The sequence below is a fragment of the Streptomyces sp. NPDC028910 genome (assembly GCF_055564955.1).
Map to the genome: position 1 here is coordinate 1 of NZ_JBVHVF010000025.1, position 54,668 is coordinate 54,668.

Sequence of the window (54,668 nt, forward strand, 5' to 3'; positions counted from 1 at the left end):
GCCGGGCACAATCCAGCCCCGCCGGCGTTTGAGGCGCGGGGTCCGGGGCGGAGCCCCGCTCTTTTCAGCCCCGCCGGCGTTTGAGGCGCGGGGTCCGGGGCGGAGCCCCGGGAAACGGAGAAAGGGCGGGGCGGGGACCAGCTCCGCGCAGCGGCGCCCCGCCCCCCTAGGCTGGCCGGCATGACGAACTGGCAGGACGGCACCGGCACCCTGCGAATCGGCGCAGACCGCATCCCCTTGGAGGTCGCCGCCTCCTACACCGCCAGGACCCGCGGCCTCCTCGGCCGCGACGGAATCGACGGGGCGATGCTCCTGACCCCGGCGGCGAGCGTGCACACCTTCCGCATGCGGTTCGCGATCGACGTGGCGTACCTCGACCGGAACCTCGACGTGCTCGCCGTGGTCACCATGCCCCCCGGCCGGCTCGGGCTGCCCCGGCTCCGCTCCCGCCACGTCCTGGAGGCGGCGGCCGGCGCCATGGCCGGCTGGGGGCTGCGCGTCGGAACCACCCTGGAAGTGGATGTACCCGGACGTCTCACACGCGGCTAGGCGCCACCTCTTCCCGGCAGTAGGTTGGGGCGGTTGAGCTGGGGCAACAGGGGAGCGGCATGACGGAGAACGCGCGGATCAAGGCGCTGGAGCAGATCATGCCGGCGACGCACGGCGCCGACGAGGACATCGACTGGCAGGCGGCCGAGGCGGCCTGGGGGACCCGGTTCCCGGCGGATTTCGTCGCGTTCATGGGCCGCTTCGGCGCGGGCTCCATCAACGGCGAGGCCAGCATCCTGCTGCCGCTGCCCAAGCCCGGACTCCAGTGGGACCCGGCCGGGATGGCCGAGGAGACCGACAACGTCCGGCAGGCCTGGGAGGCGGAGGGCGGCCGTTCCGCCTTCGACGTGGACCCGGAGTCGATCATCGCCTGGGGCGTCACCGGCGGGTCGGACATCCTGTGCTGGCTGACCTCCGACCCCGACCCGGACCGGTGGCCGGTCCTGGTCTGCGGGCGGCACACCGCCGACTCCTTCGCGGTGTATCCGTACGGCATGGCCGAATTCCTCTACCGGCTCTGCTCCGACGAGTTCGACGTGAGCCCCGTCAGCATCACCTTCTGGGACGGCGGCCACCTCAGCTTCGTGCACTGGCGCAAGGCCCAGCGCCGGTGGCAGGAGGGCCGCAACCCGGAGACGGGCGAGCCCGACCCGTACGCCGGCGAGTTCGCCGACTAGCCGACCGGAGGCCCGGTCGACCGGCCGTAGCCGCACAACAGCCCGTTCCGTGACCGGAAACGGGCTTTTCGGCATGTCTACGCGCGTCCCCTTCGCCGATCACATATGGGAAAACACCAGCCGGAAAAGCCGTACTTGGAGCATTGAACACAAGGGCGGCCCCACTGGAATCAACCACCCCGCCCTCAGGAGAGAATTCCGGCCAACGGGCCATCGAGGGACACCGCAGCCCGGAGCAACTCATAAGTAATAACGGGATCCAAAGAAAATCAGGGGAATACACCCGTGCGACGAAGAATCTTCAGCTCGGCCGCCACCACGGTCGTGCTCGGCCTGCTGATACCTCTGACCGGATGCGGTGGTTCCGGAGCCGGTGCAGGTGACGGCGGTACGCTGCATCTGGTCGCCGCCGAATACGGCGACACTCCGGCCACCAGTTCCAAGGCCTTCTGGGACAAGCTGACGGCCGATTTCACCGCGGCGCACCCCGGAATCAAGGTGGAGGTCAAGCTCCTGCCGTGGGCCGACATCGACCGCGAGGTCTCCCGCATGGTCAAGGCCGGCAAGGCGCCGGATGTCGCGCTCATGGGCTCTTACTCGGACTTCGCCGCCCAGGGCAAGCTCTATCCCGCGGACGAACTCCTCTCGGTCACCGCCGAGGCGAATTTTCTCCAGCCGCTCGCCGATGCCGGTACCGTCGGCAACACCCTCTACGGTCTGCCCTTCGTGGCGAGCAGCCGTCTCCTCTTCTACAACGAGGCGCTCTTCAGCAAGGCCGGCATCAAGGAAGCGCCCAAGACCTGGTCCGAACTCAAGGCCGCCTCCAAGGCGCTCAAGGACAAGGGCGTGAAGTACCCGTACGCCCTTCCCCTGGGGCCCGAGGAGGCGCACGCCGAGGCGATGATCTGGGAGCTGAGCAACGGCGGCGGCTACGCCGACAGCAGCGGCAACTACAGCCTGGCCTCCGACCAGAACATCCACACCTGGCGCTGGGTCAAGGAGAACATGGTCGCCTCCGGCCTGACCGGCCCCACCCAGCCGTCCCAGCTGAACCGCGCCGACGCCTTCGCCGCCTTCCTGCGCGGCGAGGTCGGCATGCTCAACGGCTACCCCTCGCTCGCCCACGAGGCGCGCGCCAAGGGCATCGGCGTCGGCACCACCAGCATGCCCGTGTCGGACAACCTGGGTACCGGGGAGATCCCGCCGGCGGTCGGCGTGGCCGACTGGATGATGGCGTTCAAGCAGAACGGAAAGCGGGCGGAGATCAGCGTGTTCCTGGACTTCATCTACCAGGACAAGAACCTGTCGGACTTCGCCGGCCGCTACCACTTGCTGCCGTCCACCGTCACCGCCTCGCGCACCCCGGCCGGCGGCGGCCTGGACAAGAACGACCAGCAGTTCCTGAACGCGCTGCGCGGCGCCCAGCTCTACCCGGTCAACGACCCGTCCTGGCTGACGGTCAGCGACACCATCAAGCGCAACATCGGGCGCGCCCTGGAACCGGGCACCGACCCGAAGAACGTCCTCGAGGACATCGCGTCGCAGGCCGCCCAGGCCTCCAAGAAGCACTGAAAAGCCCCTCGACACGGGGCCTTCGCACCCTGCCGCAGACCACCCCGTGCGGCACCATGGCCACTACGGCACTTGATCCAAGGCCGCGGCCCAGTCGCCCGCCGAGCACTCACGAGGTGCGCGGGGCGGCCGGCCCCAGCGAGACCCTCTACAGGCCCTCACCAGACCTCGCCAGAGCTCATCAGACCCTCAGCGTTGCTGTCCGTGGTCCGAGGCGAACGCCGTCCGGTACTGCTCGCAGCTGGAGTTCCAGCGCAGCGTGCCCGTGAGCGTCCCGTAGCCCGAGCGCGTGACCGACCACTCCACCGTGTACTCGCCGGTGTCACACGCGATCCGCTTGCTGCCCGCGACCTTCTCGCGCCCGGTCGCCGGCTTCCCGGTCAGCTCCTTGCGCACCTCCCCCGCCTTGGCCCCCTTGGGGGTCCGCAGCACCGCGTGCACGACGATCGGGTGCTCGCCCTCCTTGACCGTCACCGCCTTCTTCACCACCGTCGAGTCCGACACCGCCCAGGCGAACTCGTACGAGGGCTGCCACGCCAGGGTCTTCGGGTCGGGGACCTGACGCTCGTACTCCGGCGCGCCCGCCGGGCCGGGGCGGGTGACCGTCTTGTACTGGACCCCGGGGTGGAAGCGGAATTGCCCCTCCACCTTGTGCATCTCGTCCTTGGTCCACAGGGACTTCATGGTCTTCTCGCCGCCTGCCGGGTCCTGGAGGTACGCCGTTGCCTCCGCGGCGGTGGCCGGCTGGACGAGGGCGGGTGCGAGGGCCGCCGCGGCGGTGGCGAGGGCGAAAGCGGCGATGCGTGTGTGCTTCATGCCCGGACCAACGGGCCCTCCGGCGGGCCGGAACGACACGGGGCGCCCTTTCACCCGTACGGGAGTGCTCCCGTCCCGGAATACCAGATGATCAACTGCCGTTGGGCGTAGTCAGATACGACGATGCGATCTCCGGGGGGATCCGGCGCGGACACCCTGAGCGGGGTCTACTCGATCAGCCCGGGACGGCGTACGGCTACCACGCCTTCGTGATCGGCGCGCTGACGGGCGAGGTGGTGCGGCGGGCGACGGGGAAGTCGCTCCAGGAGGTGTACGAGGAGCGGGTGCGGTCTGACGGCGGCGGTGCTGAAGGTGGCCCGGGCGCTGTGACCCGGGCCCCGCTCAAGCCTGGCCGGTCTCGAAGCGGCTGATCCGCCCGCCGCCGGGGGCGATGGTGAAGCGCCAGGCGGTGCGCATCACGCCCCAGGTGTCGTTGCGGTAGTCGACGACGAGGGAGCGGCCGCCGTCGGACTCGGACTGGACGTCCATGTGGCCGGTGGATTCGAAGATCTCCCGGTCGATCCACTCGTGGAGGTCGCGGTCGGAGCCGTCGTCGGACATGGTCGCGTCGGCGGTCAGGAGCGCGAGGAAGGCGTCCTTGTCGTGCGCGTTGACCGCGGTGACGAGGGCGCCGACGACGGGGTCGGACAGTTTGCCGGGGGCGATGGTCACAGGAGCCTCCTGGTCGGGCGTGCGTACGTCCGTGCCCGACCAGGGAACAACGCGGGCGGGTCCGCGTGGTCGACCCTCACCCGTTCGCCGGGTGGACGGCGTGTCCGGACGGCGTGTCCGGACGGCGGATCAGGGGGTGTCGGGGGCCGTGCGGACCGGGAAGCCGGTCGGCCGGCCCTGCTCCTTCAGCCAGGCCAGCACCTGGTCGAGGGCCTCGACGGTCTGCGCGCGGTTGCCGCCGCCGTCGTGGAAGAGCACGGTCGGGCCGTTGCCCATCTCGCGCTTGACGGCGTCGACGATGGCGCCCGCGCCCGGCTTGTCGAAGTCTTTGGTGTCGACGTTCCAGCCGAGTGGGCGCATGCCGTTCGCGGCCGCGATGCGCCGGCTGTCGGGGGTGAACGCGCCGCCGGGGGCGCGGTAGTACTCGACCTTCGCGCCGCTGCCCGCGGCTTCCTCGATCAGCTTCTTCGCGTCCAGGATCTGCTGCTCCTGGTAGGCGACGGGCTTCTTGTCCATGGCCGTGTCGTGGTCCATGGTGTGGTCGCAGAGCCGGTGGCCGGACGCGACCACCTTCTTCACCAGGTCGGGGTGGGCCTTGGCCTGCGGCCCCACCATGCAGAAGGTCGCCTTGACGTCGTGCTTCCGGAGTACGTCCAGCACCTTGGGGGTCCAGCGGGGGTCGGGGCCGTCATCGATGGTGATGTTGACCGCGTTCGCGCCGCTCTCCGACGCGTGGGCTATGCCCTCGGGTATTCGCGGCGGCTGCTGCGCCGGCTGACCGCCGTCGCCCCGGCCGGAGTTGTCGGTGCCCTTCGGCCCGGACACGTTCTGCTGGGCCGCGGTGCTGTCCGGTTCCACCAGGGTCGTCACGCCCCACACCGTCGCCGCCACAGCGGCGGCCGAGGCCACGACGGCGGCACCGGCCCGGACGCCCTTCGTGTGCGCACGCGCCAAGAACCCCATGAACTGCCCCTCCCCGTCCGCTGCGTGAGCGTTCTGTGGATCAGGACGTGCGTCGCCGGCGAGAGGTTCCCGTCAATTGCCCAATAAAGTCTGCGTAATGGGACGAGTGGGACTGATGGGACTTTGGCGTCTACGGGAAGAGCCCGGCCCCGGTGGATCCGTTCGTCCACCGGGGCCGGGCTGTCGCGAGGGGGGTCAGCGCGCTACGGACTCCTGCGGAGCCGGGGCGCCCTTGTCGCTGTCCGCAGCGCTGCGGACAGCGCTGTCGGGCGCGCCGCCCGCGCCGTCCGCGCCGTCCGCGCCGCCGTCCGCGCCGCCGGCCGGGGCCGGGCCCGCGCCCCGGAGCGGGACCTCCTTGACGAACCAGGCGGCAGCGAAGCCCAGTACGGCGATGGCCGCGCCGAGCAGGAACGCGGAGTGCGTGCCGGCGGCCACCGCGTGCTGGTAGGCGTCGCGTACGGCCTCGGGCAGCTTCGCCAGGCTCGCGGCGTCCAGCTGGGCTGAGCCCGCCGCGCCCGCGGCCTCCGGGCCCAGGCGGTCGGACATGGTGTCCGTGACCCGGGTGGTGAAGAGGGAGCCCATCAGGGCCACGCCGAAGGAACCGCCGAGCGTACGGAACAGGGTCGCCGAGGAGGAGGCGACTCCCATGTCCTTCATGTCGACGCTGTTCTGCGCGACCAGCATGGTGATCTGCATCAGGAAGCCGAGGCCGGCGCCGAGGACGGCCATGTAGAGACCCGACACGAGGCGGGTGGTGCCGGTGTCCATCGTCGCGAGCAGGAAGAGCCCGACGACCATGAGCGCGCCGCCTACGATCGGGAAGATCTTGTACTTGCCGCTGTTGGTGGTGACGCGGCCCGCGATCAGCGAGACGACCATCATCGAGAGCAGCAGGGGCAGCAGGAGCAGGCCGGAGTTGGTGGCGGAGGCGCCCTGCACCGACTGCTGGAACAGCGGGAGGTAGAGCACGGCGCCGAACATCGCGAAGCCGACGAGGAAACCGATCACGGACATGAGGGTGAAGTTGCGGCTGCGGAAGATGTGCAGCGGCATGACCGGCTCGGCCGCCTTGGTCTCGGCGTAGAGGAAGCCGGCGGTCGACAGCACGCCGACGGCGACGAGGCCGAGTATCTCGCCCGAACCCCAGGCGTACTCGGTGCCGCCCCAAGTCGTGACGAGCACGGTGGAGGTGATGGCGACCGTCAGCAGCGCCGCGCCCAGGTAGTCGATCTTCGGGCGCTCCGCCTGCGCCGGCTTCTTGGGCAGGTGCAGCACGGCGGTCACCATGGCGAGCGCCACGGCGCCGAGCGGCAGGTTGATGTAGAAGGACCAGCGCCAGCCCATGTGGTCGGTGATGGTGCCGCCGACGAGCGGGCCACCGATCATGGCGAGGGCCATCACGCCGGCCATCATGCCCTGGTACTTGCCGCGCTCACGGGGCGGGATCAGGTCGCCGATGATCGCCATCACGCCGACCATCAGACCGCCGGCGCCGAGGCCCTGGATCGCGCGGAAGCCGATCAGCTGCCCCATGTCCTGGGCCATGCCGCTGAGCACGGAGCCGATCAGGAAGATGACGATCGAGGTGAGGAAGGAGCCCTTCCGCCCGTACATGTCGCCGATCTTGCCCCAGATGGGGGTGGAGGCGGCGGTGGCCAGCGTGTAGGCGGTGACCACCCAGGAGAGGTGTTCCAGGCCGCCGAGCTCGCCGACGATCGTGGGCATCGCGGTGCCTATGATCATGTTGTCGAGCATGGCCAGCAGCATCGCGATCATGAGCGCCATGAGGACGACCCGTACGCTGCGCGGTTTCACCTCCTCGGAGCTCTCCGCAGGTTTGACCGTTTCCACCATGTCACTCCCCCTGGCCCTGCCACTTCGGCGCTTCGGCACTTCGGCACTTCTTCTCACACCGGGCACTTACTTGCCGACCGGCTAGTTCACTACACTGGGGACGGTAGACCCGTAACTAGCCGGGCGTCAAGTAAGTAAGTGGGGAGAGTCATGTCCAGCAGCAGTCCGCAGCGCCGCCGTGGCGACACGCGTCAGCGCATCCAGGACGTCGCACTGGAGCTCTTCGTCGAGCAGGGGTACGAGAAGACGTCGCTGCGCGAGATCGCGGAGCGGCTGGAGGTCACGAAGGCGGCGCTGTACTACCACTTCAAGACCAAGGAAGACATCATCATCAGCCTCTTCGAGGACCTGACGCGGCCCATCGACGAGCTGATCGCATGGGCGGAGGAGCAGCCGCGCACCCTGGAGACCAAGCGCGAGGTGCTGCGGCGCTACAGCGAGGCGATGGCGGCGGGCGCCGCGCTGTACCGCTTCATGCAGGAGAACCAGGCGACGACGCGTGAGCTGAGCATCGGCGAGACGGTGAAGAAGCGGCTCTTCACGCTGGTGGAACTGCTCCGCACGCAGGACGGCCCGCTGACGGACCAGGTCCGCTGCGTCAGCGCGCTGTTCACGCTGCACGCCGGGATGATGTTCCTCCAGCACGTGGAGGGCGACCCGGAGGAAACCCGCCTGGCGGCCCTGGAGGTCGCGACGGACCTCATCACCCAGGCCCACCACCAGGGGTGACCCGCCGCGTCAGCTGCCCGTCGGCACCGGGGTGGTGGCGGACCAGAAGTCGTCCTGCACGTCCGGGCGCTGGGGGTACGGGGTGGTGCGCACCTGCCCCGAACCGGCGCGGCGGGCCCGCGAGGTGGCCGAGCGGCTCGTCCAGGCGAGGCCCGCGGCCCCTGATCCCTCCGGTCAGGCGCGGAGGTAGTCTGCCGCCCCGCGCCGGGGCAGACTCGCCCAGGTCCGGGTCCCGCCGCCCGGCTCGCGCGACTCCCCAAAGCCCCAGGCCCCGCCGCACGACCGCACCACCGCGGCCATGAGCCGCAGGGCGACGCGCCGCCGCGCCTCGCAGTGGGCGGCGAGCCGGGGGTGGGCGTGGGGCGCGTGCCCGTCGTAGACGGTCAGCCGGAGGCAGTCGTCGCGGTAGCGGACGGACAGGTACAGGCTCCGCCCGGGATCCAAGTGCCAGGCGGCGGCGATGAGTTCACCGGTGACCTGCACGGCGGCCGGCGCGAGCGGATCGAGCCGGTACGCGTGCAGGACGGACCGTACGGCGGACCGCGCGATCTGCGAGCTGTACGGGGCGCCGGGCACGGTGAGGCTGTAGGTCAGCGTGTCGAGCGCGGGGGGCTCGTCCCCGGCAGGTTCGGGCGGGGACACGGGGCAGGCGGTGAAGGGGTGGGTGGGCATGGACATCGCGGACTCCCTGGTCGAGGTGACTACGGCGAGTTCGGCGCGCACGGGTGGCTGACGCGGGCGGGAAGCGTGGCTCGTCGCCGAGGCCCGAGGCATGCTGCGGCGATGCACTTCAACTCCCCTGCGTGAGCGGTGCGTTACTAACCGTAGCGCGAGCCTTGGTCAATTGGCCAGTTGGATGAGGGATTTGGGCCAACTCGTGGTCCCGCCGCTCTGGGACACGTCAGACTGCACCCATGCCTCCCCGGACATCACCAACAGAGCGACGCAAGCGGCTGGGCGCGGAGTTGCGCAAGATGAGGCTCGCGGCCGACGTGTCCGCCGAATCGGCAGCCGGGCTGCTCGGCGTCGACCGTTCGAAGGTCTCGGCCATCGAGCAGGGCGTACGGACCATCAGCGAGGAGCGGTTGCGGGCGCTGGCGTGCCACTGCAAGTGTGCGGACGAGCCGTACATCAGCGCCCTGATCGAGATGGCTCAGCCCCGGCAGCGGGGGTGGTGGGAGCGCTACAGGGGCGTCCTGCCCGCAGCCCTGCTCGACATCGCGGAGCTGGAGGCGCACTCGACCCGCATCCGGTACGCGCAGTCGGTTCACCTCCCCGGAATGCTCCAGACCAGTGACCACGCGCTGGCGATCTTCCGCCTGGTCATTCCCGAGCTGCCGGAACAGCAGGTGGCCGTGCGGCTGGCCCACCGGCTGGAGCGGCAGCGATTGCTGGACGGCGACTCGCCGCCGGAGTACGCGGGCGTGATTCACGAAGCGGCTCTGCGGATGCGGTTCGGCAGCCGGGAAGTGCGCCGGGCTCAGCTTGAGTACTTGCTGCACATGTCGGAACGGGACACCATCACCTTGCTGGTCCTGCCGTTCGAGGCGGGCGGATTCCCTGGAGCCGGACAAACGGTCAACTACCTGGAGGGGCCCGTTCCTCGGCTCGACACCGTGCAGGTGGACAGCACCCATGGACCCGAATTCGTCCATGCCGAGGCGCAGCTCGCGAAGTACCGTACGCATCTGGACTGGATGGAGCGCATCAGCCTGTCCCCCAGCGAATCTCGGGACTTCATCCACAACTTGGCGCGCGAGATCTGAGGAGATCCAATGGCCGACATCACCTGGGAAGACGCGTTCTGCGGCGAGGGATCGAGCTGCTACCGATTCGGGGTGGACGGAGCGGGCAACAGCTACATCGCCATCGCCGGCCAGGAGGACACGTACCTCACCGACACGGCGGAAGCCCTCCGCCAGCTGATCCGGGACATCAAGGCGGGCAAGGCCGACCACCTCCTGGCCGACTAGGTTCCGTACGGCGGACCACACAGAACCTAGTCGTCCCCCGAGCCCGCAGCCGACGGCGGTACCTCGACGACGAAGAACAGGAAGCTGACTTTGGTCGAAAGGGCAGGGAAGTCGTCGGGGAACAGCTCACGGGCGGCTGGGTCGGGCTGCGGCTCGCTGATGACGGCAAGGCGGAAACCGGCGGTGGTGAAGGCATCGGTCATCGCGTGCAACGGCTTGCGCCAGAACCTCATCGGGACGGACTGCCCGTTGAACGTCCAGTCGAAGGTGTAGCTGGTGGTCGCGAAATAGTCGGGCCGGGGATCCTTGATCGCGTAGGCCACGAAGGGGTGGTCCACCGACGCGATCAGCCGGCCACCGGGCCTGAGCACGCGCCGCAACTCGGCCAGCGTCGGCCCCCAGTCCTCCAGGTAGTGCAGCACCAGTGACGCGACCACGTCGTCGAACGCACCGTCGGCGAACGGCAGGCGGTCGCTCAGGTCGACCACGTGCAGGGCCACGTCGTCACCGAGCCGCCGCCTGGCCAACGCCAGCATCCCGGCGCTGGCGTCGATGCCGGTGACGACGGCACCTCGGTCGCGTAGGGCAGCGGACAGGGGGCCTGAGCCACAGCCGGCGTCCAGGATCCGACGGCCGGCCACGTCTCCGGCGAGGGCCAATATCGCGGGCCGCTCGTAGTACGCGTTCACGAGGTTGTTCTCGTTCTCCGCCGAGTACGCCTCGGCGAAACTGTCGTAGTCGTTCACCCGGGCCTGAGCTGCGGGCTGGGCGAGACTCTCGGGCACGTCGGTTACGCGTTCCATCGCCGGAGCCTACCGGTCACATGATCTGCCGGACAGGAACTCGTGCTGCTGGCCCATGGGGAGGACTGCGGCGGCCGAGTGCCGGCGCACAGTCTCCTAGCCGCCCGCGCTGCGGGGGAAGGTGATCTCGACGCGGCGGTTCTTCTTGCGGCCTTCCTCCGTGCTGTTGTCGGCGATCGGGTAGTCCTCGCTGTACCCGCGGACGTCGAAGACGACGGAGGGGTTGGTGACGGTCTTGGCCAGCTCCGCCTGCACGGCGTCGGCGCGCTGCTTGGACAGCTCCTTGCCGTGCTCGTAGCTGCCCTGGTCGTCGGTGAACCCGAAGACGCGGACGCGGGTGGCCTTCTGCGTGTTGATCTCGGCGGCGATGGCTTGTATCCGCGCGGCGGCCTGCGCGTTGAACACGGCGCTGTTCTCGGGGAACAGCACCTCGGACTGCAGCGCCATCATGACGGTCTGGTTGGTCTCCTGCCGCCGCTGCTCCCCGCCGAGGTCTTCGACGACCTCGGCGATGTCGAGCACCTTGACGGGTGCGAGCGTTCCGCCCTGCGGGATCTTCAGGCCGGGGGAGTTGGAGTCGATCGCCACGGGCGCGGAGGCGGATGGCTCGGTGCCGGGGGGTACGGATGGCTTGACGTCATCGGCGTACGCGGTGCTGGCTCCGATGAGGTGCCCTCCGGCAATGACGAGGCCGGCGACGGCCGTCGCGGCGGCGGTGGTGTGGTGGCGTGTTGTCATGGGGTCACCCGGAGATCTTGAGACCGGCCGATGCAAAGGTCGGAAAGTTGAACTCGACCTCGCTGGTGCTCGCGGGAGGCGCTGGGAACTGAGCGAAGAAGGGAATGGATTGACCGGCTTCGATGATGACCACTCCTGTGGTGCACAGGCATCGCCCCTCTGTGTCGCGGAGCACGTAATACCTCTTCTTGCCCACCTTGTCGACCAGGTTGACTCCAGCGACCGACACGCCGCTCGCATTCAGTTCATTACCGCGCCAGGCGGCCGTGTTACCGAAGGCCTTTTCCCCAGTGTTCTTGATCTGTCCACTGACGGTTAGGAACCCACCGGCGTCTCGAGCTGCCGCATTGATGGTAAGGACCATGCCGGCTTCGCCGTTCATGGTGGCGAGTACCTGAGGCGGAGCAGAGGACTCACTCCCGCTTGCCGATGGCTGGGGCCGCGCGCCTGCATCTGCGCTCTTGTTGGCCGTCGGGGTGCCCTGAGGCGCTTTGCCTTGGCCGTCACCCCCACATCCGGCCAAGGTAAGGACCAACCCCGCCGCAACCGCAGCGGCCGCTCCCCCGCGGACCTTTACCGTGTACCGAACGCTCATCTAAGCAGCTTCCTTGTCTCTCGTTCGCTGTCAGCCAGCAAGTCGCACGTCGAACAGGCTTCGCGCCAGCGTGCCCCATGGATCCGGGTTCAGAGGGTCGAATTTGATGGTCTTCCCTCCCTTGCACTTGATGACGGCTGGGCTCCCTGCCGAAGAACCGGTCGGCGCAGGAACCGGAGTGGCCGAAGGGGCTGGAGCAGGACCCAGCTCACATCGCGGCACGACCTCTGCCACGGCCTTGGCCTTGCCATGCATGTCCCGAGTTCCTGGCACGACCGAATCTCCGACGACGCCGTCGGTGGTCACCTCGACTGTGAAGCGCAGCCAAGACCGTGAACACGTCCCCTCCGCATCGTTCAGTCGAGCGAAGTCCTCAGCCGCTCTGCAAGCCACCTCTAAGTCGAGGGACTTCCCATCCAGGACATCCCGCCAGTCCTCAGGCTCGAGCGTCGCGAGGTCCAATCGCGGCAGCAGATTGTCGCGAGCTTCCCGAGCCGCCGCCAAGGCGGCCGCATCGGCCGCTCCCTGCGCATCGCTGCGGACAACGGCCGCTTGGCCGAACGCGAAGAACGCGAGCGCAGCAAAGACCATCCCGACCACGACCATCGCATAGAGCGGGAAGACCTGGCCGTGATCATTCGGCTTCCGCGAATTCAACTGCCGGCGGTGAGGTTTGCGATCGCCGTCGTGATGCGGCCCACGATGGCCGTACCGATACCCGTACCGACCATCGCGCCGATGATCACGACGACCACCAAGATGATGCCCAGGTATTCGAAGGCGGTCTGGCCGCGGTCCCGGGCCGGGTGGCGCTGGCGGAGCCTTGTCGTGGTCGTGTCCGCCCAGCCGTTCACCCTGATCCGCGCCTCCACGGCGGCCTTCAGCAGCGTGTTGTGTGACATGGGGGTTCCCTCCCGGGCCGGTACCGGTGTCGATCTGCGGACGGTACGGCGAGTCACCAGTCGTCACCAAGGGTCCCGGGACCCAATTACGGACCCACTGCGCACTCCGTCTACCCATGACCGGACACTCCTGGACGGGCGGTTCCCAGCCAGCGGGCTATCGCCTCGCTGCGCGTGGCGCTCTGGAGCTTCGCGAAGATGCGGTTGATGTGGTTCTTGACCGTCTTCTCGCTGATGAAGCAGGCGGCCGCGATCTGCTGATTGCTCATCCCGGACGCGATCAGATCCATGATCTCCACCTCCCGGGAACTCAGCCCGAAGACAACAGAGTTGTGCATCCGCTCAGAAGACTGTGCCATACCGCGTTGCGGATGCGAAGAGGCTCGGAGTTCCGCGAGGAGCGCGCTCGCCGCCGTCGGGGTGAAGTGGGGGCGGCCCAGCGGGACGTCACGTACCGCCCGCAGCAGCTCGTCCGTCGTGAACTCGCCGTGCACGAGGTAGCCCCCGGCGCCCAACAGCAGGGCCTCGCGGACGATTTCGGCTTCCCTGCTGTACGTCAGCATCAGCACGGGAGCCAGCTGCACCAGGTGCGGCAACGCGGAGATCCCGTCCACGCCCGGCATCCGGACGTCCAGCAGGATGACGTCCGGCGCGTGCCGGCGGGTCAGGCTCAGCGCCTCGCGGCCGTCCGCCGCCTGCGCTATGACGTCGAGGTCCTCGGCCGTGCCCAGGATGGCCGCCAGGCCCGTCCTGATGACCGGGTTGCCATCGGCGATGAGCACGCTCAGTCGCGGTCCCGCCATGGCTCAGCCACCCCCGAACAGTGCGCCGAAGTCGACGTTCGCGCCGTAGACGAAGCCGCAGACCAGAAGGATCAAGGTGCCGGGCAGCATGAACATGGTGACCGCGAAGGTGGCTTTCGGGACGGCGCGGGCCGCGCGGCGGCGGGCGTTCTGGGCGTCCGTACGGCGCATGTCCTCGGCGATGGCGATCAGCGTGTCCACGATCGGGGAGCCGAGCTCCTCGCCCTGCTGGAGGGCCGTCACGAACTGCGCGACCTGTTCGCTGTCATTGCGCCGGCGCAGCTCGTCGAAGGCCTGGCGGCGGCTGACGCCCATGTCCATCTGCTGGAGCGTGATGCGGATCTCGTCCGCCCACGGGCCCTCGTACTTGTCCGCCACCCGGTCCAGCGCCTGCCGGAAGCCCAGCCCCGCGCTCACCACCACGGCGAGGACGTCCAGGAAGTCGGGCAGGGTCCGCTCGATGTGGTCGCGGCGGACCCTGATGGCCGACCACAGGCCGGCCTCGATCCAGAACAGGCCGAAGGCCACCATGAGCAGGGCGGCGACCAGCTGGCCGTTGATCAGCATGGAGAAGGCGCCCACGGCGCCCAGCGCCCCGTACACCGCCCGCCGGGCCGCGTACCGGTCGATCGTCAGCCCGGCCGGGTTGCCCGCCATGTCGATCTGGCGGCGCTTGCGGGCGACCCTGGTCGGGCCCATCGCGCCGAGGACCAGCGGCGCCCAGCGGATGCCCATGCGGTCGACGAGCGAGCCGACCGCCGTCGTACGGGTGGCTCCCACCTCCAGGGCGAGCGCGAGGTCCGTGGGCAGTTTCACGTCCGCGCGGTAGAGGCGGATGCCGTGGAAGGCGCCGAAGACCGACAGGGCCACGGCGAGTGCGAGAAGGAGTCCCGTCATCGTCCCGTCCGCCCCCTCACACGTCGATCTTCGACAGGCGGCGGATGAGGAGGAAGCCCAGGGCGAAGAGGCCGAGGGCGACGAGAACGGCCGTCTGGCCGAGGAACGCCCCCGTCATCCGGTCCAGGGCGCCCGGCATCATCATGTCGACCAGCAGCAGCGAGCCGAGCCCGATGGACGGCACGAGGTACGCCGTCACCGTCACCTGGGACAGCTGGGTGCGGATCTCGCGACGGGTCTCCTTGCGCTGCTCCAGCGTCACCGTGAGGTTGCGCAGGCTCTCCACGATCGCGCCGCCCGCGCGGGCGGACAGGACGAGGGTGGAGACCAGGACGACCAGTTCGCGTGAGGGGAGGCGCTCGGTGAGCTCGCCGAGCGACTCCTCGATGGAGTGGCCCACGGCGAGGCGGTCGGCGACGCGCGCGAGTTCCTCGCCCGCCGGGGCCTCCAGCTCCTCGGCCGCCATGCCGATGGCCGTACGCAGGGCCAGCCCGGCCTGGGTGGCGTTGGCGAGGATGCGGGCCAGGTCGGGGAGCTGGTTGATGAACCGTTCCGTGCGCCGCGCGCGCTGCCAGTTGAGGAACGCGTTCGCCGCCCAGACGCCGATCGCGCCCGCCACCGGACCGAAGAACGGCGCGAGGAGGGAGGACGCGACGAGCCAGACGCCCGCGATGGAACCCAGCATGTAGACGAAGAACTCGCCCGGCGTGAGGTCCAGGCCGGTGGTCGCCAGCTTCAGCTCGATGCGCCGGCCGAGCTTCGTCGTGCGCAGCCGCCGGTCGACGGCCCGGAAGCGGCGCCGGCGGCCCAGGGGCTCCGGCATCGCGCTCGCCGCGAGGCGCTCGATGAGGGCGGCGCGCTGGGCCCGCCCGGCGGCGTACGCCTGGAGGCCGGCGACGACGAGCACGCAGGCCAGCAGCGTGGCGCCGAGGGTGAGGAGGATGAGTGGGTTCACAGGGCGGTCCGAGTGATGCGGGCGGTGAGGGGGTCGTCCGGCAGCGCGTCCGGCAGTGCGTCCCGCTGTGCGTCCGGCAGCGCGACGCCGAAGGCCTGCGGGATCGGCTGGTTGTTCATGTAGAGGCGTTCCGCGATGCGGCGCGGCAGCGGGTAGTACTCGAAGTAGCCGTGGACGCGGCCGTCGGGCCCCATGGGCCGGGCCGCGAAGCGGCAGACCGTCGTGATCCTGAACGGTTCGCGGCCGTGCGATTCGAGGATGGAGATCTCCGTGACGCGGCGCGTTCCGTCGCCGAAGCGGGTGAGCTGGACGATGACGTTGACGGCGCTGTTGATCTGGTCCTGCAGCGCTTCGAAGGGGACCTCCACCTCGGACATCGAGGCGAGGGTCTGCAGACGCATCAGCGCGTCCTCGGCACTGTTCGCGTGGACGGTGGCGAGGGAGCCGTCGTGGCCGGTGGACATCGCCTGGAGCATGTCGAGGGTCTCGCCGCCGCGGACCTCGCCGACGATGATGCGGTCGGGGCGCATGCGCAGGGAGTTGCGTACGAGGTCGCGGATGGTGATCTGCCCCTTGCCCTCGACGTTCGCGGGGCGGGATTCGAGGCGGATCACGTGCGCCTGCTGGAGCTGGAGTTCGGCCGAGTCCTCGATGGTGATGATGCGCTCGCCCTCCGGGATCAGGCCGGAGAGTGCGTTGAGGAGGGTGGTCTTGCCGGTGCCGGTGGCGCCCGAGACGATCACGTTCATCTTCGCCTGGACCAGGCCCGACAGGAGGAGCAGCATCTGCTCGTCCAGGGAGCCGAGGGCGATCATCTCGTGCAGGGTGAAGGCGCGCGGGAAGCGGCGGATGGTGAGCGTGGCACCCGTCAGGGAGAGCGGCGGAATGATGACGTTGACGCGCTCACCACTGGGAAGGCGTGCGTCGACCATCGGATTGGCCTCGTCCACCCGGCGGTTGACGGTGGATACGATGCGCTCGATGGTCTGCATCAGCTGCTCGTGCGAGGCGAAGCGGATGGGGAGCTGCTCGACGCGGCCGGCGCGCTCGACGAAGATCTGGTCGGGGCCGTTGACCATGATCTCGGAGATCGAGGCGTCTTCGAGCAGCGGTTCCAGCACGCCGAGCCCGAGGGCCTCGTCGACGACCCGGCGGATCAGCTGCGCGCGCTCGACGGTGGAGAGGACGGGTCCTTCGCGGCTGATGATGTGGCCGAGTACGCGCTCCAGCCGCGCCCGGCGCTCGGCGGGCGCGAGCGCGGACATCTCGGCGAGGTCGATCTCCTCCAGCAGCTTGCCGCGGTACGAGGAGACCAGCCGGCCGTCCTCGCGCGGGCTGTTGTGCTCGTCGGGGGTGTTGACCCGGGAACGCAGGCTCATGGTCCGGTCACCTCTGGGTCGTCGTTGGGCATGACCGCCGTGGCCCTGGCGTCCTCGATGTCGAGCCCGGGGATGATCGCATTGATGGGGATGGTGGCCACGGCGGTGACGGCGTCGTCGTTCTTGGTCACGCTGACGACCGCTCCGAGCCCTTCCCTGACGGCCGCCACGCCCGCCGCCTCCCCGCCACTGCCGTGACGGGCCTCCACGCGCGCCGCCGTGCGCGCGGCGGTGTCCGCCTGCTCGTGGACGTACGCCACCCAGCCCAGCTGGATCCCGCACAGCGCGACGAACAGCAGGATCGGCACGAAGCCGATGTACTCCAGGGCCACTTGACCCCGGTCGGATCGACCCCGGCCGGAGCGGATGCGCCGCCTCATGTCACTCCGCATGTCACTCCGCCTCCCTCTCCATCGCCGCGCCGCCCGTGCCGTCGATCGAGCCGAAGTCGAGTCCCGGGTACAGGACGGGGACCTTGAGCGTCACCGTCGCCTTGTAGAGGTCCCCGGACCTTCCGCAGTCCACCCGGAGGTTCCAGGCCTCCCCGATGTGCTGCCTCGCCGCCGCCGCGCACGCGTCGGGCCCCTTCACCGCCCCCGCCCGCGCCGCCTCGTCCGCCGCGTTCCCCGCCAGCGAGAACGCGTAGCCGATCAGTACGCACTCCCACACCGCCGCCACGAGCAGCAGGATCAGCGGGACCATGCCGGCGAACTCGATCGCCACCTGGCCCCGGTCCCCTCCGCGCGACGGCATGCGTCAGCCCTCCCGGCCGCGGCGCAGGCGCGAGACGGGGCCGGAGGCGCGGAGCGTCAGGGCCGTGCCCGGGGCGGGCGCCGGGGTGTCCGGGGCCGAGAGCAGGCCCAGTTCGCCCGCCAGCGTCCACAGGGCCTGTTTCACCGTCGAGCGGTTGTCCAGGTCCTGCACCCGGCCCGCGTCCACGACCGCCTGCAGTTCCTTGAAGGCCGCCGGGACCGGGGTGCGCGTGGCGCGGGTCTTGGTGATCTTCTCGATCAGGGCGGGCTGGATCTCCGTGTGCTTGCTCCAGCGGTTGACGACCATCGCCGTGTCCTCCGCCTTGCGCACCTGGAGGCGTTCCCACATCCGGACCATCCGCTTCGCCGCCCGCACCGCGACCACGTCCGGGGTGGTGACCAGCACCGCCACGTCCGCCATCTCCACCGCGGCGGCGTTCGCGCCGGTCACCTGGGTACCGCAGTCGATGACGACGAGTTCGTAGCGGCTGCGCAGGGCTCCGACGATGTGCCGGGCGGCCCGCTCGTCGACCTCCTCGCCGCGCTCGCCGTCCGCCGGGGCGAGCAGCAGCGCGAGGCCCGTGCGGTCGTCGTAGACCGCGTCCTGGAGGACCCGGGGCGAGATGTCCTGGATCCCGGCGAGGTCGGCGATGGAACGCCGGAACTGCACGTCGAGGTACGAGCCCACGTCGCCCGCCTGGAGGTCCATGTCGACCAGTGCGGTACGCCGTCCCGAGGCGGCGGCGGCCAGCGCGAACTGCACGGCGGTGAAGGTGGCGCCCACGCCGCCCTTGGCTCCGGTGACGGTGACCACCCGGCCGCCCGGCCCCGTGAAGACGTCGGCGGCAGCGCCCCTGCCCAGGTGGCGGCGTACGCCCACGGACCACTGGGCGGCGGCCTGGACGCGGGCGGCCAACTCCTCGTAGGAGAGCGGGAGGCCGATCAGCCCGCGGGCGCCCGAGTCCATCGCGGCGGAGAACAGCGCCGGGCCGGCGTCCGAGGAGACCAGTACGACGCCCACCGCCGGGAAGCGCAGGGCGACCTCCCGGATGAGCTCCAGCGCGGGCACGGGGCCGATCCGCTCGTGGACGAGGACGACCTCGGGGAGTTCGTCGATGGAGTCGGCGGCCAGCCGGGCCAGGGTGTCGAGCAGGGTCGTGGAGTCGGGGACGGGGGCGGCCGGCTCCGCCGACGGGAGCTGGCTCAGCAGGGTCACGATGGCGCGCGCGGCGTCCGGGTCGCCGGCCGCGGGGAGGATTCGGGTGGTCATCCGGGCCTCACTTGTCCCCGTCGAGGGTGTACGTACGGTCGCCCGGGCCGGGCGCCGAGTCGGTACCGGGGGCCACCAGGGCCAGGCGTACGTGCTCCGCGAAGGACTCGGCGTACGCGACGCGCTGGGTGTCCTTGGTGCTCAGGGCGAAGGTGATCGGGACGGCTTCGGCGGGGCCCTTGCGGTCGCTGTCCTTGTCGAGGGCGGTGAGCTTGCCGACGCCCAGCACGCGGGCGTTGGCGACGATGATCACCGAGCGCGACGGGTCGGTGTCCTTGGCGCCCTTGAAGGTGGCGATGATGTTGACCTTGGCGCCGGAGGTGATCTTTCCGGCCACGCCCGTCGCCGCGTCGATCATGATGGCGATCTCCTGCTCGCCGGGCTGCAGCTGCGGCCGGTCGACGAACATGTCCGTCTGGAGCAGCGAGCCCTTCTTCAGCGTGGTGAGCGCGATCTTGTCCTTGAGCGCGCCGAGGTCGGTGACGGCGGTGTCGGACAGCCAGCGCTTGGGGATCCTGACTTCCTCGAACTGCCCGGCCGCCAAGGGACTGTACGGCGCGATATCACCCTTGGCGCGGTACGCGACGACCTCGGCCCCGACCTTGGAATTGACGTCGCCGATCACCACGAGGACTCCGGCGAAGGCTCCCAGGGCGCACAGGACCGACAGGAGCAGCAGAATGACGCCGCGGCGCTGGCGTGAGTTCATGGGGCTGGCTACCTCGCCGTTCTTTCTTCATCGTTGAGCGGTGCGGTGAGCGGTGCCGCGCAGAATCCGCAGCGGTCGCCGATGAGTTCGAGGCCGCACCAGCGGCACTCCTCCCGGCGGACCGAGGCGACCAGCTGGTAGAGCACGGACAGGTCCGGGATGCCGGCGGCGAACTCGACGAGCTTCGGCGTGCCCCACCAGCCGGGCGAAGCGGCCGGCAGCGGATTCTCCATGACGCCCTGCACCTGCCAGGCGGGGGCCAGTTCGGCCGTGACCCAGTCGGAGGTGAGCTGGCCGCGGGCGAAGGTGAGGTGCGTGGCGAATCCGGGCCCTGCGGGCACGACCCCGGGACCGGCGGGCACGACCCCGGGTCCGGCGGGCAGGACCCCGGGTCCGCCCCGCGGCCCGCCGTGCGCCCCGCCCTTCGACCGGCTCCCCGCCCCGCTCCCCGCCCCGCCGGAAGACCCCAGTTTGGCCAGGTGCGGCGTCGGGTGGGCCAGTACGGCGAACTGCGCGCTCGGCGACCAGGACCTGGCGTGCGCCGTGAGCCCCACCGGGACCCTGACCCGGTCGAGTTTGGTGACCGAGCCCAGCAGCGCGCCCGCGTAGATGTAGTGGGACAGCAGCCGGGCCGCGGAGGCGATGATTCCGGGGCTGAAGTCGCAGACGCTGAGCTGGCGCAGCTGACGGACGAGCAGGGCCGTGCCCAGCGGCGGCAGGTCGATGCCGAGGAGTGCGATCCGGTCGGTTTCCAGGATGGCCCGTACGGTGTGCAGCCGCTGGACGGTGGTGCGCGGAAGCCAGGGCGGTACGAGGGCCACGAGGTGGCCGTGCCGTTCCAGCAGGGCGCTGGTCCCAGCGAGCGCGGCCTCCAGGTCGAGCTGCTCGGGCGGGTGCAGCACGGCGGCTCCGGGCGTATGCCGGTCAGGGGCCGGAAGTACCAGATCGGCACTGGTGACAGCGATGGCGGTCGGCACGCGAATCCCCCGTTCCCCCACGTTCACCCGTGCGCCCCGGACTGCGCGACCGCAAACGACCGGCGCTCTTCCCCCTTGCCCCAGCACCATATCCGCGTCACCCCTGGCGGGGCAGGTGCTTGCCGATTCCCGTCCGGGCAGCACCCGTCACAGGTGGCGGGAAACCCGGACAACAAGGATCGCCGGGTCGACCAGTTCAAGCCACATCGCAAAGAACCTTGACACGGAGATTGGTCTGGACCAACTTGGGCCGGGGGCACCCCACTTGCCCCCGCCTCCACCTTCCTCCCCCCACCGGAGCCCACGTGAACCGCATACGCTCCCTCGCCCTGCTGGGCGCCGCCACCCTCACCGCAGGCGCACTGACCGCCCTCACCACCGGTACCGCACAGGCCGCGGACGTCAACGTCGCCCGCAACGGCGGCTTCGAGTCGGGCCTCGCCCACTGGTCCTGCACCGGCGGAAGCGGCGCCTCCGTCTCCTCTCCCGTCCACGCCGGAGCCGGCGCGCTCCGGGCCACCCCGGCGGGTCAGGACAACGCCCGTTGCAGCCAGACCGTCACGGTCAAGCCGAACTCGACGTACACGCTGAGCACCCAGGTCCAGGGCAGCTACGTGTACCTCGGCGCGACCGGGACCGGCACCCAGGACGTGTCCACCTGGACCCCCGGCTCCGGCGCCGGCTGGCAGAAGCTCTCCACCACCTTCACCACCGGCCCGGGCACCACGCAGGTCACCGTCTACACGCACGGCTGGTACGGCCAGCCCGCCTACGTCGTCGACGAGTTCAGCGTCTTCGGACCGGACGGCGGCGGTGACCCGGACCCCGGCCCGACCCTCCCCGGCGCCCCCGCCGGGACCGCCGTTTCCGGCCAGAGCGCCAGCGCGCTCACCCTTTCGTGGAACGCGGTCGGCACGGCCACCGGCTACTACGTGTACCAGGACGGCGTCCGCGTCGGGACCGTGACCGGCGGCGCCGCCTCCACCCAGGTCACCGGGCTGACGGCCGCGACCTCGTACACCTTCCAGGTGAGCGCCTACAACGCGGCGGGCGAGGGCCCCAAGTCCGCGCCAGTGACCGGCACCACGACCGGCGCCGGTCCGGGCCCCGGCCCCGGCCCGGCCGTCCCCAAGCACGCGCTGACCGGCTACTGGCAGAACTTCGACAACGGCGCGACCGTGCAGAGGATCTCCGACGTCTCCGCGCAGTACGACATCATCGCCGTCTCCTTCGCCGACGCCACCGCCACGCCCGGCGCCATCACCTTCACCCTCGACTCGGCCGGCCTCGGCGGCTACACCGTCGCCCAGTTCAAGGCCGACATCGCCACGAAGAAGGCCGCCGGCACCTCGGTCATCCTCTCCATCGGGGGCGAGAAGGGGACCATCTCGGTCAACGACTCGGCCTCCGCGAACAACCTGGCGAACTCGGCGTACGCCCTGATGCAGGAGTACGGCTTCACCGGGATCGACATCGACCTGGAGAACGGCCTGAATCCCACCTACATGACGCAGGCGCTGCGCTCGCTGTCCGCGAAGGCGGGCCCCTCGCTGGTCATCACCATGGCCCCGCAGACGATCGACATGCAGTCCACGCAGGGCGGCTACTTCAAGACGGCGCTCAACATCAAGGACATCCTCACCGTCGTCAACATGCAGTACTACAACAGCGGCTCGATGAACGGCTGCGACGGCAAGGTCTACTCCCAGGGATCGGTGGACTTCCTCACCGCACTGGCCTGCATCCAGCTGGAGGGCGGCCTCGACCCCTCCCAGGTGGGCATCGGCGTCCCGGCCTCCCCCAGTGGCGCGGGCAGCGGCTACGTCTCCCCGACCGTCGTCAACAACGCCCTGGACTGCCTGACCCGGGGCACGAACTGCGGTTCCTTCAAGCCGTCGAGGACCTACCCCGGTCTGCGCGGTGCGATGACCTGGTCAACCAACTGGGACGCCAAGGCGGGTAGCACTTGGTCCAACGCGGTGGGTCCGAAGGTCCACGGCCTCCCGTAGGCGGTACGTGTGGGGGTGGCCGAATCCTGATCCTTGACCGGGTCATGCCATAAGAGCACGCTGTGCGCATCCGCACGGCTACCCCCACACTCCCACCCAGGAGAACGCATGCGGCTCCATACCCGCCGAAGGGTCGCCCTCACGGCGGCCCTCCTGGCGCTCGCGCTGGGCGCACCCGCCTACGGCATGAGCGCGACGGCGTCACCACCGCCCACCCCGTCCACCGCCACCCAGGACGAGGCCATCGTCCAGTACCGGATCCACGGCCCCTCCACCGCCACCGACCGCACCGCCCTGCTCCGTACGGGCGTCTCGATCGACGAGGTGGACGACCACACGGTCGTGGTCAGCGCCGACACCATGCAGGCCAAGAAGCTCAAGGCGCTCGGCTACCAGCTGACCGCCCTGCCCGGACCTCCGGACCGCTCGCTGCCCGGCATCGCGGCCAGCCCGATGGACTTCCCCTCGGCGGACTCGAAGTACCACAACTACGCCGAGGCCACCGCGGAGATCAACCAGCTCGTCGCGCAGTACCCCGCGATCGCGAGCAAGCGGGTGATCGGAAAGTCGTACCAGGGCCGTGACCTCCTCGCCATCAAGATCAGCGACAACGTCGGGACGGACGAGGCCGAGCCCGAGGTGCTCTTCACCCACCACCAGCACGCGCGCGAGCACCTGACCGTCGAGATGGCCCTGTACCTGCTCAAGGAGTTCACCTCCAAGTACGGCACCGACTCCCGGGTCGCGAACGCGGTCAACGGCCGCGAGATCTGGATCATCCCGGACCTCAACCCGGACGGCGGCGAGTACGACATCGCCACCGGCTCCTACCGCTCCTGGCGCAAGAACCGCCAGCCGAACTCCGGTTCCTCCTACGTCGGTACGGACGAGAACCGGAACTGGGGCTACAAGTGGGGCTGCTGCGGCGGCTCCAGCAGCAGCAAGAGCTCCGAGACCTACCGGGGCCCGGCCGCCGAGTCGGCGCCCGAGGTGAAGGCCGTCTCGGACTTCGTACGCAGCCGGGTGATCGGCGGCAAGCAGCAGATCAAGGCCGCCATCGACTTCCACACGTACAGCGAGCTCGTGCTGTGGCCCTTCGGCTACACCTACAACGACACCGCCCCGGGCCTGACCGCCGACGACCTCGCCGTCTACAAGAAGATCGGCACGAACATGGCGTCGAGCAACGGCTACACGCCGGAGCAGGCGAGCGACCTCTACATCACGGACGGGACGATCGACGACTGGCTGTGGGGCAACCAGAAGATCTTCTCCTACACCTTCGAGATGTACCCGGAGAGCGGCGGCGGCGGCTTCTACCCGCCGGACGAGGTGATCGACCGCGAGACCGCGCGCAACAAGGACGCGGTGCTCCAGCTGCTGGAGAACGCGGACTGCATGTACCGGTCGATCGGCAAGGAAGCCCAGTACTGCACCGCGTAGCGACCGTACGAACGGGGCGCCCCGCCGCCAGGGGGGCGCCCCATCCGCGTCTTCCCGTTCGGATCAGCCCAGGACGGCGAGGGCGTCGATCTCCACGAGCAGCCCGGCCGGCAGGCCGACGTACACGGTGGTGCGGGCGGCGGGGACCTCCTTCAGGCCCTGCTCCTCGAAGTAGGCGTCGTAGAGCTCGTTCATCTCGGCGAAGTGCCCGGTGTCGGTCAGATAGACGCGGATCATCATCACGTCGTCCCAGCTCGCGCCACCGGCCTCCAGGACGGAGCGGACGTTCTCCAGCGTCTGGAGGGTCTGCTCGCGCAGCGTCGGCCCGGCGGGGGTCGGCGGCCGCCCGTCGACGAGCGGGAGGAAGCCGACCTGGCCGGCGACCTGGAGGATGTTCCCCTTGCGCACGCCGTGCGAGAACTTCGCGGGCGGGGCGGTGTGGGCGGCGGGTGTGATGGCGGTCTTCCCGATGCTTGCGGTCACGTTATCTCCTGTGCTCCTGCTCCTGAATAGTCCTGGCTGATGGCGGCGGCGGTACGGAGTACCAGCGGCAGCAGTTCGAGGAGCCCCTCGGCCGGGACGACCACACCGGGCGCGGAGACGGACAGCGCGGCGACGACCCGCCCGTCCGGCCCGTGCACGGGCGCGCCGAGGCAGTTGACGGACTCCTCGTGCCCGCCGAGGTCGGTGGCCCAGCCCTGTTCCCGTACGAGCTCCAGCTCACGGAGGAAGGCCACGGCGTCCGGGGTGGAGCGGGCGGTGTAGCGGGGGTACTCGATCCGGTGGGCGAGGGCGCGGCGTTCGGCCTCGGGGAGGTCGGCGAGCAGCAGCTTGGCGACGGCGGCGACCGTGAGGGGTACGGGCTTGCCGATGCGGGAGTACATGCGGACCGGGTAACGGCTGTCGACCTTGTCGACGTACACGACCTCGTCGTCCTGGTGGAGGGCGAGGTGGACGGTGTGCCCGGTGGCCTGGTTCAGCTCGACGAGGTGGGGGTGCGCGACCTCCCGGACGTCCAGGTTCTCGATGGCCTCGGCGGCGAGCGCGAAGATCTGCGCGCCGAGGCGGTAGCGGCCGTCGGGCTGGCGGTAGACGAAGCCGCGCTCGTGCAGGGTGCGGAGGAGGCGGAGCGCGGTGCTCTTGTGCACGCCGAGTTCCTCGGCGACCTGGCCGAGGCCGGCCGGGCCCTGGGCGAGCAACGGCAGGATCCCGAGCGCCCGCTCCACGGACTGGCTCATCCCTCGTCCTCTCGTACGGTCACTACGACCACCGGCTCCGCCGGCGCACCGGGCGCTGCCCGGACCCGCGCCTCAAACGCCGGCGGGGCTGGATGTTCAGCCTGCCGCGCGTTGACCCGCCGTCATCCGGATGTTAGACAGCATGCAGCGGCATACGCAACGACCGTTGCGCTCAACGCAACGCAATCCCCGGGAGGCACCCGAATGGCCAGCGACCCCGTCAAGGACCTCGCCGACGAGCCGGTCGACCACCGGTTCAAGGGTCTCCCCCCGGACGCCCAGACGTCCGGCCTCACCGTCGGGCAGCTCGCCGCCCAGCGGCGCGACCTCCACACCGGCGGCTTCACCACCCCCGTCCTGACCCTCGACGCGGACGCGCTGGAGCACAACCTCGCCGCCCTCGGCACCTACGCCGCCCGCCACGACCTCGCCTTCGCACCGCACGGCAAGACCTGCATGTCCCCCCAGCTCTTCCGCCGCCAGCTGGAGCACGGTGCGTGGGGCATCACCGCCGCCGTCCCCCACCAGGCCCGCGTCTACCGCGCCTTCGGCATCCAGCGGATCTTCCTCGCCAACGAGCTCGTCGATCCCGCCGCCCTGCGCTGGATCGCCGGCGAACTCGCCGCCGACCCCGGCTTCCGCTTCGTCTGCTACGTCGACTCCGTGCGCGGGGTCCAGCTCATGGACCGGGCCCTCCAGGACCTGGCCGCGCGCATCGACGTCGTCATCGAGCTGGGCGCCGGCGAGGGCGCCCGTACCGGGGCCCGCACCGAGGACGACTGCCGCGCCGTCGCCGACGCCGTCGCCGCCACCGACACCCTGCGCCTCGTCGGCGTCGGCGGCTACGAGGCCGAGGTCCCCGACGCCGACCCCGACCGCGTCCACGCGTACCTGCGCCGGCTGACCTCCCTCGCCGTCGAGTTCGACAAGGGGGGCCGGTTCGCCGCCGACGTCGAGGAGATCGTCGTCAGCGCCGGCGGCTCCGCCTGGTTCGACGCCGTCGCCGACGTCTTCGCCGAACTGCCCGAGCTCTCCCGGCCCGTCCTCAAGCTGCTCCGCTCCGGCGCGTACGTCTCCCACGACCACGGCTGGTACACCCGCCTCACCCCCTTCAACCGCCACCCCGAAGAGGGCGGCCTGCGCCCCGCCTTCCGCCTGTGGACCCAGGTCGTCTCCCGCCCCTCCCCCACCCAGGCCTTCGTCAACGCGGGCAAGCGCGACATCGCCTACGACCTGGGCCTGCCCGAGGCCGAACTGGTCCGCGACGCCCTCACCGGCGACGAGCGCCCGGCCACCGGCGTGCGCGTCGTCAAACTGTCCGACCAGCACGCCTGGCTGGAGACCGACTCGGCCGACGACGTCCAGGTGGGCGACTGGGTGGCCCTCGGCATGTCCCACCCGTGCACGATCTTCGAGAAGTGGCCGCTGATCCCGGTCGTGGAGGCCGACGGCACCGTCACCGACTACGTCCGCACCTTCTTCTGATTCTTCTGACATGGACCTCGTCCTGCGGGGCGCCCGCGTCGTCGACGGCACGGGCGGGCCCTCGTACACCGCCGACGTCGGCGTCCACGAGGGCCGGATCGCCGAGATCGGCTCGCTCTCCGGGGGCCGCGAGACCCTCGACGTCCACGGCCTCGCCCTCGCCCCCGGCTTCGTCGACATGCACGCCCACAGCGACCTCGCCCTGCTCCGCGACCCGGACCACAGCGCGAAGGCCGCGCAGGGCGTGACCCTCGAAGTCCTCGGCCAGGACGGCCTGTCGTACGCGCCCGCCGACGAGCGGACCCTCACCGAGGTGCGGGCCGCCATCGCCGGCTGGAACGGCTCCGGGGACGACATCGACTTCGACTGGCGCACGGTCGGCGAGTACCTCGACCGGCTGGACCGGGCCCACGGCGGTCACGGCATCGCGGTCAACGCCGCGTACCTCGTCCCCCAGGGCACGGTCCGCGCGTACGTCCTCGGCTGGGACGACCGGCCCGCGACCGGGGCCGAGCTGGACCGGATGCGCCGGCTCGTCGCCGACGGCCTTGCCCAGGGCGCCGTCGGCATGTCCTCCGGCCTCACCTACACCCCCGGCATGTACGCCTCCGGCGCCGAACTCACCGAGCTGTGCCGGGTCGTGGCCCGGTTCGGCGGCTACTACTGCCCGCACCACCGCTCGTACGGCCGCGGCGCGCTGGCCGCTTACGCCGAGATGGTCGGGCTGACCCGCGAGGCCGGCTGCGCCCTGCACCTCGCGCACGCCACCATGAACTTCGGCGAGAACGAGGGCCGGGCCCCCGAGCTCCTCGCCCTGCTCGACACGGCCCTGGCCGAGGGCGCCGACATCACCCTCGACAGCTACCCGTACACCCCCGGCTGCACGACGCTGGTCGCCCTCCTGCCCAGTTGGGCGAACGAGGGCGGCCCGGAGGCGGTCCTGACCCGGCTGCGCGACGACACCGAGGCCGAGCGGATCCGCCACGCGCTGGAGGTGGAGGGCGCGGACGGCTGCCACGGGGTCCCCGTCGACTGGTCGACGATCGAGATCTCGGGCGTCACCGATCCCGCCCTCGCCGCCCACGTGGGCACGCGCATGGACGGCTGGGACACCGCCCGCCGGCTCCTGCTGGCCGACCGGCTCGCGCCGACGGTCCTCCAGCACGTGGGGCACGAGGAGAACGTCCGGGCCATCATGCGCCACCGCACCCACACCGGCGGCTCCGACGGCATCCTCCAGGGCGCGAAGCCGCACCCGCGCGCCTACGGCACCTTCCCGCACTACCTCGGCCACTACGTCCGCGAGCTCGGCCTGCTCTCGCTGGAGGAGTGCGTGGCGCACCTGGCCGGGCGCCCCGCGGCGCGGCTGCGCCTGCCGGACCGGGGCGTGGTCCGCGCGGGCCACCGCGCCGATCTCGTCCTCTTCGACCCCGACACGGTCGCGGCCGGGTCCACGTACGAGCAGCCGCGGGCGCTGCCCACCGGCATCCCGCACGTCCTGATCGACGGGCGTTTCGTGATGCGCGACGGGCGCCGGACGGACGTGCTCGCCGGACGTTCGGTGCGCCGCGGCGACCACGCGCGGCCGCCGCACGCCTGACCGTCACACCTTGGCCGCCACACCTTGGCCGCCACACCTGACATGAACGCGCCTGCCATGGGCGCACCTGACACGGGCGCACCTGACACAGGCACATCTGGGGTGCAGGTTCCCGCACTTACGATGGCCGGCATGGTCGCCTTCGCCGTCGCCGCCCTGTTTTTCCTCGCCCTCTGCATAAGTGCCCGAGAAGACCGCCGCCGCTTCCGTAACGCCGTGCTGTTCGGACTGACCTTCATCACTCTCTCGTTCGCCCTGCTCCTCCAGCTGGACGGGCTGCCGCGCTGGGCGGAACTGCCCCTCGTGCTGGGCGTCTTCGCCGTCCCCACGCTCGGCACCCTGGCCCTGGGCGTCTTCCTCATCGCCAACGGCGTGACCATGATCCGCAAGGAGGGCCGCCGCCCGCCGAACCTGCTCTCGATGCTCGCGGGGCTCGGGATCTTCGCGATGATCGCGCTGCTGCTCGTCGTCGGCCTGTCCGGCTCCCCCGTCCTCGGCGGCCTCGTGGGAACGCTCGTCCTGGTCGTCGGGTACGTCTCCTTCGTCTTCCTGTGCTTCCTCGGCTACGCCTTCCTCTACGGGCGGATCAAGGTGCGCGGCGACGTCGACCACGTGGTCATGCTGGGCTCGGGCCTGATCGGCGGGGACCGGGTCCCGCCGCTGCTGGCCTCGCGCCTGCGCAAGGGACAGGAGATCTACGAGGCCCAGCTGGCCCGCGGCGGCCGGCCGCCGGTGCTGCTCACCTCGGGCGGCAAGGGGTCGGACGAGAAGGTCGCCGAGGCGCGGGCGATGGCGGACTGGCTGATCGCGCGGGGCGTGCCGGCGGAGCACGTGGCGCTGGAGGACCGTTCCACCACGACCGAGGAGAACATGCGCTTCTGCCGCGAGATCATGACGGCGCAGGACCCGGCCTACCGGTGCGTGGTGGTCACCAACAACTTCCACGCCTTCCGTGCCGCGATGCTCGCCCGCAAGACCGGGGTCAACGGGCAGGTGCTGGGCTCGCCCACGGCGAAGTACTACTGGCCGAGTGCCACCATCCGCGAGTTCGTCGCGGTCTTCTGGGAGCACAGGTCCGTGAACCTGGGCATCTGCGGGCTGCTGACCGTCCTCGGCACGCTGTCCACGGCCACGCTGACGCTCTGATCCGTACGGCCCACGCCGCATTACTGGACTGCTGGACTGCTGGACTGCTGGACTGCTGGACTGCTGCACGCGGAGGCGCCGTGACTCCCCCTTGGCAGCCACGGCACCCCCTGTCCCACGGCGTACAGCCGCGACAGCCTCTACACCCGCTGCATCCGTTACAGCCGCTGCCAGAGCGCGGGGACGTTCGGCGGCTCCCAGCCCGTCTGCGCCTGGTGCCCCTGGATGCACCGGTAGGTCGCGCCCCCGTAGGTGACGGTGGAGCCGGCCGCGTAGACGGTGCCCGCCTTCCAGGTGCCGCCGGGCTCGGGCTCGCCGGGGCCCGGGTCGCTGCCGCTGACCTTGAGGGTCAGTCCGTACGCCGACAGGATCGGGTTCAGCGGCTGGAAGAAGGTGGTCCCGCCGCTGGAGCAGTTGCCGGAGCCGCCCGAGGTGACGCCCTGGGCCTGGCTCCCCGAGATGTAGGAGCCGCCCGAGTCGCCGGGCTCGGCGCAGACCGTCGTACGGGTCACGCCGGAGATGGTGCCCTCGGGGTAGGTGACGCTGGTGTTGTGCTGCTGGATCGTGCCGCAGTGCCAGCCGGTGGTCGAACCGGAACGGCATACCGAGGCCCCGACCGGCTGCAGCACCGAGCCCGTGACCTGCACGTTCGCGCCGCCGCTGCCCTTCACGTACGGGGTCGAGGTCCACTGGGTGTTCGCGGCCACCCAGGCCATGTCGTTGCCGGGGAAGACCGAGGCCTGGAAGGACCCCTGCGCGACCTGGTTGAAGCCGCTGGTCGTGGTCCCGGGACGGCCGCAGTGCCCGGCCGTGGCGAAACCGTTGACCGCTCCCTTGGTGACGGGGAAGCCCACGGAGCAGCGGCCGCTGCCGTTCATGTAGTACGCGTCGCCCCCGCGCAGGTCGTACAGCGGGCGCGGGGCCTCGGCCGTGCGGACCACCGTGACCAGGGCGGCGTCGGTCCCGGTGGCGGCCAGCAGCCCGGCTGCCGCCCCCGCCTCGGTCTCCTCGACGACCAGGGTGTTGGAACGCGGGTCCACGTACCGCACCGGGGTCGCGGGACCGGCGGCCCGGTCCAGCGCGGCCCTGGCGGTGTCCAGGTCGGCCAGGGTCCGGGTGACCAGCTTCGCCTCGGCCCCGGCGGCCCGTATCGCGGCGGTGTCGGCGGCGCGGGTGGTGGCCACGGTGAGGGTGGAGGCATCGGCCCCGTCCACCCAGGCCCCGGCGAAGGCGGCGCCGAGCCGCACCCGCAGCCGGGCGGCGGTCGCCCCCGCCTCGGCCTCGTGGGCCAGGCGGGCCTTGGCCTGTGCGGGGGTCAGGCCCAGGTCGCGCTGCACGGCGGCGAGCAGCTCGGGCGGGACGTCGGCGGTGCGCAGGGTGGTCGCGGCCGAGGGGGCGGCGGGAGCGGGGTCGGAGTCGGCGGTGGCGCCGCTCGTCCCGGCCAGCAGCAGCCCGGCGGCGGCCAGGGCGGTACACGCCGCGCGGGCGTGTCGCTTGAGCATGGGGGATCTCCTCGGTTTCCGGTGGGGGTCTGCGGAAACCGTAGAAATCCGAACCGGCGGGCGGGAGCTGCCAGTTGGCCCCTCCCCCGGTGTTATGGCCGCGGGTCCGCGGCGGCCGAGGTGCGTTCATGGGGCGGCGGCCGGAGGATGGGGCAAAGGGAAAACCATAGGAGGTACGCGATGGTCAGTGAACCCGACGAGCAGCCCACCCGGTCGGACCAGCTCTTCACGGGCGGGGAACGACCGTACGACCCCGAGGACCTCGTGATGGTGACCGGCCACGACCCGACTCCGGAGCGGGTCGAGGAGGCGCGCAAGCTGATCGAGAGGGAGGGCCCGCAGGTCATCGAGCGCTTCCTGCCCTAGAGCAGCCTGAACGCGCCCCGGCCACTACCACCGGCTCCGCCCCGGCCCCCGGGGCGGAGCCGCCCGCGCGTGCCTTCGACGTCCAGGGCCACAATCCAGCCCCGCCGGCGTTTGAGGCGCGGGGTCCGGGGCGGAGCCCCGCTCATCCAGCCCGGCCACAATCCAGCCCCGCCGGCGCTTGAGGCGCGGGGCCCGGGGCGAAGCCCCGCTCATCCAGCCCGGCCACAATCCAGCCCCGCCGGCGTTTGAGGCGCGGGGCCCGGGGCGGAGCCCCGATCTTCCAGCCCCGCCGGCGTTTGAGGCGCGGGGTCCGGGGCGGAGCCCTGGGAAGCGGCGCCGCAGGCGGGCTCCGACAGACGGGAGCACACGGGCGGGCTGTCTACGCCCCCTCCGGCGAAGCCACCCGCACCGGCAGACCCGACGCCCCGGCAAGCGCCCGCGCATGCGCACCCCTCGCATGCGCCAGCACCTCCGCCGCCCGACCCCCCGCCCGCCCCGCGGGATGCCACCCCAGCAGGTGCCGCCACACCAGCGGAGTCCCGGCCAGCGGCCGCGTCACCACCCCCGGGGTCGCCGGAAAGGTCGCCCGGCACAGCCCGACCGCCCGCCCCACCTGCACCAGGTGCACACAGGAGGCGGTGTCGGTCTCGTACACGCAGGCCGGCGTGAACCCCGCCCGCACACACGCCGCGGCGAAGCAGTCGCCGAAGCACCCGTCCCCCGGTACGTCCGTCCACGCCTCGGCGGCCAGCTCGGCCAGCTCGATCTCCCCCCGCGGAGCCACGGCCAGCGGATGGTCCTCGGCCAGCATCACGTGTACGGGATCCCGCGCCACCTCCATCCAGGCGAGGCGCCCCGGCTCGGGCGGCGCGCTCTCCCCGCAGACCCCGACCAGCGCGAAGTCCAGGCGCCCGTCGGCGACGCAACCGGCGACCTCCTTCTCGGACCAAGAGGTGTACGTGGTCACGGGCATGCCCGGTTCCTCCTGGGCGAGCCGGTCCACGAGCCCCCCGAGCAACGGCCCGTGCGTCCCGCCGAGCCGGTACCCCTGCGCCCCCTGCCGCGCGAACCGCAGAGCCTCCTCCTGCAACTCGCACACCGCGGGCAGCAGGACCCTCGCCCGCTCCAGCACCAGTTCCCCGAGGGCGGTGGCGCGTACGCCCTCCCGCCCCCGTACGAACAGCAACCCGCCCAGCGCACGCTCGATCCGCTTCAGCTGCGTACTGAGCGCGGGCTGCGCGAGGCCGAGCGCGGTGGCGGCCCGGGTCAGGCTCCCGGCGTCGGCGACGGCCCTGACGATCTTGAGGTGCCTCAGCTCCAGATCCATGCGACGAGCTTGGTCCAGACCTATGCGCGTGCGCTACGGGCGGGGCGCATCCAGAATCGTTCATGCTCGTTAGCCGCCAGGGGGCCGCAACCCTAAGGACAGGTAAATGCACGCACTCGACGTCGACTGGGACCACCCCACGGACCCACGACCCGGCCCACGCCTCGACCACGTCCGCGCGTACGTCACCACCGCGGGCGCCGACGGCCACCTCTGGCACGGAGTCCCCACCCTCCTGCTCACCACGGTCGACCGCACCACCGGCCGCACCGTCCGCACCCCGCTGATCTACGGCGAGGACGCGGGCCGCTTCGTCGTCCTGGCCGCCGCCTACGGCGCCCCGGACCACCCCCGCTGGTACCGGAACCTCAGCGCCCACCCGGAGGTCCGCCTCCAGGTCGGCGCCGCCTCCTTCAAGGCCGAGGCACACACGGCCACGCCGGTGGAGCGGGAGACGTACTGGGACATGATGACGGCCCTGTGGCCCCCCTTCGAGGACGACCAGGTGGCGGCCCGGCCCCGCGAGATCCCACTGGTGATCCTGGAGCGCCAGGACCACTGGTCCTGAACAGCTGTTGCATCGCTCTGCCGCACCGCACTCGTGGGAACGGTGCCGAGCTGCGCCCGGCACCGTTCCCTTTCGAGCACGCCGACGTGTGCGGCGGACCGACCGCATGCGACTCACGCATGGTCGTAGACGGTCACCGCCACGTCGCGCGCGCACAACGCGTCGGTGATCAGCGGCTCGATGCGCGACCAGTTGCCACCCGCCAGCCCACACCCGATGCGCGGCATGTGGACGCTGGCACCCAGCTCGACGGCATGCTCGGCCAGCGCGGCGAGGCAACGCTCCACGGCGTCGTAGCGGATCGGCGGCCCCCCGCTCCCGGTGCGCATGCCGCGCTGGCCGACCATGTTGGCCACCCACACGTCGGGCTTCACCCGCACCACCTGCACGGCGCCCAGCCCGAAGTCGTTCCCACTGCGCCCCCGATGCCAGGCCCGGTACGCGACCTCCGGCTCGGGCCACCGCTTCGATACGGCCAGCACGAAACCCTTCCCCCACCCCCCGAGGTCGTTGCAGACATGAGCGATGATCTTGGGCCCCTTGGCCTGCGGGCTCGTCGCATCCCCGCCGATGATCCTGAGCGCCTTCACGTCCCCAACGTATGGGAAACCACTGACATCCCCGTCGCCTCAGAGGTACTCGCGGGCGAACTCCACCGCCCATTCGATCGCGGCCACCGGGACGCTCCCCGCATCCGGGTCGATGGTGAGGCGGGCCGCCTCCCAGCCCTGATCGTGTTCGCGGAAGATCGCGAAGCGCCCTTCCCGTGCGGCCCCTTCCGGCCTGACGAGGAACTCGATCGCCCGGTCGTCGCCATCCGTGCCGATCGCGGTGATCGCCATGTCACCGACTGGGAACTCCACTGCACGCGCCCCTCAGTTGCCGCTGTTCAGGAACACCAGCAGGAGCAGCCCCATGAAGATCGCCCCTGCCGCGACGAGGACGCCCGCCACGGCCACGATCACGGTGCCGACCCGTTCGGTCCGGCGCCGGTAGTCCGCCGGCTTCCACTCGCTCTGGTTCATGGACCCAGCCTCCCCGGAGGAACGGCCCGCCGCATGAGTGCGCGTACTCAGCCGGCGTACTCAGCCCCTGTATTCGGCCCGTGCACTCAGCGTGCACGTTCAGTCCCCGCATCCCCCGAGGTGACGAGCGCAACACCCGGCACTTCCGCACGCCCCGCCCCACCCATTCCGCAGGCCGGAACGCGGCGCCGGCCCCTCATTCCAAGGGGGGACCGCTCCACCATCCCCCCATTGCCCGAAATGGGACATTTCGCTCTTCGAGTTTCTCTTCGAAAAGGCACGTCAAGCCCGCACGCGGGCCCGTAAGCTCCCGTCATGCAGGTGATCCAGTCAACGAAACTCGCCAATGTCTGCTACGAGATCCGCGGCCCCGTGCTCGAAGAGGCGATGCGGCTCGAAGCAGCAGGTCATCGCATCCTCAAGCTCAACACGGGCAACCCCGCGGCCTTCGGGTTCGACTGTCCGCCGGAGATCCTTGAGGACATGCTCCGCAACCTGGGCTCCGCCCACGGTTACGGTGACGCGAAGGGCCTGCTCTCGGCGCGCCGCGCGGTCATGCAGCACTACCAGACCAAGGGCATCGACCTGGGCGTCGAGGACATCTACCTCGGCAACGGCGTCTCCGAGCTGATCCAGATGTCGATGCAGGCACTGCTCGACGACGGTGACGAGGTGCTGGTCCCGGCGCCGGACTACCCGCTGTGGACCGCTGCCGTCTCCCTCGCCGGCGGCACGGCCGTGCACTACCGCTGTGACGAGCAGGCCGACTGGATGCCGGACCTCGCCGACATCGAGCGCAAGGTCACCGACCGCACCAAGGCGATCGTGATCATCAACCCGAACAACCCGACCGGCGCCGTCTACGACGAGGAGATGCTGCGCGGGCTGACGGACATCGCGCGCCGCCACAACCTGGTCGTCTGTTCGGACGAGATCTACGACCGGATCCTCTACGACGGCGCCGTGCACCACAACACCGCCGCCATCGCCCCGGACCTGCTGACGCTGACCTTCAACGGGCTCTCGAAGAACTACCGCGTCGCCGGCTACCGGGCCGGCTGGATGGCGGTCTGCGGCCCGAAGAAGCACGCCTCCTGCTACATCGAGGGCCTCACGATCCTCGCGAACATGCGCCTGTGCGCGAACATGCCCTCGCAGTACGCCGTGGCCACCGCGCTCGGCGGCCGGCAGTCGATCGTGGACCTGGTCCTGCCCGGCGGGCGGATCCTGGAGCAGCGCAACGTCGCGTACGACCTGCTCACCCAGATCCCGGGCGTCACCTGTGTGAAGCCGAAGGGCGCGCTGTACGCCTTCCCGCGCCTGGACCCGTCCGTCTACAAGATCAAGGACGACCGGCAGATGGTCCTCGACCTGCTGCGGGCGGAAAAGATCATGGTCGTGCACGGTACGGGCTTCAACTGGCCCGAGCCCGACCACTTCCGGATCGTGACCCTGCCGAACGCCAAGGACCTGGCCGACGCCGTGACGCGGATCGGGAACTTCCTCGACGGGTACAGCCAGCTGTAGGGCGGGACGAGACGCGACCACCCCCGACACGACCGAGCGGCAACAGGATCCAGCTCAACTTTAGAACCAATCCAATGTAGGATGGTCTCCTGACCACGCAGGAGGCCACCTCATGTACGAGCCGATCCGCACCAAGTCGGTCGTCCACCGCATGGGCGGCAACCGGGCCGACTACCCGCACAGCAGCCGCGGCGAAGCCCTGGACATCCAGCTCGCCGGCCACCTCGCGGCCCTGCTCGCCGTCACCGACGAGCTCGGGCTCGACGAGGCCGCCGCCGAGATCGCCGCCCAGGTGGCGCGGCTGCGCCAAGCGCAGCCCGCCCGGGATCCGCAGGGCTCCGCCACTGCCGCGGACTCCGCCGCGCTGCACCAGCGCGCGCACGACCTCGCCGCCCGCGCGCTCCTCGTCGCCGCGTCCCGCGCCGACACCACCGTGGCGATCCTCGCCGCCGAGCGCATGGACGCGCACGCCGCCGCCCTGAAGTCCCTGGACCTGGCCGGCGCCCTCTAGACGGCCCCGGTCCGGGGCCGCGGAGGCTCCGGACCGGGCGCCATAGCCCTGCGCCGTACCCCGGCGGTTCGGGCCCCTGGGGACGCCCCGCAGCCCGTGGCCGGGCAGCGGAAACTGGACAGAATCCGGTGCTCCGAACACGATGAGGGCTGAAAGATCGCGGCAGCACGGGGGGAGGCCGCTCACATGGTCGATCTCCTCCACTCCGCTTCGTCCCCGTTTCAGCACCCTGGAGAGATTCCGCCATGAGCTTCGGCGACCCGAACAACCCCTACGGCCAGCAGCCCCCGCAGGGCCAGCCCGGCTACCCGCAGCAGGCCCCTCAGGGCGTGCCCCCGCAGTACGGCTACCCGCAGCAGCCGCCTCAGGGCGCGGCTCCCCAGTACGGCTACCCCCAGCAGCAGACCCCGCCGCCCTACGGCGCGTACCCGCAGCCGGGGATGCCGGGCATGCCGGGCATGCCGGGCGCCGGAATGCCGCCGCTGGCCCACTGGGGCCTGCGCGTGGGTGCGTACCTGCTCGACCTGCTGATCATCGCGGGTCCGATGTACGCGCTGATGGGAATCTCCGCCGCCACCGGTAGCAGCGAGTCCGTGGTCGCCGGCGTGCTCAGCCTCGTCGGCATGCTGTACGCCATCGGCATGGCCTTCTTCCAGCTCTACAAGGAGGGCAAGACCGGTCAGTCGACCGGCAAGAAGGTGCTCGGCATCAGCCTGCACAAGGAGGCCGACGGCGCCACGCTGGGCTTCGGCATGGCGTTCGTCCGCAAGCTGGCCCACTTCCTCGACGGCGCCGCCTGCTACATCGGCTACCTGTGGCCGCTGTGGGACGCGAAGAAGCAGACCTTCGCCGACAAGGTGTGCGGCACCGTCGTCATCAAGGTCAACAACAACGGCTGAGTGACGTGAGGCCGGTGGGACCGGTGGGACCGGTGGCGACGCTCCCCGGGGCTACGGCGTCCGCGGCGTGAACTCCGCGCCCGCGACGCCGCACCACGGCACCGTCGCCACCGGCCACACCGGGCCGACCGCCTCCCCGTACTCGGTCCCGCCCGGGGCCACGCCGGGGATCTTCACCAGCGACTGGGGGGCCCGCCGGCCGGGGTCCGGTTCGGCTCCGTCGCGGAACTCCACCGTGACGACGTACGCGCCGGGGCCCTCGGAGCGGCCCGTCGCCTCCACCGCGGCCACCACCCGCCGGCTCGCCGGATCGATTCGGCATCCGGTGACCCGTACGTCCTCCACCGCCGCCCGAGGCGGCGCCCCGGGCGGTTCGCCGCCGCTCGCCCACACGTACAGGCCCAGCGGGGCGAACACCAACAGCCCGGCCAGCGTCACCAGGCCGACCAGCCAGCCCTGCCACTTCAACGCGCTCACGCCCATGCCCCGATCCTCCCGGGCCACCGCCCCGCCCACCAGCACCCACGGGCTCACACAGCATTTCGAAGTGGGACCGCCTGGACACCCGACGTTCACTCAACTCCGCGCGGAATGTGGGTTTCCGCGAGCACGCTGCACCCGTGAGACGCATCCTAGGAATCGTCCTGGGCCTCCTCCTGATCGGCGGCGTGATCTCCGTCGTCGCCTTCCAGGGGCAGGATCACCCAGAATCCACGGCAACGAAGACCGTGCGTGGCGTCATCGGCTCGGAGAAGTCCGAATTCTTCCGCGACCCTGACGTCGTCCAGGCCCTTGCCGCCAAGGGCTACACCGTGAAGACGGAGACCTCGGGCTCCTGGGCGATGGACCAACTCGCCCTGAAGGAATTCGACTTCGCCTTCCCCAGCAGCAGTGAACCCGCCAAGGAGGTCGCGGCGGCCGCCGGGGTCAAGGGGGCCCAGGAGACCAAGCCCTTCTTCTCCCCGCTCGTCGTCATCGCCCGCCCGGGCGCCGCCGAGGTGCTGGCCGACAACGGCCTCGCCAAGATGACCGGCAAGAATTCCGGGACCCTGCTCATGGGCCCCTTCCTCAAGGCCGCCGCCGAGGACCGGACCTGGCAGCAACTGTCCGGCGCCTCCGCCCACGCGGAGCTGACCGGCACGGTGTTCATCAAGACCACCGACCCGGCATCCTCCAACTCCGGCGCCCTCTTCCTGGCCGCCACCTCCAACGTCGCGAACGGCAACAGCGTGGTCGCCGACGACGCCGGGATCGAGCGCACCGCGCCGCTGATGCGCAAGCTGATCTCCGTCCAGGGCGCCCTGGAACAGAGCACCGAGGACCCGTTCCGGGCCTTCATCAGCGGCAGCGGCGAACCGCTGATCCTGGTGTACGAGTCCCAGGTGGCCTCCCTGCTGCTCCAGAAGCAGGATCCGGGCGACATGGTGGTGCTCTACCCGGACACCACCGTCAACACGGCGCACACCTTCGTCCCGCTGAGCGACGGGGCGAAGGAGCTGGGCACCCTCCTCGCCACCGATCCGAGACTGCGCGAACTGGCCGTGCTCCGCGGGTTCCGCCCGCAGGACGGCGTGCCCGAGTTCACGGCCGCGACCGCCCCGCACGCCGCCTATCTCAACCCGGGCCTGACCGGCATCCGCCAGGTCGGCACACCCACCGTCAAGATCCTGATGGCGCTGGCCCAGCGCGCCAAGGGTGAGGGGGTCACACCATGACACTGACACCTCCCGAATCCGGGGACGCACCTCTCGTCCTCAACGCTCCCGAGCCCGTCGCCCCCGTCCGACGCGAGCAGGCCTCCGGCCTGGTCCCGCTCCAGGACGGCGTGCGCGAGGAGATGGCCCGCCGGGCCGGGGAGTACGTCGGCTCGCTCGCGGCGATCGACGTCCGCTCCCCCGAGTTCGCGCAGCGCATCGGCGAGATCACGGGCCTCGGCTCGGCCGACATCCGCACCGCCGCCCAGCAGTCCAACCGGATGCTGGAGCGGGCCGTACGCTCCCTCGGCTCCGACGGCGGGGGCGACGCCCAGGCCCGCGTGGCCGGCTCCCTCGTCGAACTGCGCCGCACCGTCGAGGACCTCGACCCCCGGGACGCGCCGGCCAAGGGGGCCCGCAAGCTGCTCGCGAAGCTGCCGGGCGGCAACAAGTTCCGCGACCACGTGGCCACGTACGCCTCCTCGCAGGCCACCCTCAACAGGATCGTGGGCGCGCTGCGCGGCGGCCAGGACGAGCTGCGCCGCGACAACGCGGCCCTGCACACCGAGCGCTCGCGCCTGTGGGAGACCATGGGCAAGCTCCAGGAGTACGCCGTGCTCACCGAGGCCCTCGACATCGCCGTCGAGCAGCGGATAGCGCAGGCGCAGTACGCCGACCCGCAGGCGGCCGACGCGATGCGCGCGGACGTGCTCTTCCCGGTCCGGCAGAAGCACCAGGACCTGCTGACGCAGCTGGCCGTGTGCGCGCAGGGGTACCTGGCGATGGACGTGGTCCGGCGCAACAACGACGAGCTCATCAAGGGCGTCGACCGGGCCGCCACCACCACCGTCTCGGCGCTGCGGATCGCCGTGATGCTGGCCTCGGCCCTCGACAACCAGCGCACGGTGATCGAGCAGGTCAACGCCTTGAAGGGCACCACCGAGGACCTGATCCGGGGCAATGCGGAGATGCTGTCCACACAGAGCGGTGAGATCCAGCGGATCGCGGCCGATCCGGCGGTGGGCGCGCAGACGCTGCGGACGGCCTTCGCGCAGATCTACAAGACGCTCGACGCGATCGACACCTTCAAGGTGCAGGCCACGCAGAACATGGCGGCGACCGTGGAGTCCCTGGCCGGGGAGCTCCAGAGCGCCTCGGCGTATCTCGCGCGGACGCGGGTCGCCGGTGCGCTTGAGGGTGGTGCGCTGTGAGCGCGCCGCTGCTGGGGCTCCGCCTCAAACGCCGGCGAGGCTATATGGGCGGCCTCGTGCTCGCTTTGGTCATCGGCGCGAGCGGCTGCACCGCCGATGCTCCCGCCGGGCCCGAGAAGTCCGCGTACAAGGAGGGCACCCTGCGGGTGCTGGCCTCCAGTGAGCTCGCCGACATGGAGCCCGTACTGAAGGCCGCCAAGGCCGCGACCGCGGTGAGCGTCGAGCTGACCTGGTCCGGGACGCTCGACGCCGTCGAGCAGGTCGCCTCCGGGAAGGCCGACGGGACGTACGACGCGATCTGGCTCTCCTCCAACGACTACCTGCGGCTGCGGCCCGAGGCGGCCGGGAAGCTCTCCAACGAGACCCCGGTGATGTCCTCGCCCGTCGCCCTCGGCGTGAAGCCGGAGGCACTGGCCCGGCTCGGCTGGAAGCCCGGGGAGGTCACCTGGCCGGCGGTGCACGAGGCCGTCGCCGCCGGGAAGCTGACGTACGGGATGACCGACCCGGTGCGCTCCAACTCCGGTTTCTCCGCGCTGATCTCGGTCGCCTCGGGGCTGTCGGGCGCGCAGGCGGCGCTGAGCGACGCGGACGTGAGGGCGGCCACGCCCCGGCTGAAGGAGTTCTTCGCCGGGCAGAAGCTGACGTCCGGCTCCTCGGGCTGGCTCGCCACCGCCTACGCCAAGCGCGGGGACGTGGACGCGCTGGTGAACTACGAGTCGGTGCTGCTGTCCATGAACAGGGACGCGAAGGCTCCGCTGACGGTGATCCGGCCGCGCGACGGCGTGGTCACGGCCCACTACCCGCTGACCCTGCTGACCTCCGCCCCGCAGGGGGCCCGCGACGCGGGGCAGGCGCTGACGGAGTACCTGCGCGGCGCCGACGCGCAGAAGGCGATCACCGAGCAGACCTTCCGCCGCCCGGTCGCGGCCGGGGTGACGCCGGGCGCCGGGCTGGACGCGGACAAGCGGCGCGAGCTGCCCTTCCCCGGCTCGCGGTCGGTCGCCGACGGGCTGCTGGCCTCGTACGAGAACGAACTGCGCCGGCCCTCGCGGGCGGTGTACGTCCTGGACACCTCGGGTTCGATGAGCGAGGAGGACCGCATCGGGCGGCTGAAGTCGGCGCTCACCGATCTGACGGGCACCGGCAGTTCGGGTACCGGGCAACGGTTCCGGGACCGGGAGGAGGTGACGCTGCTGCCTTTCGGGTCCAAGGTGAAGGACGTGAGGACGCACGTCGTCGAGCCCGGCAATCCGGGGCCGTCCCTGGACGCGATCCGGGGCGACGTGAAGGCGCTGGAACCGGAGGGGGGCACCGCGATCTACGGCAGTCTGGAGGCGGCGTACCAGCAGCTCGGCAAGGGCGGCGGGGACGCGTTCACCTCGATCGTGCTGATGACGGACGGCGAGAACACCGAGGGGGTCGGGGCCAAGCACTTCGACTCCTTCTACGCCGCCCTGCCCGGGGCGCAGAAGCAGACGCCGGTCTTCGCGGTGCTGTTCGGCGATTCGGACCGCAAGGAGCTCACCCACATCACCGAACTGACCGGCGGGCGGCTCTTCGACGCCACCGGAGGGAACGGTTCGCTGGCCGGAGCCTTCGAGGAGATCCGTGGCTACCAATAGGGCCGGCGCGGCCGGCGCGGCCGGCCGGGCGCTCGGCTACCTGGAGTCGAAGAAGAACCTGACCGGCTCCGCCTGCGGTGTGGCCGGCCTGGCCCTCACCTTCGCCGGGGTGGCCGGCGCGTACTGGCCGGTGGTGGTCGCCGGGCTGTACGGGGCGGGCGCGCTGATCGCCCCGCCGGAGCGGGTGGCGCCGCCCCACGTTCCGGACCCGGCCGAGCGACTCGGCGTCGTACGGGAGGACTTCGGGCGGCTGCGCGCGTACGTGGCCGAGGTGGAGCTGCCGCCGGCCGCCGGGGGCAAGCTCGCCGAACTCCTGGAGTTCTACGAGGCGCTGCTGGCCCCGGGGTGGGTGGCCGACGTCCTGGCCGCCGATCCGGAGTCGGTGCACGTGGTGTCCCGGGCGGTCCGGCAGGACGTGCCGGAGTGCGTGGACACCTACCACCGGACCCGCTGGTGGGCGCGGCTGGCGCCGGGCGGCGAGTCCCCCGAGCGACAGCTGGAGCGGCAGCTGGCGGCGCTCTTCGACGAGGTGGAACGGGTGACGGCGACCCTCCGCGAGGCGGAGGATCGCCGTCAGCAGACGCACACGACCTACCTGGAGGACCGGGGCCGGTCCTGAGCCGCGGCCCGGATCAGCAGTACGGCCGGCACCAGCAGCAGGATCATCGGCGTCGGCTCGATGATCGCGGCGCCTACGAGCCCCCAGGCGGCGAGGGCCCAGCCGATCACCGGCGGCACTGTGACCTCGCGCCGCGCGAGGTGCAGGACCAGGACGCCGAGCAGGATCAGCGGGACGGCGAAACTGCCGAGCGTGGCCCAGAAGGCGCCGGCCGCGCCGGCGGGGTGGATGAACTCCTCGCGCGGCTGGCCCCACAGCGCGCCGGTGAACCAGTCTCCGAGGTATTGCGTGTTCTGCGCCCCCAGCACCACCAGATGCAGCACTCCCAAGAACAGCAGGATCCGTCCAGCCCAGCGCACGGCCATGCCCAGCCCCCTTACGAAACCGATAGTTCCGAAACTAACGGTACCGTAACATGGCCGCATGGCACGACCCCGAGACACCCGCGTGGACGAGGCGATCCTGACCGCCACCCGCGAACTGCTGGCGGAGGTCGGGTACGCCGGTCTCACCATGGACGCGGTGGCCGAGCGCGCCCGGATCGGCAAGGCCGCCATCTACCGGCGCCACGCCACCAAGCAGGAGATGGTCTTCGCCGCGGCCGTGCACGGGGTCGACCTGCCCGACCCGCCGGACACCGGGACCCTGCGCGGGGACCTGGTCGCGCTGGTCCAGGAGATCGTGGACCACCTGACCAACCCGGCCGCGGCGGCCGCGATCCCGGGACTGATGGGCGACATCAACAGCTCGCCGGAGCTGGCCGCGCGCTTCCAGGACACCCTCGTCACCCGCCAGCAGCTGGGCATCGGGCACCTCCTGGACCGGGCGGTAGCGCGCGGGGAACTGCGTACGGCCCCGGACGTGGCCCTCGTCCACGCGCTGGTGTCCGGACCGGTCTTCGCCGTGATCTACGTGCAGAACCGCACCCCGGAAGGGCTGCCCGAGCAACTGGGCGCGGTGATCCACTCGGCGCTGACCGCCGCTCCGGGAAGCTGACCGCCGCTCCGGGGAACGCGTAACGGCGGGCCTCCGCGAAAGCAGAGGCCCGCCGTCAGACGCACACGACCTGCCTGGAGGAGCGCGGACGCCCCGGACAGGTCGGTGCTGCGGTGGGAACCGCTTGGTCGGGGGCTCCCACAGCGGTGGGCGCCGCTTGGTCGGGGGCTCCCACGTTCATTGGCCCTTCTTCAGGGCGCGGCCTGGCTCAGCCCAGGCGCTCGACGAGCGCGTGGTACTGGTCCCACAGCTCCTTCGGCGTGTGGTCGCCGTAGGTGTTCAGGTGCTCGGGGACCAGGGCGGCCTCCTCGCGCCAGACCTCCTTGTCGACCGTGAGGAGGAACTCCAGGTCCTCGGCCGGCAGGTCCAGGCCGTCGGTGTCCAGGGACGTGGCGGTCGGAAGGATGCCGATGGGGGTCTTGACGCCCTCGGCGGTGCCTTCGAGGCGCTCGACGATCCACTTCAGGACGCGGCTGTTCTCGCCGAAGCCGGGCCACACGAACGTGCCCGCGTCGTTCTTGCGGAACCAGTTCACGTAGTAGATCTTCGGGAGCTTCGACTGGTCCTTGTCCGCGGCGACCTTGACCCAGTGGGCCATGTAGTCACCCATGTTGTAGCCGCAGAACGGCAGCATGGCGAAGGGGTCGCGGCGCAGCTCGCCGACCTTGCCCTCGGCGGCGGCGGTCTTCTCGGAGGCGATGTTCGAGCCGATGAAGACGCCGTGGTTCCAGTCGAAGGACTCGGTGACCAGCGGCACGGCGGAGGCGCGGCGGCCACCGAAGAGGATCGCGGAGATCGGGACGCCCTTGGGGTCCTCCCACTCGGGGGCGATCGTCGGGCACTGGGAGGCCGGGACGGCGAAGCGGGCGTTGGGGTGGGCCGCCGGGGTGTCCGACTCCGGGGTCCAGTCGTTGCCCTTCCAGTCGATGAGGTGGGCGGGAGTCTCCTCCGTCATGCCCTCCCACCAGACGTCGCCGTCGTCGGTGAGCGCGACGTTGGTGAAGACGGTGTTGGCGTACATCGTCTTCATGGCGTTGGCGTTGGTGTGCTCGCCGGTGCCGGGCGCGACGCCGAAGAAACCGGCCTCGGGGTTGATCGCGTACAGGCGACCGTCCTCGCCGAAGCGCATCCAGGCGATGTCGTCACCGACGGTCTCGACGGTCCAGCCGGGGATCGTGGGCTCCAGCATGGCGAGGTTCGTCTTGCCGCAGGCGGAGGGGAAGGCGGCGGCGATGTACTTCGCCTCGCCCTGCGGCGGGGTGAGCTTGAGGATCAGCATGTGCTCGGCGAGCCAGCCCTCGTCGCGGGCCATGACGGACGCGATGCGCAGGGCGTAGCACTTCTTGCCGAGCAGGGCGTTGCCGCCGTAGCCGGATCCGTAGGACCAGATCTCGCGGGTCTCGGGGAAGTGCGAGATGTACTTGGTGGTGTTGCACGGCCACGGCACGTCGGCCTGGCCCTCGGCGAGCGGAGCGCCGAGGGTGTGGACGGCCTTGACGAAGAAGCCGTCGGTGCCGAGCTCGTCCAGGACGGGCTTGCCCATGCGGGTCATGGTGCGCATGGCGACCGCGACGTAGGCGGAGTCGGTGATCTCGACGCCGATGGCGGAGAGCTCGGAGCCGAGGGGGCCCATGCAGAAGGGGACGACGTACATCGTCCGGCCCTTCATGGAGCCGCGGAAGATGCCGTTCTCGCCGGCGAAGATGTTCTTCATCTCCGCGGGGGCCTTCCAGTGGTTGGTCGGGCCCGCGTCCTCCTCCTTCTCGGAGCAGATGAAGGTCCGGTCCTCGACGCGCGCGACGTCGGAGGGGTCGGAGGCGGCGTAGTACGAGTTCGGGCGCTTCGTCTCGTCGAGCTTCTTGAACGTTCCCTTGGCGACGAGCTCCTCGCACAGGCGCTCGTACTCGCCCTCGGAGCCGTCGCACCAGACGACGCGGTCCGGCTGGGTGAGGGCTGCGATCTCGTCCACCCAGGAGATGAGCTCTGCGTGCTCGGTGGGGAGAGTCGGACTGGTGGGAGCCGCGTTGTCGCGCGCCACGATTGCTCCTTGTTGAGGGGTGTGTTTGGTGTTGGCCCCGTGGGGGCTGCGACCCGGACGCTTCGCGCTCCGCTCATCCGGTGTCGACCGCACTCATCTGATCATCCGGTGCGTGTGCGCATATGTCCAGAGGGCCTCTCACGTGAGCATTGCCACGTCCGTCAATCTTCCGTAAAGACGACCAACGGAAACCTACGGACCCGTAGGTAGCATGGCGTGCATGACTTCTGACGCCGCCGTCCCGGCCGCCGAGGCCTCCCCGGTCGTCCAGGCCCTGGAGGCCGCCGAGACCGCCCTGGAGGAAAAGCCGCTGATGCGCGGCTGGCTGCACACCGGGATGTTCCCCGCCGTGGTCGTCGCGGGCCTGGTGCTGATGGCCTTCACCGACTCGACCCGGGCGCGGGTGGCCTGCGGGGTCTACGTCCTCACCGCCTGCCTCCTCTTCGGAGTGAGCGCGGTGTACCACCGCGGCACCTGGGGACCGCGCGGCGAGGCCGTCCTGCGGCGGCTGGACCACGCCAACATCTTCCTGATCATCGCGGGTACCTATACCCCGCTGACCGTCCTGCTGCTCCCGCCCTCCACCGGACGCACCCTGCTGTGGGCGGTGTGGATCGCGGCCGCCGTCGGCATCGCCTTCCGCGTCTTCTGGGTCGGCGCCCCGCGCTGGCTCTACACCCCGTGCTACATAGCCATGGGCTGGGCGGCGGTCTTCTTCCTGCCCGACTTCATGCGCACCGGCGGCATCGCGGTCCTGGTCCTGGTGATCGTCGGCGGCCTCCTCTACAGCGTGGGCGGGGTCATCTACGGCATGAAGCGGCCGAACCCCTCACCCCGCTTCTTCGGCTTCCACGAAGTCTTCCACTCCCTGACCCTCGCGGCCTTCGTGGCCCACTACGTCGGTATCTCCCTGGCCGCGTACCAGCACTGAGCACCAGCGCGGGAAGGGGCCCGGCCGCAGGTGCGGCCGGGCCCCTTCCCTTGGTCCGGCGGCCCTGGGTTCAGCAGGCGTAGCCGTCCCGGTCGGGGTCCAGGCGCAGCGGGTCGCTGCCGTTGACCTTCAGGCGCTTCGGGTACTGGTGGGAGGCCAGCCAGTCGCAGCGGGCCTTGGTCGTCTCCTTCACCTCCGCCGGGAAGCGGGTCGGCACGCACACGTTGACCGTGCCGTAGTGCCGGTCGCAGCCGGCCACGCTCGGCGGGACCGGGACGGAGTCCCGCCGGGCCGGGTTCTGCTTCGCGGGGCCCAGCTTGTCCGCGAAGGTGTGCTCGTGCGCGGACGGCTGTTCCTGAGTGGCCGCCAGCGCGGAGGGACCGCCCAGGTGCACCCAGGTCGCGATCGACGGGACGCCGTTCGCGTCGACCGCGAAGAGCATGTACCAGCCCGGGGGCGCCAGGTTGGGGTTACTGGTGACGTTGAGGTCGATGGTGGTGCCGTTGACCACGGTCATCGGCAGGTCCACGAACCGCTGGTTCGGGTCCGAGGAGTGCGTGACCGCCGCCGGACGGATCAGCTCCGCCTTGGCGATCGGCCGGTTGACGGTGATCCGCTGCGTGTCCCCGTACACCCACTGCGTGTCGATCACCGAGGTGATCTGCGGGCGGGCGCCCTTGAAGAGGTAGGGCGGGGTGTAGATCGACACGTTGTGGTTGTAGGTGCCGTTGCCCGGGTTGTCGCCGACCGACATGACCCGGCCGTCCGGCATCAGGAAGGACGCCGAGTGGTACGTCCGCGGGATCGGGTCGGTGGCGAGGCCCGCCTGGTAGGTGTTGGTCGTCGGGTCGAAGAAGGACGCCTCGAAGACCGGGTCGGCCCGGTCGTGCAGGCCGCCGCCGGTCTCCAGTACCTTGCCGTCCGGCAGGAGCACGGCCGACACGTACATCTTGCCCTCGGCCCCGGTCTGCGGCCGCTTGCCCGTGCCCGTGTCGACCAGGCCCTGCGGGAGGTCGGGGCCGGCCGTGTAGGCGGGGCTCGGCTTCTTCAGGTCGATGATGTCGGTGAGCCGGTTCGCCGCCGGGTTCGTCTCGTTGTTGCCGCCGCCGATGGTCAGGACCCGCTGGTCCTGGGCCGGGGGCAGCAGCACGCTCGCCGACTCGTCGCGCTGGTCCTTGTTGCGCAGCCCGGGCACGTCGGTGATGGTGTTGGCGTCGTAGTCGTAGACCGAGGCGCCCGTACCCGGGGTGCCGTTGCCGAAGGTGTGGCTGCCCGAGTAGAAGAGCCGCCCGTCCTGCATCAGGATCATCGACGGGTACAGGCCCCAGTACGACCAGGTCTGGTTGACCTCGTTCATCGGCAGCCACTTGTTCTGCGCCGCCGAGAACTTCTCCGCGGTCACGTTGCCCGTGGAGTCCTCCTTCAGCCCGCCGAAGGAGATCACGTCACCGTTGCCGAGGAGCGTCGCCGACGGGTACCAGTGCCCGCCGTTCATGTCGTTGGTCCTGATGTACTTCTCGGTCGTCGGGTCGAAGACGTAACTGTCCTTCAGCCCCTGGTAGCCGATCTTCCCGTCGGCCGACGGATAGCCCTTGTTACCGCTCATCACCAGCACCCGGCCGTCCGACAGCTGCACGTGGCCCGCGCAGAACATGTCCACCGGCGTCGGAATCGTCTTGAAGCTGCCGTTCGCCGGGTCGTAGACGGCCGAGGTGAAGGTGCCCGCGTTGAACTGGGCGATGTCGTTGCCCGAGCCCGCGATCAGCAGCACCTTGCCGTTCTTCAGCACGACGGCGTGCATCGAGCGCACCGGGTTCTTGGCCGGGATCACCTCCCACTTGCCCTTGGCGCACTCCTCCGCCGTACCCGAGCAGGCCGGCTGCGGCGGGACCGCGCCCACCTCCTCCACCGCGTAGTCGTCGGAGGTGAGGGTGCCCACCCCGTAGACCGACAGGCCCCATGCGATCTTGTCGGTGTTGGGCGGGACGGCCGGCGTACGGACCTCCGTACGGGCCCACGCGGCGCTGACGGGCGGATTCTGCAGGTCGGTCCAGTACTGCCAGGCCCCGGTCGTGGCCTCCCGCCGGAACACCGTCACCGAGACGTCCGGGGTGTTCGACTTGTACCAGGCGGAGAGGTCGTACTGCTTGCCCGGCGTGACGGCCGGGGCGCAGGTGCTGGTCTCGGTGACCAGGGCCTTGCGGTCGCCGTCCACCCGGCGGGTGAGCGAGACCTTCATCGCCTTGGTGCCGCTGTGCGCGTCGGTGACGGTGGCGAAGCTGAAGTCGTTGTCGCCCCAGCCGGATTTGGACCAGCAGGACGGCATGTCGGAGCCGGCGGCGCCGGCGGTCTCGAAACCGGGATTGGAGAGCAGATTGGGCGGACCGGCCGTGGCCTGCTGCGGTGCGGTGAGCAGCAGGCCCGCGGTCATCGCCCCGACGGCGAGCAGGGCGGCCCGCCGCCCGGCCCTCCGCCGGATCTTCAGACGCATGGAAAGGTTCCCTTCTGTGCGGCTCAACTCCTGGTGTGGCGCCCTGCCGTGCGCGAGGGGCGCGGCAGGTAGACGAGGGCCTCGGTGGCCGCGAACCGCAGGACGAAGGTGGTGACCAGCGCGAGAGCGGTCGCGGGCAGCACCTCCATCCCGAACTTCGCGACGAACACGGCGATCAGCGGGATCCGCAGCAGTAGATCGGCGTTGGCGAGGAGGGCGAAGCGCCCGACCCGGTCCGCCCAGTGGCGGTGCCGGCGCCGCTCGCGGAAGAGCAGGGTCTCGATGAGGAGGAAGTTCCACAGCACCCCCGCCTGGTTGGCGACGATCTCCGCGGGCAGGTAGTGCATCCCGGCGTGGGTGAGCATCCACAGCGCGGCCAGGTTCGGGACGAAACCGGAGAGCCCGATCAGCCCGAAGCCGATCATGCGGGCCAGCGGGGTCGCGGAGCGCAGCGAGGCGAGGTGGGCGAGGAAGCGCATGCCCTCGCGGACGGTGGACTTGGACTGCCCGGAGTACCGGTCCTGGAAGACGAAGGGCACCTCGGCGACCGTGCCGGGGCGGCAGCGCACCGCCAGCTCCAGCAGGATCTTGTAGCCGAGCGGCTTCAGGGCGTCCGCCGTGACGACCGAGCGGCGCATCGCGAAGAAGCCGCTCATCGGGTCGCTGATGCCGCGCAGCGCGCGCGGGAAGAGCCCCTTGGTCAGCCAGGTCGCGCCGCGGGAGACGGCGATGCGGTAGCTCCCGGCGAGTCCGGCCCGGCTGCCGCCGCTGATGTAGCGGGAGGCGACGACGAGGTCGGCGCCGGTGCGCTCGCCCTCGCCGACGAGCTCGGGCACCAGGTGGGGCGGGTGCTGGAGGTCGGCGTCCATGACGACGATCCAGTCGGTGTCCGCCCGCCTCAGCCCTTCGACGACCGCGCCTCCGAGACCGCCGTCGGCCACCTCCCGGTGCAGGACGGACACCGGGAAGGGGTGGTCGGCGGCGGCCTTCTCGATGACGGCGGGGGTGTCGTCCGTGGAGTCGTCCACGAACAGCACCTCGCAGGGCAGGTGGTCGGGGAGCGCGTCACCGAGCCGGCGCAGCAGCTCCGCCACGTTCCCCGACTCGTTGAAGGTCGGGATGATGAGGGTGACGCTGCCGGTCAGGGCCTGCGGAGCGGCGAGCTCCGCATCGACCGGGGCATGGAGGGACCACAGGTCCTCGCTCATGGTGACTCAGCTCCCACTCGTGCGGTCGGCTCGGCCCCCGCGGTCGGGGGCGCCGTCGGTCCTGCGTATCTCGATGCGGTCCTCGCCCGACCCGAAGACGGCCACCACGGTCGAATGCTCCAGCGCGCCCTTCACGTTGGGCAGGTCCACCGCGTCACGGCGCACGGTGGGCGATGAGACCACGTAGTCGATGTCCTGCCAGCCGCGCGGCAGGGTCTTGGTGACGGCGGGGTCCAGGTCGGCCTTGTAGAACCAGATGGCGCCGAGCCCCGGCTCGAAGCCGTGCTTCACCGCGTCCAGCCACAGCGCGTCGTCGAGCAGCACCCGGGTGTGCGCGGGGTCGGCGACCTCGCTGCCGAGCCAGGCCGCGGCCTGCCGGTACGGGGCGTTCGCGTCGACCGTGAGCGCGGTGCGGTTGCCGTCGTACCAGCGCGGCAGTACGTACACCGCGGCGGACGCGGCGAGTACGCCGAGCACCGCCCAGCGCGCCCACACCCGCGCCCCGCGCTCCCCGGGGCCGCGGCGGCGGCGCAGCACGGCGTGCGTGATGCTGGCCGCGCCCCCGGCGAGGACGAGGGCGAGGAACGGCATCGCCTGGATCACGTACATCGCCGGCAGGTAGCCCGAGGGCCGCATCGCGACGAGGGCGAGGATGACGGCGGCGAGCGCGGGGCCGGCGAGCGCGCGGGCCGTGACGGACCAGCGGATGGTGGCCAGCAGCAGGACGGCGCCGGCCAGCCCGCCGAGCGGCAGGACGGTGTCGTAGTAGAGCCAGGACCGGAACACGCCGTTCGAGCCGGAACCGGGGGTGAGGATGAAGCCGGAGCCCTCGCGGCCCATCTGGTAGGCGATGCCGTCGAGGAGCGAGACGTGGCCGGAGCCGGGCAGCAACTCGCCGTTGAGCAGGGCGTACAGCGGATACGACAGCCCGATCAGCGTGCAGGCGGTGATGGCCCCGGTGACGGCGAACTTGCGGGTGTCCCGGTGGCTGTGGCGCCACATCGTCACCAGCAGCGCCGGAAGCACCACCAGCATCGTCTCCTTGGTCAGCACGGCGGTGGCGGCCGCCAGCCCGGACCCGAAGTGGTGCCACAGGTGGCGGCTGGGTGACGCGGCGAGGCAGAAGGCCAGCAGGATCCACATCACGGCGATGTTGTCGAGGAAGATCTCGCGCTGGAGGACGACGGACAGCGGGGACAGCCCGAAGAGGGCCATCGCGAGCCCGGCCGCCCAGCGCGGCAGCCACAGCCGGCGCGCGAGGACGTACATCAGCACGGAGCTGGCGGCGGAGACGGCGAGCATCGAGAACCGCATCGGCGCGACGGTCATCCACTCGGGCACGAAGAGGGACGGCAGGTACGTCAGGCCCGCGACCTGGATCCAGCCGAGCGGCGGATGGTCGTACCAGTACGTGTAGTGGGCGAGGCCGTCGCCCTGCTGGACGGCCCACGCCTGGGCGAGGTAGGTGCCCTCGTCGTCGCTCAGCGTCGGGAAGTCGGTGATGTTCCAGCCCTGGACGAGCACGATCACGAGCAGCAGGGCGCCGCACAGCAGCAGGTCGGGGCGGGAGGAGCGGAAGCGCACGAGCGGCCGGGCAGGGGCGAGTGGGCTGCGCCGCTGAGCGGGGACGGTGGCCGCGGCGGCGGTGGCGGTGGCCGTGGCGGTGGCGGCCGTGGCGGCGGCGGTCGTGGCGGTGGCGGCCGTGGCGGTGGCGGCGGCCGTCCCGGTCTCGTTTCCGGTCTCGGGCTGGGGATCAGTGGCCGTGGGCAGGGTGGCGGTCACTGGATGCTGTCCTCTCGGATCGCGGTGGCGGCGGTCGCCCCGGTCAGGTGGGCGCCCGTATGGCTGGTCAGTTCCCACTCGTTGCGGCCGCGCTGCTCGCGCCAGACGGCGCGGATCGCCGCGCCCGCGAGCATCACCTGGTAGAAGGGGCCGCCGACCACGAGCTTGACGTAGTGCACGAAGCGGACGCGCAGGCCGTACTGACGCCCGAAGTCGTGCAGGCCGACGATCTCGAAGACGAAGGTCACCATCGCCGTGATCATGGGCAGGAAGGTGATGATCGCGATCCCGACCGGCACGTCGAGGAAGACCGCGATGGCGAAGTTGAGCGGGATGATCACACCCGACGCGGCCTGCATGAAGGGCGTCATCAGCGTGTAGCGGGCGAGCCAGCGCTGACCGCGCCCGGGCAGCTGCTGCCAGTCCTTCTTCCGGTACACCTGGAGGAATCCCTGGTTCCAGCGGGTGCGCTGCTTGAGCAGGCTCATCAGCGAGCCCGGCGTCTCCTCCCGCGTGACCATGTCGGAGTCGTAGGCGACGACGACCTTCTTGCCGACCGACGACAGCCGCACCCCGAGGTCGCAGTCCTCGGCGAGGCAGTTCTGGTCCCAGCCGCCGGCCTCGCGCAGCACCTCGGTGCGCACGAAGACGGTGTTGCCGCCGAGCGGGATGAAGCCCTTCTCGGCGTGCAGGTGCAGCCGGGAGCGGAACCAGAAGAAGTACTCCAGGCAGTTGCGCAGGCTGTACCAGCTGGAGTGGAAGTTGATGAGCTGGACCCCGCCCTGGACCACGTCGGCGCCGGTGGAGCGGAAGGCGTGGTCGACGTGGGCGAGCAGCTCGGGGTGGACCTGGTCCTCGGCGTCAAAGACACCGACGATGTCACCGCGGCAGGACGGGAGGGCGGTGTTGAGGGCCTTCGGCTTGTTCTTCGTCTCGTGGTGGTCGACGACGACCCGGACGCGGGCCGGATCGCGGGCGGCCGCCCGTTCGGCGACGGCGGCGGTCTCCGGGTCGTCGTGCCCGACGATGACGATGATCTCGTAGTCGGTGTGGCTCGATTCCAGGAGCCGGTCGATGGTGTGCTCCAGGACCGCCTGCTCGTGCCGGGCGGGCAGCAGCAGCGAGAAGGCCAGCCGGCCCTCTCCGTCGGGGCGGTCGAAACGGGTGGAGGCGAGCACCTCGGGCGTCCGCCAGGCGTGCATCTGCCACCAGAGCGTGAAGGCGGCTATCCCGAAGAGCGCAAGCGAAATGACAGAAATGAACACAGAGGTATACACAGCGTCCCCCACAGACATGCCGCAACCCCAGGCGGCGATGGCCAAACCCCCCGGGGGCTGACAGCGGGCCCCCCGGCCCGCCGCCCCCGCTTCCCCCTTGCGCGCACCCCCCAGTGCGCTGTCTCGATGTCTCCTGAAACAGTGACTCTCGAACGACCTGAGATTAGGCAGTGAACATGACACTCAGTCGCTGTATCGATAAAAAGCTGATGTCTGAACTGGTGTGCGGGGAACCGGAATTGACGGCACTCCGGCTGCTTCAGGGACGAACCGTACCCAACTGCTCCGCCAGCTCGACCGGATCCGTCGTAGGCCGCGCGCAGACGAAATGTCGACAGACGTAGGCCGTCGGCAGGCCGTTCAGGAGCGTACGCTCGGCCAGAAGGGGGAACTCACCCCCACTGCCGTCCTCCGCGCGCGGAAGACCGACCGCCACCACCGCCCCAGGAGCCGTCCCCAGCAACGCGGTGCGGTGCAGCCGCGCCAGCGCCGGGTCCTCCGGATGGCCGACGACCGCCACCTCACGGGGCCCGTCGAGCAGCGCCTCGGCGACCGACAGCCCGTGCCCGATGAAGCGCGGCACGCGCGGACCGAGCGCGTGCACCACCCCGAGCGCCCTCTCCGCCGCCGTCCGGTGAGCCTCCGACCCCGTGTGCGCCGCGTACGAGAGCAACGCGCCCCCGGCGGCGGTCCACCCGGACGGGGTGGCCGTGTCCGTGGGATCCTGCGGCCGGCGGATGAGCTTCTCCGCGTCGTGCGCCGTGTCGTACAACGACCCGTCCTCGGCGGTGAACTGGTCCAGTACCAGGTCGACGAGGAAGCCGGCGAATTCAAGCCAGACGCCCTCGCCCGTCACGGACGCCAGGGCGAGGAAGCCCTCCGCCACATCGCCGTAGTCCTCCAGCACGCCCGCGTTGGGGCCGACGTGACCGTCCTTGCTGGTCCTGGCCAGCCGGGCCCGGCCGTCCATGTGCACGCGCACCAGCAGATCGGCGGCCTCGGTCGCCCGCTCCACCAGGTCGGGCCGCTCGAAGTACGCCCCGCACTCGGCGAGCGCGGCAATCGCCAGCCCGTTCCACGCGGCGACGATCTTGTCGTCCCGCCCGGGCGCCGGCCGCCGGTCCCGCGCGGCCAGCAGCCGCTCCTTGATGCCGGCGAGCTTGCGCGCGTCCACCGCGGGACCGTCCTGGGGCAGCTGCAACACGGACTTGCCGTGCTCGAAGGTTCCCTCCTCGGTCACCCCGAAGCAGCGGGCGGCCAGCTCCGCGTCGGCCTCCCCCAGCACCTCCCGCAGCTGGGCGGGCGTCCACGCGTAGTACGCCCCCTCCACGTGCTCACCGCTGACCGGATCCGCACTGTCGGCGTCGAGCGCGGAGGCGAAACCGCCCTGGTCGGTCCGCAGCTCCCGGACCATGAAGTCGGCCGTCTCCAGCGCGACGCGGCGCGCGAGCTCCGACCGGGTGGTCCGCCACAGGTGCGTGTAGACCCGACAGAGCAGCGCATTGTCGTAGAGCATCTTCTCGAAGTGCGGAACGACCCATTCCCGGTCCACGGAGTACCGCGCGAAC

General features: G+C 70.8%; 56 protein-coding genes and 1 pseudogene (1 of these 57 running past the window's edge). 23 read left to right on the forward strand and 34 right to left on the reverse strand.

Annotated elements, in window-relative coordinates; genetic code table 11:
* Positions 1-180: 180 nt before the first annotated feature.
* From ACZ4TV_RS26135 to ACZ4TV_RS26145, 3 genes are all read left to right on the forward strand, one after another.
* Complete coding sequence (locus ACZ4TV_RS26135; RefSeq protein WP_468137349.1) at positions 181-549, forward strand: DUF192 domain-containing protein; 369 nt, start codon at positions 181-183, stop codon at positions 547-549.
* A gap of 59 nt (positions 550-608) precedes the next feature.
* Positions 609-1,226, forward strand: coding sequence for an SMI1/KNR4 family protein (locus ACZ4TV_RS26140; RefSeq protein WP_468137351.1), 618 nt, complete (start codon positions 609-611; stop codon positions 1,224-1,226).
* Positions 1,227-1,511: 285 nt separating this feature from the next.
* Entirely contained in the window at positions 1,512-2,798 is a 1,287-nt protein-coding gene (locus tag ACZ4TV_RS26145; RefSeq protein ID WP_468137353.1) for an extracellular solute-binding protein, read from the forward strand.
* A gap of 189 nt (positions 2,799-2,987) precedes the next feature.
* Here ACZ4TV_RS26145 and ACZ4TV_RS26150 read toward each other — a convergent pair whose 3' ends face one another.
* Positions 2,988-3,614 carry a hypothetical protein gene (locus ACZ4TV_RS26150; RefSeq protein WP_468137355.1) on the reverse strand — a complete coding sequence of 209 codons (627 nt, stop codon included), beginning with the start codon at positions 3,612-3,614 and terminating at the stop codon, positions 2,988-2,990.
* Between the two features lie 176 nt (positions 3,615-3,790).
* Between ACZ4TV_RS26150 and ACZ4TV_RS26155 the strand changes: the two are divergent.
* Positions 3,791-3,916, forward strand: a pseudogene (locus tag ACZ4TV_RS26155) (serine hydrolase); the annotation flags it as partial.
* Between the two features lie 40 nt (positions 3,917-3,956).
* On the opposite strand, the gene ACZ4TV_RS26160 reads toward ACZ4TV_RS26155, so the two are convergent.
* The 3 genes from ACZ4TV_RS26160 to ACZ4TV_RS26170 all read right to left on the reverse strand — a co-directional run bounded on the left by ACZ4TV_RS26160 (position 3,957) and on the right by ACZ4TV_RS26170 (position 7,103).
* A complete protein-coding gene (locus ACZ4TV_RS26160) occupies positions 3,957-4,286 on the reverse strand; it encodes a nuclear transport factor 2 family protein (RefSeq protein ID WP_468137357.1) in 330 nt (109 codons plus the stop codon).
* Between the two features lie 129 nt (positions 4,287-4,415).
* Complete coding sequence (locus ACZ4TV_RS26165; RefSeq protein ID WP_468137358.1) at positions 4,416-5,249, reverse strand: polysaccharide deacetylase family protein; 834 nt, start codon at positions 5,247-5,249, stop codon at positions 4,416-4,418.
* A gap of 195 nt (positions 5,250-5,444) precedes the next feature.
* Positions 5,445-7,103, reverse strand: coding sequence for an MDR family MFS transporter (locus ACZ4TV_RS26170; protein WP_468137359.1), 1,659 nt, complete (start codon positions 7,101-7,103; stop codon positions 5,445-5,447).
* Between the two features lie 150 nt (positions 7,104-7,253).
* On the opposite strand from ACZ4TV_RS26170, the gene ACZ4TV_RS26175 reads away from it, so the two are divergent.
* Entirely contained in the window at positions 7,254-7,832 is a 579-nt protein-coding gene (locus ACZ4TV_RS26175; RefSeq protein WP_468137360.1) for a TetR/AcrR family transcriptional regulator, read from the forward strand.
* Between the two features lie 174 nt (positions 7,833-8,006).
* Here ACZ4TV_RS26175 and ACZ4TV_RS26180 read toward each other — a convergent pair whose 3' ends face one another.
* On the reverse strand, positions 8,007-8,510 hold the full coding sequence (locus ACZ4TV_RS26180) for an ATP-binding protein (protein ID WP_468137361.1): 504 nt from the start codon (positions 8,508-8,510) through the stop codon (positions 8,007-8,009).
* A gap of 236 nt (positions 8,511-8,746) precedes the next feature.
* Here ACZ4TV_RS26180 and ACZ4TV_RS26185 point away from each other — a divergent pair, with 236 nt between their 5' ends.
* Positions 8,747-9,598: a helix-turn-helix domain-containing protein gene (locus tag ACZ4TV_RS26185; RefSeq protein ID WP_468137362.1), complete on the forward strand. Its 852-nt coding sequence runs from the start codon at positions 8,747-8,749 to the stop codon at positions 9,596-9,598.
* A 9-nt stretch (positions 9,599-9,607) separates the two neighbouring features.
* Complete coding sequence (locus ACZ4TV_RS26190; RefSeq protein ID WP_468137363.1) at positions 9,608-9,805, forward strand: hypothetical protein; 198 nt, start codon at positions 9,608-9,610, stop codon at positions 9,803-9,805.
* A 26-nt stretch (positions 9,806-9,831) separates the two neighbouring features.
* On the opposite strand, the gene ACZ4TV_RS26195 is transcribed toward ACZ4TV_RS26190, so the two are convergent.
* From ACZ4TV_RS26195 to ACZ4TV_RS26260, 14 genes are all read right to left on the reverse strand, one after another.
* A complete protein-coding gene (locus ACZ4TV_RS26195; RefSeq protein WP_468137364.1) occupies positions 9,832-10,608 on the reverse strand; it encodes a class I SAM-dependent methyltransferase in 777 nt (258 codons plus the stop codon).
* A 96-nt stretch (positions 10,609-10,704) separates the two neighbouring features.
* Entirely contained in the window at positions 10,705-11,346 is a 642-nt protein-coding gene (locus ACZ4TV_RS26200; RefSeq protein ID WP_468137365.1) for an OmpA family protein, read from the reverse strand.
* A gap of 4 nt (positions 11,347-11,350) precedes the next feature.
* Complete coding sequence (locus ACZ4TV_RS26205) at positions 11,351-11,728, reverse strand: hypothetical protein (RefSeq protein WP_468137367.1); 378 nt, start codon at positions 11,726-11,728, stop codon at positions 11,351-11,353.
* 243 nt (positions 11,729-11,971) lie between these two features.
* Positions 11,972-12,598, reverse strand: coding sequence for a pilus assembly protein TadG-related protein (locus ACZ4TV_RS26210; protein WP_468137368.1), 627 nt, complete (start codon positions 12,596-12,598; stop codon positions 11,972-11,974).
* Positions 12,595-12,843: a hypothetical protein gene (locus ACZ4TV_RS26215; protein WP_468137370.1), complete on the reverse strand. Its 249-nt coding sequence runs from the start codon at positions 12,841-12,843 to the stop codon at positions 12,595-12,597. The genes ACZ4TV_RS26210 and ACZ4TV_RS26215 overlap by 4 nt, the downstream gene beginning before the upstream one ends.
* 110 nt (positions 12,844-12,953) lie before the next feature.
* Entirely contained in the window at positions 12,954-13,646 is a 693-nt protein-coding gene (locus ACZ4TV_RS26220; protein WP_468137372.1) for a response regulator, read from the reverse strand.
* 3 nt (positions 13,647-13,649) lie between these two features.
* Positions 13,650-14,543: a DUF5936 domain-containing protein gene (locus ACZ4TV_RS26225; RefSeq protein WP_468137374.1), complete on the reverse strand. Its 894-nt coding sequence runs from the start codon at positions 14,541-14,543 to the stop codon at positions 13,650-13,652.
* A gap of 16 nt (positions 14,544-14,559) precedes the next feature.
* Complete coding sequence (locus ACZ4TV_RS26230; RefSeq protein WP_468137375.1) at positions 14,560-15,498, reverse strand: type II secretion system F family protein; 939 nt, start codon at positions 15,496-15,498, stop codon at positions 14,560-14,562.
* Entirely contained in the window at positions 15,495-16,877 is a 1,383-nt protein-coding gene (locus tag ACZ4TV_RS26235; protein WP_468137376.1) for a CpaF family protein, read from the reverse strand. Before ACZ4TV_RS26235 ends, ACZ4TV_RS26230 begins: the two co-directional genes overlap by 4 nt.
* Positions 16,874-17,209 (reverse strand): TadE/TadG family type IV pilus assembly protein, encoded by a 336-nt coding sequence (locus ACZ4TV_RS26240; protein WP_468137378.1) that lies wholly within the window; start codon positions 17,207-17,209, stop codon positions 16,874-16,876. Before ACZ4TV_RS26240 ends, ACZ4TV_RS26235 begins: the two co-directional genes overlap by 4 nt.
* A 61-nt stretch (positions 17,210-17,270) precedes the next feature.
* On the reverse strand, positions 17,271-17,630 hold the full coding sequence (locus ACZ4TV_RS26245; protein WP_468137379.1) for a TadE/TadG family type IV pilus assembly protein: 360 nt from the start codon (positions 17,628-17,630) through the stop codon (positions 17,271-17,273).
* Between the two features lie 3 nt (positions 17,631-17,633).
* Positions 17,634-18,899 carry an AAA family ATPase gene (locus ACZ4TV_RS26250; protein ID WP_468137381.1) on the reverse strand — a complete coding sequence of 422 codons (1,266 nt, stop codon included), beginning with the start codon at positions 18,897-18,899 and terminating at the stop codon, positions 17,634-17,636.
* A gap of 7 nt (positions 18,900-18,906) precedes the next feature.
* The gene (gene cpaB / locus ACZ4TV_RS26255) at positions 18,907-19,608 is read right to left on the reverse strand and encodes a Flp pilus assembly protein CpaB (protein ID WP_468137382.1); all 702 of its coding nucleotides are present in this window, start codon (positions 19,606-19,608) and stop codon (positions 18,907-18,909) included.
* An 8-nt stretch (positions 19,609-19,616) separates the two neighbouring features.
* Positions 19,617-20,585, reverse strand: coding sequence for a hypothetical protein (locus tag ACZ4TV_RS26260; RefSeq protein WP_468137383.1), 969 nt, complete (start codon positions 20,583-20,585; stop codon positions 19,617-19,619).
* Between the two features lie 305 nt (positions 20,586-20,890).
* On the opposite strand from ACZ4TV_RS26260, the gene ACZ4TV_RS26265 reads away from it, so the two are divergent.
* Both ACZ4TV_RS26265 and ACZ4TV_RS26270 read left to right on the forward strand, forming a co-directional pair.
* Complete coding sequence (locus ACZ4TV_RS26265) at positions 20,891-22,594, forward strand: chitinase (protein WP_468137384.1); 1,704 nt, start codon at positions 20,891-20,893, stop codon at positions 22,592-22,594.
* Between the two features lie 108 nt (positions 22,595-22,702).
* Positions 22,703-24,037 (forward strand): M14 family metallopeptidase, encoded by a 1,335-nt coding sequence (locus ACZ4TV_RS26270; RefSeq protein ID WP_468137386.1) that lies wholly within the window; start codon positions 22,703-22,705, stop codon positions 24,035-24,037.
* A gap of 63 nt (positions 24,038-24,100) precedes the next feature.
* Here the strand turns inward: ACZ4TV_RS26270 and ACZ4TV_RS26275 are convergent, their stop codons facing one another.
* Complete coding sequence (locus tag ACZ4TV_RS26275) at positions 24,101-24,520, reverse strand: RidA family protein (protein ID WP_468137387.1); 420 nt, start codon at positions 24,518-24,520, stop codon at positions 24,101-24,103.
* Positions 24,517-25,275 (reverse strand): IclR family transcriptional regulator, encoded by a 759-nt coding sequence (locus ACZ4TV_RS26280; protein ID WP_468137388.1) that lies wholly within the window; start codon positions 25,273-25,275, stop codon positions 24,517-24,519. Before ACZ4TV_RS26280 ends, ACZ4TV_RS26275 begins: the two co-directional genes overlap by 4 nt.
* Positions 25,276-25,479: 204 nt before the next feature.
* Here ACZ4TV_RS26280 and ACZ4TV_RS26285 point away from each other — a divergent pair, with 204 nt between their 5' ends.
* From ACZ4TV_RS26285 to ACZ4TV_RS26295, 3 genes are all read left to right on the forward strand, one after another.
* Complete coding sequence (locus ACZ4TV_RS26285) at positions 25,480-26,760, forward strand: amino acid deaminase (protein ID WP_468137390.1); 1,281 nt, start codon at positions 25,480-25,482, stop codon at positions 26,758-26,760.
* A gap of 10 nt (positions 26,761-26,770) precedes the next feature.
* On the forward strand, positions 26,771-28,360 hold the full coding sequence (locus tag ACZ4TV_RS26290; RefSeq protein WP_468137391.1) for an N-acyl-D-amino-acid deacylase family protein: 1,590 nt from the start codon (positions 26,771-26,773) through the stop codon (positions 28,358-28,360).
* 132 nt (positions 28,361-28,492) lie between these two features.
* Complete coding sequence (locus ACZ4TV_RS26295; protein ID WP_468137392.1) at positions 28,493-29,506, forward strand: YdcF family protein; 1,014 nt, start codon at positions 28,493-28,495, stop codon at positions 29,504-29,506.
* Between the two features lie 158 nt (positions 29,507-29,664).
* Here the strand turns inward: ACZ4TV_RS26295 and ACZ4TV_RS26300 are convergent, their stop codons facing one another.
* Positions 29,665-31,008, reverse strand: coding sequence for a carbohydrate-binding protein (locus tag ACZ4TV_RS26300; RefSeq protein ID WP_468137393.1), 1,344 nt, complete (start codon positions 31,006-31,008; stop codon positions 29,665-29,667).
* 180 nt (positions 31,009-31,188) lie between these two features.
* Between ACZ4TV_RS26300 and ACZ4TV_RS26305 the strand changes: the two genes are divergently transcribed.
* Positions 31,189-31,374, forward strand: coding sequence for a hypothetical protein (locus ACZ4TV_RS26305; protein ID WP_468137394.1), 186 nt, complete (start codon positions 31,189-31,191; stop codon positions 31,372-31,374).
* Positions 31,375-31,753: 379 nt separating this feature from the next.
* On the opposite strand, the gene ACZ4TV_RS26310 is transcribed toward ACZ4TV_RS26305, so the two are convergent.
* Positions 31,754-32,701: a LysR family transcriptional regulator gene (locus tag ACZ4TV_RS26310; RefSeq protein ID WP_468137395.1), complete on the reverse strand. Its 948-nt coding sequence runs from the start codon at positions 32,699-32,701 to the stop codon at positions 31,754-31,756.
* Positions 32,702-32,807: 106 nt separating this feature from the next.
* On the opposite strand from ACZ4TV_RS26310, the gene ACZ4TV_RS26315 reads away from it, so the two are divergent.
* Positions 32,808-33,269 (forward strand): nitroreductase/quinone reductase family protein, encoded by a 462-nt coding sequence (locus ACZ4TV_RS26315; protein ID WP_468137396.1) that lies wholly within the window; start codon positions 32,808-32,810, stop codon positions 33,267-33,269.
* Between the two features lie 113 nt (positions 33,270-33,382).
* On the opposite strand, the gene ACZ4TV_RS26320 is transcribed toward ACZ4TV_RS26315, so the two are convergent.
* From ACZ4TV_RS26320 to ACZ4TV_RS26330, 3 genes are read right to left on the reverse strand one after another with little or no spacing between them, the layout of a single operon-like run.
* Complete coding sequence (locus ACZ4TV_RS26320) at positions 33,383-33,859, reverse strand: macro domain-containing protein (RefSeq protein ID WP_468137397.1); 477 nt, start codon at positions 33,857-33,859, stop codon at positions 33,383-33,385.
* A gap of 39 nt (positions 33,860-33,898) precedes the next feature.
* Positions 33,899-34,132 carry a hypothetical protein gene (locus tag ACZ4TV_RS26325; protein WP_468137398.1) on the reverse strand — a complete coding sequence of 78 codons (234 nt, stop codon included), beginning with the start codon at positions 34,130-34,132 and terminating at the stop codon, positions 33,899-33,901.
* Between the two features lie 12 nt (positions 34,133-34,144).
* Entirely contained in the window at positions 34,145-34,294 is a 150-nt protein-coding gene (locus tag ACZ4TV_RS26330) for a hypothetical protein (RefSeq protein ID WP_468137400.1), read from the reverse strand.
* A 315-nt stretch (positions 34,295-34,609) separates the two neighbouring features.
* Here ACZ4TV_RS26330 and ACZ4TV_RS26335 point away from each other — a divergent pair, with 315 nt between their 5' ends.
* The 3 genes from ACZ4TV_RS26335 to ACZ4TV_RS26345 all read left to right on the forward strand — a co-directional run bounded on the left by ACZ4TV_RS26335 (position 34,610) and on the right by ACZ4TV_RS26345 (position 37,231).
* Positions 34,610-35,821, forward strand: coding sequence for a pyridoxal phosphate-dependent aminotransferase (locus tag ACZ4TV_RS26335; protein ID WP_468137401.1), 1,212 nt, complete (start codon positions 34,610-34,612; stop codon positions 35,819-35,821).
* A 112-nt stretch (positions 35,822-35,933) separates the two neighbouring features.
* Positions 35,934-36,332, forward strand: coding sequence for an SCO4983 family protein (locus tag ACZ4TV_RS26340; protein WP_468137402.1), 399 nt, complete (start codon positions 35,934-35,936; stop codon positions 36,330-36,332).
* Positions 36,333-36,577: 245 nt separating this feature from the next.
* Complete coding sequence (locus ACZ4TV_RS26345; RefSeq protein WP_468137403.1) at positions 36,578-37,231, forward strand: RDD family protein; 654 nt, start codon at positions 36,578-36,580, stop codon at positions 37,229-37,231.
* Between the two features lie 51 nt (positions 37,232-37,282).
* On the opposite strand, the gene ACZ4TV_RS26350 is transcribed toward ACZ4TV_RS26345, so the two are convergent.
* Positions 37,283-37,708: a hypothetical protein gene (locus tag ACZ4TV_RS26350; protein WP_468137404.1), complete on the reverse strand. Its 426-nt coding sequence runs from the start codon at positions 37,706-37,708 to the stop codon at positions 37,283-37,285.
* Between the two features lie 143 nt (positions 37,709-37,851).
* Here ACZ4TV_RS26350 and ACZ4TV_RS26355 point away from each other — a divergent pair, with 143 nt between their 5' ends.
* Genes ACZ4TV_RS26355 through ACZ4TV_RS26370 form a run of 4 tightly spaced genes read left to right on the forward strand, consistent with a single transcriptional unit; the run spans position 37,852 to position 42,377 of the window.
* On the forward strand, positions 37,852-38,946 hold the full coding sequence (locus tag ACZ4TV_RS26355; RefSeq protein WP_468137406.1) for a hypothetical protein: 1,095 nt from the start codon (positions 37,852-37,854) through the stop codon (positions 38,944-38,946).
* Complete coding sequence (locus ACZ4TV_RS26360) at positions 38,943-40,136, forward strand: toxic anion resistance protein (protein ID WP_468137407.1); 1,194 nt, start codon at positions 38,943-38,945, stop codon at positions 40,134-40,136. The genes ACZ4TV_RS26355 and ACZ4TV_RS26360 overlap by 4 nt, the downstream gene beginning before the upstream one ends.
* Positions 40,137-40,180: 44 nt before the next feature.
* Positions 40,181-41,758, forward strand: coding sequence for a substrate-binding and vWA domain-containing protein (locus tag ACZ4TV_RS26365; protein WP_468137467.1), 1,578 nt, complete (start codon positions 40,181-40,183; stop codon positions 41,756-41,758).
* Positions 41,745-42,377, forward strand: a complete 633-nt coding sequence (locus tag ACZ4TV_RS26370) for a hypothetical protein (protein WP_468137409.1) — start codon at positions 41,745-41,747, stop codon at positions 42,375-42,377. Before ACZ4TV_RS26365 ends, ACZ4TV_RS26370 begins: the two co-directional genes overlap by 14 nt.
* Here ACZ4TV_RS26370 and ACZ4TV_RS26375 read toward each other — a convergent pair.
* Positions 42,350-42,742: a DUF6463 family protein gene (locus ACZ4TV_RS26375; RefSeq protein WP_468137410.1), complete on the reverse strand. Its 393-nt coding sequence runs from the start codon at positions 42,740-42,742 to the stop codon at positions 42,350-42,352. The two genes, ACZ4TV_RS26370 and ACZ4TV_RS26375, sit on opposite strands and share 28 nt — an antisense overlap.
* A gap of 58 nt (positions 42,743-42,800) precedes the next feature.
* Between ACZ4TV_RS26375 and ACZ4TV_RS26380 the strand changes: the two genes are divergently transcribed.
* Positions 42,801-43,373: a TetR/AcrR family transcriptional regulator gene (locus tag ACZ4TV_RS26380; RefSeq protein WP_468137411.1), complete on the forward strand. Its 573-nt coding sequence runs from the start codon at positions 42,801-42,803 to the stop codon at positions 43,371-43,373.
* A 208-nt stretch (positions 43,374-43,581) separates the two neighbouring features.
* Here the strand turns inward: ACZ4TV_RS26380 and ACZ4TV_RS26385 are convergent, their stop codons facing one another.
* Positions 43,582-45,411: a phosphoenolpyruvate carboxykinase (GTP) gene (locus ACZ4TV_RS26385; RefSeq protein WP_468137412.1), complete on the reverse strand. Its 1,830-nt coding sequence runs from the start codon at positions 45,409-45,411 to the stop codon at positions 43,582-43,584.
* 211 nt (positions 45,412-45,622) lie between these two features.
* Between ACZ4TV_RS26385 and trhA the strand changes: the two genes are divergently transcribed.
* On the forward strand, positions 45,623-46,342 hold the full coding sequence (gene trhA / locus ACZ4TV_RS26390; RefSeq protein ID WP_468137413.1) for a PAQR family membrane homeostasis protein TrhA: 720 nt from the start codon (positions 45,623-45,625) through the stop codon (positions 46,340-46,342).
* Between the two features lie 70 nt (positions 46,343-46,412).
* Here the strand turns inward: trhA and ACZ4TV_RS26395 are convergent, their stop codons facing one another.
* The 5 genes from ACZ4TV_RS26395 to ACZ4TV_RS26415 all read right to left on the reverse strand — a co-directional run.
* Positions 46,413-48,833, reverse strand: a complete 2,421-nt coding sequence (locus ACZ4TV_RS26395; protein WP_468137415.1) for a galactose oxidase-like domain-containing protein — start codon at positions 48,831-48,833, stop codon at positions 46,413-46,415.
* A 23-nt stretch (positions 48,834-48,856) separates the two neighbouring features.
* Positions 48,857-50,041 carry a glycosyltransferase gene (locus ACZ4TV_RS26400; protein WP_468137416.1) on the reverse strand — a complete coding sequence of 395 codons (1,185 nt, stop codon included), beginning with the start codon at positions 50,039-50,041 and terminating at the stop codon, positions 48,857-48,859.
* Positions 50,042-50,047: 6 nt separating this feature from the next.
* The gene (locus ACZ4TV_RS26405; RefSeq protein WP_468137417.1) at positions 50,048-51,823 is read right to left on the reverse strand and encodes an ArnT family glycosyltransferase; all 1,776 of its coding nucleotides are present in this window, start codon (positions 51,821-51,823) and stop codon (positions 50,048-50,050) included.
* Positions 51,820-53,118, reverse strand: a complete 1,299-nt coding sequence (locus ACZ4TV_RS26410; protein WP_468137419.1) for a glycosyltransferase — start codon at positions 53,116-53,118, stop codon at positions 51,820-51,822. The genes ACZ4TV_RS26405 and ACZ4TV_RS26410 overlap by 4 nt, the downstream gene beginning before the upstream one ends.
* Positions 53,119-53,359: 241 nt before the next feature.
* A protein-coding gene (locus ACZ4TV_RS26415; protein WP_468137420.1) for a thioredoxin domain-containing protein crosses the window boundary here: on the reverse strand, positions 53,360-54,668 show its 3' portion. It continues 746 nt past the right edge of the window; only the last 1,309 of its 2,055 coding nucleotides appear in the window; the start codon falls outside the window, past its right edge; its stop codon occupies positions 53,360-53,362.

Excerpts from the sequence above, each read along its gene's own strand:
- ACZ4TV_RS26225 (WP_468137374.1), bottom strand. The coding sequence starts at position 14,543 with ATGACGGGACTCCTTCTCGCACTCGCCGTGGCCCTGTCGGTCTTCGGC.
- ACZ4TV_RS26400 (WP_468137416.1), bottom strand. The coding sequence starts at position 50,041 with ATGAGCGAGGACCTGTGGTCCCTCCATGCCCCGGTCGATGCGGAGCTC.
- ACZ4TV_RS26295 (WP_468137392.1), top strand. The coding sequence starts at position 28,493 with ATGGTCGCCTTCGCCGTCGCCGCCCTGTTTTTCCTCGCCCTCTGCATA.
- ACZ4TV_RS26175 (WP_468137360.1), top strand. The coding sequence starts at position 7,254 with ATGTCCAGCAGCAGTCCGCAGCGCCGCCGTGGCGACACGCGTCAGCGC.
- ACZ4TV_RS26220 (WP_468137372.1), bottom strand. The coding sequence starts at position 13,646 with ATGGCGGGACCGCGACTGAGCGTGCTCATCGCCGATGGCAACCCGGTC.
- ACZ4TV_RS26365 (WP_468137467.1), top strand. The coding sequence starts at position 40,181 with ATGGGCGGCCTCGTGCTCGCTTTGGTCATCGGCGCGAGCGGCTGCACC.
- ACZ4TV_RS26340 (WP_468137402.1), top strand. The coding sequence starts at position 35,934 with ATGTACGAGCCGATCCGCACCAAGTCGGTCGTCCACCGCATGGGCGGC.
- ACZ4TV_RS26290 (WP_468137391.1), top strand. The coding sequence starts at position 26,771 with ATGGACCTCGTCCTGCGGGGCGCCCGCGTCGTCGACGGCACGGGCGGG.
- ACZ4TV_RS26165 (WP_468137358.1), bottom strand. The coding sequence starts at position 5,249 with ATGGGGTTCTTGGCGCGTGCGCACACGAAGGGCGTCCGGGCCGGTGCC.
- ACZ4TV_RS26195 (WP_468137364.1), bottom strand. The coding sequence starts at position 10,608 with ATGGAACGCGTAACCGACGTGCCCGAGAGTCTCGCCCAGCCCGCAGCT.
- ACZ4TV_RS26315 (WP_468137396.1), top strand. The coding sequence starts at position 32,808 with ATGCACGCACTCGACGTCGACTGGGACCACCCCACGGACCCACGACCC.
- trhA (WP_468137413.1), top strand. The coding sequence starts at position 45,623 with ATGGCGTGCATGACTTCTGACGCCGCCGTCCCGGCCGCCGAGGCCTCC.
- cpaB (WP_468137382.1), bottom strand. The coding sequence starts at position 19,608 with ATGAACTCACGCCAGCGCCGCGGCGTCATTCTGCTGCTCCTGTCGGTC.
- ACZ4TV_RS26380 (WP_468137411.1), top strand. The coding sequence starts at position 42,801 with ATGGCACGACCCCGAGACACCCGCGTGGACGAGGCGATCCTGACCGCC.
- ACZ4TV_RS26410 (WP_468137419.1), bottom strand. The coding sequence starts at position 53,118 with ATGTCTGTGGGGGACGCTGTGTATACCTCTGTGTTCATTTCTGTCATT.
- ACZ4TV_RS26280 (WP_468137388.1), bottom strand. The coding sequence starts at position 25,275 with ATGAGCCAGTCCGTGGAGCGGGCGCTCGGGATCCTGCCGTTGCTCGCC.
- ACZ4TV_RS26270 (WP_468137386.1), top strand. The coding sequence starts at position 22,703 with ATGCGGCTCCATACCCGCCGAAGGGTCGCCCTCACGGCGGCCCTCCTG.
- ACZ4TV_RS26205 (WP_468137367.1), bottom strand. The coding sequence starts at position 11,728 with ATGAACGGCGAAGCCGGCATGGTCCTTACCATCAATGCGGCAGCTCGA.
- ACZ4TV_RS26375 (WP_468137410.1), bottom strand. The coding sequence starts at position 42,742 with ATGGCCGTGCGCTGGGCTGGACGGATCCTGCTGTTCTTGGGAGTGCTG.
- ACZ4TV_RS26200 (WP_468137365.1), bottom strand. The coding sequence starts at position 11,346 with ATGACAACACGCCACCACACCACCGCCGCCGCGACGGCCGTCGCCGGC.
- ACZ4TV_RS26215 (WP_468137370.1), bottom strand. The coding sequence starts at position 12,843 with ATGTCACACAACACGCTGCTGAAGGCCGCCGTGGAGGCGCGGATCAGG.
- ACZ4TV_RS26310 (WP_468137395.1), bottom strand. The coding sequence starts at position 32,701 with ATGGATCTGGAGCTGAGGCACCTCAAGATCGTCAGGGCCGTCGCCGAC.
- ACZ4TV_RS26170 (WP_468137359.1), bottom strand. The coding sequence starts at position 7,103 with ATGGTGGAAACGGTCAAACCTGCGGAGAGCTCCGAGGAGGTGAAACCG.
- ACZ4TV_RS26360 (WP_468137407.1), top strand. The coding sequence starts at position 38,943 with ATGACACTGACACCTCCCGAATCCGGGGACGCACCTCTCGTCCTCAAC.
- ACZ4TV_RS26140 (WP_468137351.1), top strand. The coding sequence starts at position 609 with ATGACGGAGAACGCGCGGATCAAGGCGCTGGAGCAGATCATGCCGGCG.
- ACZ4TV_RS26305 (WP_468137394.1), top strand. The coding sequence starts at position 31,189 with ATGGTCAGTGAACCCGACGAGCAGCCCACCCGGTCGGACCAGCTCTTC.
- ACZ4TV_RS26250 (WP_468137381.1), bottom strand. The coding sequence starts at position 18,899 with ATGACCACCCGAATCCTCCCCGCGGCCGGCGACCCGGACGCCGCGCGC.
- ACZ4TV_RS26395 (WP_468137415.1), bottom strand. The coding sequence starts at position 48,833 with ATGCGTCTGAAGATCCGGCGGAGGGCCGGGCGGCGGGCCGCCCTGCTC.
- ACZ4TV_RS26330 (WP_468137400.1), bottom strand. The coding sequence starts at position 34,294 with ATGAACCAGAGCGAGTGGAAGCCGGCGGACTACCGGCGCCGGACCGAA.
- ACZ4TV_RS26190 (WP_468137363.1), top strand. The coding sequence starts at position 9,608 with ATGGCCGACATCACCTGGGAAGACGCGTTCTGCGGCGAGGGATCGAGC.
- ACZ4TV_RS26135 (WP_468137349.1), top strand. The coding sequence starts at position 181 with ATGACGAACTGGCAGGACGGCACCGGCACCCTGCGAATCGGCGCAGAC.
- ACZ4TV_RS26185 (WP_468137362.1), top strand. The coding sequence starts at position 8,747 with ATGCCTCCCCGGACATCACCAACAGAGCGACGCAAGCGGCTGGGCGCG.
- ACZ4TV_RS26180 (WP_468137361.1), bottom strand. The coding sequence starts at position 8,510 with ATGTCCATGCCCACCCACCCCTTCACCGCCTGCCCCGTGTCCCCGCCC.
- ACZ4TV_RS26345 (WP_468137403.1), top strand. The coding sequence starts at position 36,578 with ATGAGCTTCGGCGACCCGAACAACCCCTACGGCCAGCAGCCCCCGCAG.
- ACZ4TV_RS26235 (WP_468137376.1), bottom strand. The coding sequence starts at position 16,877 with ATGAGCCTGCGTTCCCGGGTCAACACCCCCGACGAGCACAACAGCCCG.
- ACZ4TV_RS26150 (WP_468137355.1), bottom strand. The coding sequence starts at position 3,614 with ATGAAGCACACACGCATCGCCGCTTTCGCCCTCGCCACCGCCGCGGCG.
- ACZ4TV_RS26335 (WP_468137401.1), top strand. The coding sequence starts at position 34,610 with ATGCAGGTGATCCAGTCAACGAAACTCGCCAATGTCTGCTACGAGATC.
- ACZ4TV_RS26300 (WP_468137393.1), bottom strand. The coding sequence starts at position 31,008 with ATGCTCAAGCGACACGCCCGCGCGGCGTGTACCGCCCTGGCCGCCGCC.
- ACZ4TV_RS26285 (WP_468137390.1), top strand. The coding sequence starts at position 25,480 with ATGGCCAGCGACCCCGTCAAGGACCTCGCCGACGAGCCGGTCGACCAC.
- ACZ4TV_RS26245 (WP_468137379.1), bottom strand. The coding sequence starts at position 17,630 with ATGCCGTCGCGCGGAGGGGACCGGGGCCAGGTGGCGATCGAGTTCGCC.